The sequence below is a fragment of the bacterium genome (assembly GCA_028821235.1).
Taxonomy (GTDB): Bacteria; Actinomycetota; Acidimicrobiia; order Spongiisociales; family Spongiisociaceae; genus Spongiisocius.
The window spans coordinates 1-49,464 of sequence record JAPPGV010000026.1; the positions used below are offsets into that span (position 1 = coordinate 1).

A 49,464-nucleotide genomic window follows, 5' to 3' on the forward strand; every position below is an offset into this window, starting at 1 on the left:
TCCAAACATGGCTCTGACCAGGGAATAAATAGCAAATAAAGGTGGAGGTGCGGGGAATCGAACCCCGGTCCGTCGGTACTTCGGTGGCGGCATCTCCGAGCGCAGCCGATGGCGAGCCTTCAGGCGGTCGGACTCCATCGGCGAGTGACCGTCCGCCCTACACCCGGATTGATCTCAACCCTCCTGTCCGGGCATCCCGGAGGGTCCATCCTGCTGAGCGACGCCCACTCCGAAGGGGGCAGGAACCCCTCCGGGGGACGGGCTACCTTTCTCTAGGCAGCCAGTGCAAGGTTTGGCTTGGCACTTATGGTTGTTACCGGCTGTTTAACGAGGACTCCGGTGACCTCGGCTCGCTTCCAACACCTCTACTACCGACGTCGAAACCTGTTCACCCCCAATAGAGATTGTTCGATCAGTGTACACCCGTCCCGTGACAAGCGACCTCGCCCCTAACCCTCGGGGAGTCTCACGTCGACCGGCGGCGGTCCGACATGGCCCGGCGTGCCTCCCGCTCCATTTCACGGGCCTTCAGCTTCTGCCGCTTGTCGTAGCGACGGGAACCCCGGCCGATCCCGATCAGCACCTTGACCCGCCCGTTCTTCCAGTACATCTTGACCGGAACGATGGTGAGACCTCGCTCCTGGACGCGGCTGTTGATCCGCCCGATCTCCCGGCTGTGGAGGAGCAGCTTGCGCTCCCGCTTGGCCTCGTGGCCACCGTGCCGGGCCATCTCGTAGGGAGCGATATGCATGCCCAGCAGCCACACCTCGCCCCGGCGTACCAGGCCGTAGGCCTCTCGCAACTGGACCTGGCCCGCTCGCAGGCTCTTCACCTCGGAGCCGGTCAGCACGATGCCGGCCTCGTACTCCTCGTCGAACACGTAATCAAACCGCGCCCGGCGGTTGGAAGCGATAACCGAGCCCGCTTTCTTCTTCTCACGGTTCACGATCTCACCTCGGCAGGTAGAGCATCGGGTCCACCGGGCTGCCCACCTCCCGCACCTCGAAGTGCAAGTGGGGACCGGTACAGAAGCCGGTGCATCCGACGTACGCCACCACCTCGCCGGCCAGCACCTCCTCGCCCTCGCTGGCCGCGATCCGGGACGCATGGGCATAGAGGGTCGATAGGCCCCCGCCGTGGTCCACCACCACGGTCCGCCCGTAGCCTCCCCAGGTCCCCGCCAGGATCACCGTGCCGTTGGCGGCGGCGTGGATGGGCTCCCCGGTACTGCCCCGAAGGTCGATCCCGGTGTGCAGGCGGCGATCACCGAATATGGGATGGATGCGCCACCCGTAAGGTGAGGTGAGGGCGCCGCCCACCGGCCAGGCCAGGACGCCCGGCGCCCGCCCCTCGCGGACCTGGCGCCGGAGGATCTCGAGCTCGATCCTCTTGGACTCGGCCTCCAGGGCGGCCACGTGATCCTCATGGTCCTCGATCTCGCCGATCACCTCGGCCAGCAACTCCTCCTGCCGAATCAACTCCTCGCCGAGCTGCTCCCGCGCCGACGCCACCTCCGCGCGATACTGGTGGGCCAGGGTTTGCTCCGCCTCCAGCCGGGTGAGCAGCTCTGCTTCGCGCTCCTGTTCCCGCACCAGCTCCTCCTGGCGGGTCACCTCCTGGCGCTCCAGGATCTCGAGCGAGTGCAGCAGCAACTCCGTGTCCTCCAGCAGGCGGCGCGAATACTCCAGCCGGATCGAGTTGGACTCCGGATCCCAGGCGCCCGCGAACAGGGAGTTGATCCCGGTCGCGCTGCTCATGTACATCTCGACCGTTCGCTCCCGGAGGGACTCCCCGGTGACCCGCTGGTCCAGCCTGGTCCTGGCCAGTTCGGCGTCCATCAACCTGACCCGGCGGCTGAGGCCCGTGAAGGCATCCCGGCTCACCGCCACCGCCGCGTCCGCCGAGGTCAACTGATCCTCCGCCGCCCAGAGTCGAACCCTCAACTCCTCCATGCGGGCTTCCGTTTCCTCGATCTGCTCCACGTAGGCCGTGCGCTCCGCCTCCGCGCCCTCGATCAGCCGTTCAAGCTCGGCCATCTGCCGCTCGACCTGATCGAGACGCTGCTCCTCGTCCTGGGCCTCGACCAGCACCGGCGCGGCCGCCATGACCCCCAGCACGGCCAGCACCAATGCCCCGACCAGCCCCAGCCGGCGCACGGTCACACCCTCAGAAAGCGTCTCAGCCCGAGGCTGCTCCCGATGAATCCCGCCAGACCGCCGAACGCAAGGATCAGGATGGCCCGGCTCAGCAGGAACCCCTGGTCAACCTGGAAGCGGATCAGAATATCGGTGGGGATTCGCTCCAGCAGGTTGTGACTCGCGAACACCGCCGCCGCAGCCAGCCCGCCTCCCAGCAGGCCGACCGTGGCGCCTTCGATGATGAACGGGACGCGGATGAACCAGTTGCCGGCGCCCACCAGCTTCATGATGGCGATCTCCTCCCGCCGGGCGTAGATGGCCATGCGGATGGTGTTGGCGATCAATACCACCGCCGACGCCCCCATGAGCACCACCAGGCCGAAACCGATGGAGTTGAGCACTCCGGTGAGGCTGAGCAGCCGCTCGATCCCCTCGCTGAACACCGATAGGCGCCTGAGGAGCGGGTGGCCCACCAACCGGAACTGGACCTCCTGGTAGGTCGAGATGTCCTCGAGCTCCACCCGGATCGAGGCGGGAAGATCGGCCGCCGTCACCGTCGCAGCCAGCGCCGGCTGGTCGCTGTAGATCTCCAGGAACTCCTGGTAGGCGCCCGCCTTGTCCATGTACCAGGCGTTCTTCACCTCGGGATAGTCGTTGATCTGAGCCAGGAGCTCGCTGTGGGCCACCGGACCGCCCTCGTCCTTGAGGAAGATGATCAGGTGGTCTCCCTGCTGCCACTGCAGGGTGTTGACCCGCACCAATTCGTTGAACACCAGCGCGCCGAACGCCAGCGCCAGGGACACGAACACGGCCAGGACGGCGCCGGTCGCCACCAGGGCATTGCGGCGCAGATTGACGAAGGCCTCGCCGATCAGAAAGAGAAAGGTGCTCACGTCTCTTCGGACGACTCGTAGCCCGACTCGCCTTGATCCCGGACCACCCGTCCCCGGTCGAGCTGCACCACCCGGCGGCGCATCGCGTCCACGATGGCGAAGTCGTGGGTGGCCATCATCACCGTCGTGCCGGTGCGGTTGATCCGGTCTAGCAGCCTCATGATGCCCACCGACGTGGCGGGGTCGAGGTTGCCGGTCGGCTCATCGGCAAGCAGGATCGGCGGCCGGTTGACGAAGGCCCGGGCGATGGACACCCGTTGCTGCTCGCCTCCGGACAGCTGCCGGGGGTAGCGGTCGGTCTTGGCCGACAGCCCCACGAGCTCCAGCACCGTGTTCACCTGGCGGCGCACGATGGAGCGCGGGCATCCGGTCACCTTGAGGGCGAAGGCCACGTTCTCGGCCACGGTCTTGGTGGGCAGCAGCTTGAAGTCCTGGAAGATGGTTCCGACCGTGCGGCGGAGGTACGGAACCCGCCAGGTGGGCAGCTTGGTGATGTCCTTGCCGGCCACCCAGATCTTGCCCCGGGTCACCTTCTCCTCGCGCAGGCACATCCGGATCAGCGTGGACTTCCCCGAGCCTGACGGACCCACCAGGAAGACGAACTCCCCCTTGCGAACGTCCATGCTCACTTCCTGGACTGCCACCACCCCACCGTCGTAGACCTTGGCAACATTATGCAGTCGGATCATGAACGTCCCTGTCCCACCGAGTCCGGAAGCGTACGGGATGCTGAGACTACCAACGGGTCCCCACTACTCAAAGGGTTTAGGAGCGGGTGTCAACCCCGGCGTCCCTCCGATCCTTCCGCTCCCGGTTGGCCCGGCGCCAGTGCAGGTAGGACTCGGTGAGCCTTCCGAGGCCGCCGTCCAGCACGCCCTGGACATTGCCGACCTCCAGCCCGGTCCTGAGGTCCTTCACCTGCTGGTAGGGCTGGAGGACGTAGGAGCGGATCTGGCGCCCCCAGGCAGCTTCGGTCTGCTCCCCGCGAATCTCATCCAGTTCCTGTTGCTGGCGGACACGGGCCAACTCGGCCAGCTTCGCCCTGAGGAGGGCCATGGCCCTGGCCCGGTTCTGGAGCTGGGAGCGCTCCGCCTGGCAGGCCACCACGATGCCCGTCGGCAGGTGGGTGAGCCGGACCGCCGAGTCGGTGGTGTTCACGTGCTGGCCACCGGCGCCCTGGGAGCGGTAGGTGTCGATCCGCAGGTCGTCCGGACTGATCTCGACGGCGGCATCCTCCACCAGCGGCACCACGTCCACCCCGGCGAAGGAGGTGTGGCGGCGGGAGTTGGAGTCGAAGGGTGATATGCGCACCAGGCGATGGACACCGCGCTCGGCCTCGAGAACCGCGTACGCATGCTCTCCCTCGGCAGTCAGGGTGGCCGACTTGATACCCGCCTCCTCGCCCGACTGGAGGTCGTCGATCTCGTGTTCGAAGCCGAGCTCGGTCAGGTAGCGGACGTACATACGGACCATCATCTCCGCCCAGTCCTGGGCGTCGACGCCCCCGGCGCCGGCGTGCACGCTGAGGATGGCGGCATGGTCGTCGTACTCGCCGAAGTAGAGCGACTCCTCCTCGAGATCCGCGATCCGCCGCTCGGTGGCGTCAAGGTCGCGAGCCACCTCGTCGAGGGTGGCACGGTCGCCTTCCTCTCGGGCCAGGTCGACAAGGATGCCCGCGTCGTCCAGGTCGTTCTCCATGGCCTCCACCCTGTTCACCAGGCGCTCGATCCGGCCCAGCCGGCGGGTCAGGCGGGTGGCTCGGTCAGGATCGTCCCAGAGGTCGGGAAGGGAGACCTGTGCCCTCAGCTCGACCAGGTCGGCGAGCTTGGAATCGACATCAAAGGAACCTCCGGGCGTCCGAGAGGCGGGCGCGCAGGTCGTCGATGAGCGGGCGCGGGTCGGTTCGGTCCATGACGGACGGGAGGTTAGCCCCGATTCTTCGTGCGTCTGGGATTCGCGCCGTGAATGGTCGGGAGCCGGCTTCCAGACCGGTGCGCTGTGAACATCAAGATTCGGGGGAGCAGGCCGACTCCGGGCCCGCGGAGGCGTGATCACGGCCTGATTAGGAACGCTTCCCGCATAGAATCCCGGTATGGACCGACTGCTTGCCGCGATCACCAGGAAATGCCGAGCCGCCATCGCTGAGTGGGCGGCCCGGCGCGAGGGAGCGCGCCACCTCCCCCGCGACATCTTCACGGCGGCCCGCCATATCGTGGGCCCCACCGGGTATGCCTTTTCCGGCGCCTGGCAGCGACTCGATGAGGACGGCGCCAAATACCTACGATCCTTCGATCCCCGGATACCGCCCAGCGTCTTCCTGTCCCCCAGCGACCTGACCAGATCCGTCCATCCGGTACCCCTGGCAGAACGCTGCATCGAAGATTGGGACCAACCACCGGGCAACCAGGACGAGAGTTCCCGATGAGGCTACGTCAGATCTTCCGGATACTCACGGGCAAATCCGGGGCCGATAGGCATCGCCCGCGGCCCTTGTCGACCGAGACCGACCGCGCCACCTTCGATAGGAGCAACCTTGCCGTGGGTTATGGCCCTGGGGGGACTGCCGGATACAAGAAACCCGAGCCCACCCCGGCACCTTCCGAGAAACCACGCCGGAAGAAGCGCTAGGAGCGCCGGGCACCCAGGCAGTCGCGGTTGGCGGAACGCTGCATCGACGTCGTCGGCGCCCCAGCCAACTCCTAGAGCCGAATTGCTTGACAACCTTTCCGACCCCCCCGGGATTCAGACGCGGGCGGCCGCCATGCAGTCGGGTGTCTTGGAGCACCGTTTGGCCTTGAGGCCCGAGCCGCACGGACACGGGGCGTTGCGTCCCACCTTGGCCGACTTCGCTTGCTTGGGGCGCCGCGGTCCCGGACCCGCGGTGACGGCAGCCCGGGGTCTGGCCCGGCGCCGAGCCTCCGCCACCTCGACCCGGTAGAGGTAGCGGGCGGTGTCCCGCTTCACGGAGTCGACCAGGTAGCTGAACATCTCGTAGCCCTCTCGGCGGTACTCGGTCAAGGGATCCCGCTGGCCCATCGCTCTCAGGCCGATCCCGGCCCGCAGGTAGTCCATCTCCGACAGGTGATCCCGCCACTTGTTGTCGATGATCGACAGGGCGAGGCCCTGCTCGATGCGGCGCATCACCTCGGGCGTCAGTTCGGTCTCCCGCTCCTCGAAGCGGCGAACGGCGTCATCGGCAACCGCCTCGACCACCTCGTCGACCGATCTGGCTGCTCCCGCCAGGTCACGGGGTGATAGCTCGGACGAGTACAGGACCTGGAGCTCCCTGAACAGTCCATCCCAGTCCCACTCGGACGGCGGCACGTCCTCCGGCAGACCGGCCCGCACTGTGGCCTCGATCGACTCCTCCACCCATCCCACCACCAGGTCCCGGCTCTGCCGGGTGCGAAGGATGCCGTCCCGCCACTCGTAGATCACCTCACGCTGGCGGTTCATGACCTCGTCGTACTTGAGGACGTTCTTCCGGATCTCGAAGTTCTGCGACTCGACCTGCGACTGGGCCCGCTCCACGGCCTTGCTTACCATCTTCGCCTCGATCGGGACCTCGTCGGGCATCTTGAGGCGCTCCATGATGGTGCTGACCCGCTCGCTGGCGAACCTCCTCATCAGGTCGTCGCCCAGGGACAGGTAGAAGCGGGACTCCCCCGGATCGCCCTGGCGGCCCGACCGTCCACGGAGCTGGTTGTCGATCCGGCGGCTCTCGTGGCGCTCGGTCCCGAGCACGTAGAGACCCCCGGCCTCCAGCACCTGCCGCCGGGTCTCGTCCGTCGCGGCCTGGTGGGTATCGAGGATCTGCTGGTACTCCTTCTCCCACGGTGGAGTACCCGGCGTCAGGTCCGGTCGCTTCCGCATGGCGGCCCGGGCCAGACCCTCCGGGTTGCCGCCCAGTTGGATGTCCACGCCGCGGCCGGCCATGTTGGTGGCCACCGTGACCGCCCCGGGACGGCCGGCCTGGGCGATTATCTCGGCCTCCCGGGCGTGGTGCTTGGCGTTGAGGACCTCATGGGCTACTCCCCGTCTGGCCAGCAACCTCGCCACCCGTTCGGACTTCTCGATCGAGACCGTGCCCACCAGCACCGGTTGGCCCTCCCGGTGACGCTCCTCGATGTCCTGGGCGAGCGCCTGGTACTTGGCGTCCTCGGTCTTGTAGATCACGTCGGGCTGGTCGACCCTCGCCACCGAGACATGGGTGGGGACCTCCATGACCTCCAACCCGTAGATCTGCGAGAACTCGGAGGCCTCGGTCATGGCGGTTCCGGTCATCCCGGCCAGCTTGCCGTAGAGCCGGAAGTAGTTCTGGAGGGTGATCGCCGCCAGGGTCTGGTTCTCCTCCTTGATCCGCACTCCCTCCTTGGCCTCGATGGCCTGGTGGAGCCCTTCCGAGTAGCGGCGGCCTTCGAGAACCCGGCCGGTGAACTCGTCGACGATCAGGACCTGGCCATGCTGGACCAGGTACTCGACATCGCGGTGGTAGAGGGCCTTGGCCCGCAGGGCCTGCTCGAGATGGTGGACGAAGTCGACCGCCGCATGGTCGTACATGTTCTCCACGCCCAGCATGCGCTCGACCTGGGCCACGCCCTCCTCGGTGGTCAGGACCTGCCGCTTGCCGTAGTCGACCTCGTAGTGGGCGTCTTCGCGGAGACCCCGCACCAACCGGGCGAACTCCCGATACCAGCGGGCGTTGTCGCCCACCCTCCCGGAGATGATGAGAGGGGTACGAGCCTCGTCCACCAGGATCGAGTCCACCTCGTCGACGATGCCGAAGTGATGGCCGCGCTGCACGCGTAGCTGCATGGACATGGCCATGTTGTCGCGCAGGTAGTCGAAGCCGAACTCGTTGTTGGTGCCGTAGGTGACGTCAGCCTCGTAGGCGGGCTTGCGCGAGGCCGGATCGTCCCCTGCCTGGATGAGGCCCACGGAAAGGCCCAGCATCCGGTAGATGCCCCCCATCCACTCGGCATCGCGGGCGGCCAGGTAGTCATTGACGGTCACAACATGCACGCCTGTCCCGCCGAGGGCGTTCAGGTAGACCGGCATCGTGGAGACGAGTGTCTTGCCCTCCCCGGTCCGCATCTCGGCGATCATGCCCCGGTGGAGAGCGCCGGCGCCGACCACCTGGACGTCGTAATGCCGCTGGCCGAGCGTCCGCTTGGCGGCCTCCCTGACCGTGGCGAAGGCCTCGACCTCCAGATCGTCCAGCGATTCCCCGGACTCGAGGCGGCTCCGGAACTCGACGGTCTTGGTGGCGAGCGCGGAGTCGTCCAGCCCCTCCATCAGGGGCTCCATCTGGTTGACCCGCTCCGCCAGCGCCTCGAGGGACTTCAGGTTCTTGGACTCGCCGGCACGCAGTACCTTGCCGAGTAGCGACATGATTCACCGTTTCTCGTCTATCGGGCAGGAGGACACGTCAGGTCGACCCGCCGGGTCATGCTATCCGCCGCAGGAGCGTGTGAGAACCCCTACCCCGGGCCGTAGCGGCTACCGGCGCTCACGCACGGAATGGGTGTGGTCCGGCTAGGCGGGCTCTATCAACTCCAGCCACCCGCCTTTGGACCGGTGGATGACGTTCAGATCCCCCGTCTCGACGTTGGAGAAGAGAACCACGGTCTCTCCCATCTCATCCATGACGATGGCCGCCTCCTCGGGAGTCATCGGCTTGCCGACCGGCCGCTGCACCCGAGTGATGGACGCGTGCCGGTCATCGGGTCGGTCGGACCGCCGGCGGCGACCGCCCGCGCGAACGTCGGGCTTCGGACGGTGGCGGCGGCGGTCGCTGAGCTTCTGCGAGAGCCGGCGCAACCGGCGTTCGAAGTGCTCCGATGCGGCATCGATGGAACGGCTTACGGTGTCACCCTCGCCCGTCGCCCTGACCACCTGGCCGGCCGCACGAGCGGACAGCTCGGCCCGGAAGCGGTGGTCGGTGTCATGGCTGTTGACCCTGGTGACGTTCACATCGATCTCACCGAGTCGGTCGAAGAACTTGGCCGTCCGGCTGACCCGCCCTACTGCATGGGCACGGGTCTCATCCGTGAACCGGATTCCTCGCCCGCGTATCCGGACTTCCATGATCCGATGTTAATCGGATACCGCCTCCACCCGATCGGGAGCGGGTGAGGGTGATGGCCGCGGTGACGGCGCCCCGGCAGGCTGCGGCTGCCGAGCTCAGGGTGGCGCCGGTGGTCAGCACATCGTCCACCAGCACCGCTCCCCCCGGCGGCCGCGACACCGACCGGAACCGCAGGCCACCGCGGCGCCTGGACCGTATCTGGCTGCGGTGGAGCATGGGGGCGCGCAGCACGTCGGCCACGGGCAGGCCGGCTGTCCGGGCTAGAGCCACGGCCAGTGCCCTACCCGGGTCGGTACCGAACCTGGCCCGGCGAGGCAGCGACCTGGGTACCGGTACCAGGGCGGTCGCGCCGGTGGGAAGGAGATCGACCAGGAGGGGAGCCAGCCCCGAGGCGACCCGGTCGGCTCCCCGGTACTTCATGGCGTGGACGGCCTTGCGGATCGGACCCCCGTGTTCCAGCAGCGAGCGCACCAGCACGCCCGACGGGAGCCTGACCTCGCCGCCGGGCCGCAGGGACGCCGCGCAGGCGGGGCATACCGACGATCTCCTCTCCGGATCCCTCCGCGAAGTTCCTGCCGACGGGTTCCACCACCCGCACACCACACACACCATGCCCCCTGTTGTATCCGGACCCTGTGACAGTCTGCCCCCGCGCCGACCGACCATGGATGTCAGGCGGAGTCGATCACCTTCCGCACCCTGTCCACGAGTTCGTCCAACGACCCGGAGTCGGGTGCTTCGGCGTTGAGACGGAGCAAGGGTTCGGTGTTGGAGGGCCGGACGTTGAACCAGCTGTCTCCCAGATCGACCGTCAGCCCGTCGAGATGGTCCAGAGAGGCGCCGGCGAATGCGGACGCCACTGCCCGGATCGCCGCCGTCGGGTCGGTCACCACGGTGTTGATCTCCCCCGACATGGCGTACGGCTCGTAGCCGCGCCTCAACTCCGACAGAGGCACACCGGCCTCGGTCAGGACGGTCAGCAACACCAGCATGGCCAGCGTCGCGCTGTCCGCCCCGTAGTTGTCGCCGAAGTAGTAGTGCCCCGAGTGCTCACCCCCGAAGACCGCATCCTCATCCGCCATGACCGCCTTGATGAACGAATGACCCACCCTGGTCCGGACCGGCACCCCCCCGGCGGACCGGATGGCCTCGGCGACGCTCCTCGAGCAGATCAGGTTGTGCACGATCCGGGCGCCCGGCCGCCGGGCCAGGAACCAGCCCGCGATGATGGCGGTGGTGGTGCTCCCCGGGAGAGGAACACCCTGCTCGTCAACGAACACCGCCCGGTCGCCGTCCCCGTCGAAGGCCACTCCCACGTCGGCCTCCCGCGTGCGGACGAGGCGGACCAGGTCGGTGAGGTTGTCGGGGTTCAGGGGGTCGGCCGGATGGTGGGGAAAGGAGCCGTCGGGCTCCAGGTAGAGGCCCATCAGGGTGGACGAGGGCAACTGCCGGAAGAGCGGGCCTACCACGAGCCCGGCCATCCCGTTCCCGGCGTCGACCGCCACCCGAAGCGCCCCGATGCCCCCCGGATCGACGATTCCGAGCACATGCTCCAGGTAACCGGGCAGGGCGTCTCTCCGTATGACCCCGCCTCTGGCCTCCCCCCGGGAGTCCCCGGTCCACGAGCGCGCCACATCCCGGATTCGTTCCAGCCCCGAGCCCGACCCGATCGGCGCCGCCCCGCGATGGCAGAACTTGAGACCGTTGTAACCGGCCGGGTTGTGGGACGCGGTAACGACGGCGGCGGGAACCCCGTACAGGCCGGAGTGGTAGTAGACCACCTCGGTGGGAAGCAGGCCCAGGTCGGCCACATCGCATCCCTGCGACCGGACTCCCTTCCGGAAAGCAGCCGCCAGTGACTCTGACGAGGACCGGCAGTCTCGTCCCAGGGCTACCGTCGAGGCGCCGGTGACCCGGGCGAAGCCCACCCCGATGCGCTCGACGATCTCCTCGTCGAGATCCCCCCTGTCCACCCGACCCCGGACGTCGTAGGCCAGGAAGATTCGGTCGAAAGGGTCTGGGTCAGGGCTTCCCACGAGATATCCCGACTACTGGTCTGTCTGCGTGCCAGCCTGCCGTGCTCTGGCGGCCATACCACACCGCCTTCCCGGCCGGCGTGGAGTGAGGCATTTGCGGCGGTCGCCGAGTCCGATCCTACACTCGCCCCGGTAACGAACATGACCCCACCGCAGATCACCATCATCATCCCGGTCCACAACGAGGCCGGCTTCATGGGACCCGCCCTGGCCCGTATCCGGGAGCAGGTGGAGGCGGTGACGCCCCGGTACCGGATCATCCTGGTCGAGAACGGATCGACCGACGCCACCCATGCCGAGGCCCTGTCCGAGGCGTCCTCCGATCCCCGCCTGGACGTGATCCGGATCGACGGCGCCGACTACGGGCTTGCCATCCGCACCGGTATGGAGGCGGCCGGGAACCTGGGATGGCTGGTGGTGTTCGACATCGACTACCACTCTCGAGAATTCCTGCAAAGGGTCGCTGAGCTCGACGGATCGGCCGATGTGGTGATCGCCTCGAAGCGGGACCCCGGTTCCCTGGACCGGCGACCGTGGATACGACGCCTGGCCACCCGAGTGTTCAACCTGGCACTCCGGGCCGTGGTCGGATCCGGGCTGAGCGACACCCACGGCATCAAGGCGCTCCGGGCTCCCGTAGCCCAGGCGCTCCTCCCACGAGTGCGCCTCACCAAGGACCTGTTCGACACCGAACTGGTGCTTCGGGCCGAGCGGGCCGGGCACCGCATCATCGAGGTTCCTATCACCGTGGAGGAGTTGCGGGAAGCCCGCTCCTCGCTGCTCCGGCGGGTCCCGCGCACCCTCCGGGGACTGATCGCGCTGCGCCGGAGCCTCGGGTAACGGCTCAGCCGTATCCCGAACGGCCGGTGCCCCGCAGGGCGGGGTCGCGGAGCCCCTCGGGCGGTAGCCGGGCGGGAGCCATCCGCCGGCGTACGAGAGCGACCAACCAGATGACCAGGACGATCGCTCCGGCGAGGGTCAACGCAAATCCCGCCATCTCCACCCAGGTGTTCTCGAAACGCAGTTCTACCTCGCTATCGGTCGGGACCACCACCATGAAGGCCGGGGTGGCCCGCCACGGACCCTCGGCGCCGTAGGCCGTCCAGTTCGGGAAGTAGGACACCTTGATCAGGTGGGGAAGGCCCACGCCGGTGGTTGTGAACGCCACGCGGTGATCCTCCAGCACCACGTCGGACACCTCGACGTCCGAGTCGGTCGTGACCGGGACGGTGGCGCCGTCGAGGTCGGGAGTGGTCCGCTCCCAGTGCGAGGGACCGCCCGCCACGATCCATTGGTCCACGAGGCTGATGTCCTCGTACCAGTCGAGGGCCACGTCGACGAAGTGCGGCTCGGTGTCCTGGGTGAAGGTGGTCACCAGCGAGGTGAGGAGCCCGGAGCCTGACTCCTCGAAGACCCAGGGCTGGTTGACCGCCACCTCCACGAGAGAGCTCTCCGGAAGGGAATAGATCCGGAACGGGGGCGAATCCTGAACGAAGGTGAAGTCCGGATGCCGGTCGGCCCTGTCCTTGGCCGTGTCGGTGTAGGCAACGTAGTAGGACACGTTGAAGAGGCGCATATGCACGGCGCCCCGGTCGATGTCGCGGCTGTGGTAGGCCAGGCCGGGAATCGGGTTGGAGGGGGAACTGCTCAACTCGGACGCGTTGAGGAAGTGGAAGGGGGTGGTGACCGAGGACTCGAAGTAGAGGCCCTCCATCGAGGGGTGGGTGCCCTCCGTCCAGTAGGGGAACAGCATCGGCGCCATGGGGGTGCCGTACTTGTTGAGCTCGCTGTTGGCTTCCCATTGCACCCGCCCGGGCGGCAGGGCGCCCACTGCCGACATCACCCCCTCGTACTCGGGCCAGGTCGCCTTACCCTCGTAACCGAGGTAGTTCCAGCGTGCCCAGGCGCCCACGTAGTTCTCCTCGGTGACCACCCCCACGAAGATGACTCCCGTGATCGCCACGGACGCCAGGACGGGAAGGACCGTCCGGGTGGCGGGCCGCGGGCGGCGTCCCACCAGCCATAGCAGGAGGACCCCGGCCGCCGCCACCAGCATGTCGGGGCCCGAGATCCGCTCCACGAGCGGCTCCAGCCGCAACGTACCGACCCAGGCGGGCACGCCCTCGATGTTCCAGGCGGGTTCCCCGATACGAGGCCCGAACACCAGCACCAGGACGGCGCCCACGATGCCGCTCTGCACCCACCAGGTGGGCAGGCGCTCCGGGAGCCTGCGGATGGCCGCCACGACCAGCAGGCCGACCGCGATACCGGCGAAGAGGTGCAGGCCGTAGAACCAGTGGGGAAGGGCACGGCCGTTCCAGAGCTTTGCTCCCTGGCTGAGAAGGAAGAAGGCGGGGATCGGCACCAGCGTCAAGGCAGCCGGCGCGAGGGCCCGCCCGGTCCGCCGCAAGGCCATCACCAGCCCGATCACGCCCAGGATGGCCACCGGCCACAGTTCCACCGGCACAAGCTCGTCGAACCCCGCCAGGGGCTGCCAGTTCATCTCGGTCGTGTACCGGAGCCGGATGATCAGGGGCAACGCCCAGAATGCAGCCAGCATGAAGCCCACCGCCCAGGTTCCCGGAACGATCCACCAGGACAGCCCGGAGCGAGCCCCCTCCGGGCGAGCGCCGGTCCGGAGACGCCCCCACCACCCCGAGCGCGCCACCTGCACGAACAGCGTCGCCAGCAGCACGATCAGCGATGCGAACACCACGCCCATGGTCGGGATCACATGGCAGAGCGCGGTCCCGGCCAGCGCGGCGGCCGCGCCCACGAAGTACCTGCGATCGTCGTGCACCGCCCTGAGCAGGCAGCCCAGGTAGACCAGGGAGAAGGCGAACGACCATGAATACGAGAACTCCCCGGCCAGGCTGGATGCGATGGTGCCGCCGAAGATGTTGGGGGTGGGGGTCTCCATGAAGGCGTAGACGCCTCCCGCCGCCGCGGCGACCGCGGCGACCGGACGGGCGAAACCCATTGACCGGACGAGGAAGTACGTGGCCGGAGCGAGCGCGACCAGCCCCACGACCGTCACCGTCTTGAACGCCACCCCGTAGGGGAGTGCCAGGTCGAGGGCCACGATCACCAGCGAGGGAAGGGGGAAGTAGAAGTAGAAGATCGGGAACCCGGCGAACCAGTGGTTCGACCAGCCCATGATCCGACCGGACGGGAGCAGGACGTCCCGCAGGTAGGCGGGGCCGAGTACGTGAGCGCCCATGTCGCCGCCCGTCGGGGTGTTGGCGACCAGCAGCAGGTGGGGGGCCACCGCCACCAGGGTCGCCAGCGAGACCATGGCCACCAAGATGGCCGAGGTCCGGGTGGACCATCCCTGCGAACCCACCTCGTCCTCTATCGGCCCGGCCGGCTCGGCGGTCCCCGTCATACCCGCATCTTCCGGACCGCCCTCCGGAGGGCCGGCGGCTTCGGTACCTGGACGAACGAGGCCACTTGCCTGCCGTCGGCGCCGACCACCGCGCCCACCGGCAGGTCGGCCACCCCGACCCGGGCCAGCAGGTCGGAATGCTCCTCCCAACTCCGCTCCGTGAAGCCCGACTCGCCCAGGACCTCCCGATAGACCAGGCGGGCCTCATCGCACGCATCACACCCGGCGGCAGTGAACAGGTAGACGCCGGGGCCGTCGAGGTTCCCCTCCACGGAGAGCGGAGTGCGGGGCCGCCTCGGACGGAAAACGGCCGCCGCAAACACCACTCCTACCGCCAGCAGGACCACCAGCAGGCGAACCACGAAGTCCTCAGCCACTCGGGATCGCCCCCGAGAACATCGCCCGGCCGGACACGGTCGCCAGCCACCCCACCGTTAGCGGGCCTTGGGCGGTGACCCGCAGGCCGGCGACCTCCGAGGCCGCGATGTGGATGGTGCGGACCGAGTTGGGGGGAATCTCGATCACGTTGGCACGCGTCCTTCCCTCGGGCGTGAGCGTCCGGTAGGTGGCGGTCAACTCGGTAACCCCGGCGTTGAGCAGCCTGAGCCGGCTCCCGGACGGGACCACGCCCGGGCCCGGAACCAACCATCCGGTTGCCGTGGTCTGAGCGCCCACGGTCGCGGCGATGCCGGTCTCCGATCGAGCCACGATGGCCGCGCCGAAGGGTCCGTCGCCGGTCACCCGCACCCCGAACCCGGACGAACTCAACCCCTCCAGTGACACCCGCACCTGCCCGGGCCCCTCGATACGCCCCACCTGGGTGGGCAACTGCGCGCCGGACTCGTCGAACGCCTCGATCAGGAAGTTGACCGGAATCGAAGCTTCATTGGTCAGGACCAGGTCACTCCGTAGCCCGACCGCGCCGGCTACCGGGAACTCCCATCCGTCACCGGCGCCGGTGCCCGGCCAGACGGCCACATCAGCGCCGGTATCCAGCAACATGACCGGAATGACCGAACCCGCGACCGGTCGGACGATTATCGACAGGGACTCCCGGCGGGGCAGTATTTCCTCGAGCGCCACGACCCGCGTGCGCCGGGCCGGAACCGTCAATCCCTCCAGAGTCTCTCCGGCCTCGACACCCAACTCGCTGAATGCCCAGAGGTCGACCCGGGCGTCGGCGGTGAACGGGTTGAAGAGCCGGAGGACCAGGCTCTCGCCCTCGAGCGTGGAACCTCCCGGTAGATGCCAGGAGTCCGGAATCCCCCCTGAGCACAGGTCGCCCGCCAGCAGACCCTCACCCGCCGTCACCACCCCGACCGAGCCCACGCTCGTAGAGAACTCCACCATCGCGGAACTGGCGCCGACCGGACGGGGGTTCTCCACCCGGGCCGCCGTGTCTGTGTCGATCAAGCCCGACACCCTGTCCTCCACCTCGCCGCCCTCGAGGAAGGAGAGATCGAAGCCGGTCGGGCCTTCGCCCATCACGCTGTACGACGAGTTCCTGAGGCTGTCGGAGCGCGACCAGGGACAGTGGGCGAAATGGGATGGCCCCACGGTCGGCGCCTCCGCGCGGCTGATGTCCTCCACGGCCGGAACCGGCGGCCCCGGGGCGGGTTGCATGGTCGCGAACAAGACGGCCACGGCGGCCACGGCCAGACCGAGTATGCGGGTCATGCCGGTCCGTCCCCGGCCTCACGCCTGGACCGGACCAGTGACAGGCCCGCCAGCAGGATCACCATGACGCCTGCCGCCCGCGCCTGGAACCGGTACGAACCCATCCCTCCGAAGGTGGCGACTCCCGCCTCCGCCGGCACGCGATTGGCCCAGCCGTCCTGTTGCCAGGCGCCCGGGCCCCATCGGTGGTCGGCGTTCTCCGCGATCCGGACCGAGCCTCCGGCCTGCCGGCCCTCGTAGTCGGGCGCCACCCACGACCACGCCACCCCGCGATCGGTCATTGCCCGGTAGGCGGGGACGTCGTTCTCCCATACGCCTCCGGACTCCCCCACGAAGAGGCCGGCAAGAGGTCTCATATCCAACTGCGCGCTCATAGCGTCCGCAATCGGGCTCGGACCGGTAGCCGCCACCCAGCGGATACCGAACCGCGCCAGCAACTCTCCCGGGCGAAGCTCCTGCCCGGCAATCAACCCGACCAGCGTCTCCTCGAGGGCCGCATCTCCCAGGCGCGCCTCCGGCAGCCAGGCCTGCGGGTAGTCCAGGACACCGCCGATAAGGCGGTAGGGCGTGCCATCGGGCAGCACCCGATGCTGCCCCGGAAGGGTTTCCGGCGGCCCGGTGAGCAGCACCCGGTCGGGGCCATGGGCCTCGGCCCGGCTGGACGCGAACGCGAAGGCGCCGAACCGGTCGTCAGGCAGCCCCATGCGGCCGGCCGGCGCCGCGATCAGGGAGGTCACACCGACCACTATGGCCGCCACCATCGCCGCGTACGCGGCCGCCGTCCGGGGCAGCGAGACGTCGATACCGAGCGAGGCGGGCGCGTCGAGAGCGCCGGCCACGACCAGTGCGGCTCCCGCAGCAGTGGCGATCAGGCCGGCGGCCGTGGTTTCCTGGCCCGCGCCCGCAGAACCGGCCCGCGCCACGAGAAAACCGACCGATCCGATCACCGTACCCGTCACGGCGACCGAGAGCGGCCGGCCCCGGGCAACCACCATGGCCGCCGTGCCCGCCACCAGCAGCGGAACGGCCGCCCACCATGACGGATCGGGGTGGAACGGCGCGCCGCTCCCCAGCACCCCGGCCACGCCGCGTCCGCTCAACCACGGCATCAACACGGGCAGGGCGAGCACCGATCCGGCCGCGCCTACGACCAGGGGGCGGCCGCGCCGCGTCACTGGCGCCCAGACCAGTCCGAACAATATGGGAATCACGATCGAGAGCGGGACGAAGACAGCCGAGGCAGCGGTGGCGAGGCCCACCCTGGCGAGGCGCCCCGTCCAGCCCCGGACGGTCTCCGGATCACGCCCCACCACTCCCGCCAATGACCAGGGGAGCCCGCCGAGCGCCAGGAGGCCGGGCCAGTAGCCTTCCGCGGCCAGCCACAGCACCGGGAACCCGGCTACGAAGACCGCCCCGGCCACCAGGCAGGCTCCGCGACTGAGGCCGAGCCTCCGGATCAGGGTCACCGTGCCGGCCACACCCGCGGCGACCGCGCCCACCGTGAGAATGCCGGCGGCCCCGCCCCGACCACCCAGAAGCAGCTGGATCGCGGCGGTGGCGCCGACCGAGGGATGCATGGGCTCGGGACTGCCCAGCCCGCCCGGATGCCATCCACCGGCATAGGCGCGCAGGGTGTCCCAGGCCGACTCGGCCAGCGGCAGCAGGTATCCGGTCGCCGGCAGCCCCTCGGCAATGATGGAGCGGGTGAGCACGAGGACCAGCGCCACCCCCAGCACGGTCGTTATCACATCCGGTCTCTGCCAGAAGGCGGGCGGGGCGCGATCGTCCGGCTCCTCCTGCTCAGCGCCGGCGCCGAGCAGGGCGCCCAACTCGGCCGCGATCTCGCGCAGTTCCAGCGAGCCGCGGACCTGGAACCGGAACAGCTCGGCATCGGACTCCATGGAAGTCGCGGGGGCGCGCCGCCGGGCCTGCAGGGTCGAGGGTAGGTAGAGAAGGTTCCAGGCCCAGGTGCGGGCCCAGTCCACCGGTCCGGTGAGAGAGCCTTTCCCGAGCCGGTAGAGCCAGGTAGCCAGACCCACCAGGAACAGGGCGGGTAGAACCCACGTAAGGGTCACCAGGGAGTAGGTCTTGAGCATGATCCGGAGCCTTCCGGCCTGCTCCCGCCAAGTAGTGGGCCGCTTGGCGCCGCCGGCCCGGCTGAAGACCTCGGAACCCGGGCTCACGACCACCCGGCCGCCCACCACCCGTGCCCTCTGGCAGATGTCCAGGCCGAAGGAGAGGTAGGGCAGGGAGTGATCCAACCCGCCCAGACCCTCGGCCAGGTCCCTTCTGACGAGCAGCGAGGCCGGCTCCAGGAACGCCACGTCCCGGATGACGTCGAACTGCTCCTGGTCGATCTCCCCGGTCTCGAGGCCCGTGTACGGGAACCCGAACACATCGGTAGGCCCGCCCACGGACAGCAGCCGGTCGGGATGGTCCGTATCGAGGACCTTCGACCCCACCACGGACGCCTCCAGGCTCTCGGCGGCGTCGATCAGCGCTACCAGCGCGTCGGGCCGGGCCGTGGTACGGGAGTCGAGCATCCACAGGTAGTCGACCGGACCGTCAACTGCGTCCAGGGCCTCCGACAGCCGTCGGGCCGTCTTGGGCCCGTTCGCATCCGGCGTGACACCCGGCCGCCGCTCGGCGATGACCACCACGTCCTCGACCTCGTAGACTTGGGAGTCGATGCTTGCCAGCACTTCGGCGACGTCGTCTCCCCGGCGGGCCACCACCAGCGCCAGGACGCGCGGCTTCGGTGACGGTGGAGAGGACTGTGTCATGGATACCCCATTGTGTTACGGAATGAACTACAAGACAACAACCGTCACCCCGGCGCCCGGTCCGTGACGCGCCGCGTCGTCCTCCTGTCCGGCGGGGTCGGAGGCGCCCGCCTGGCTCGTGGGTTCGAGCACCTGGAGGGTGTCGAGTCCACGGTGGTGGTGAACGTGGGCGACGACGACACCTTCTACGGGTGGTCGGTGTCCCCCGACCTGGACACGGTGCTCTACACACTGGCGGGACAGGAAGGGACCGCCGGCTGGGGTCGAGCCGGTGACACCATGGTGCTGATGGACCATCTGGCAAGCTTCGGGGTCGACACCCGTTTCCGGATCGGAGACGCCGACGCCGCCCTCAACCTCTACCGGACCCTGCGGCTACGGGACGGCGATCCCCTCCACGCCATCACCGCCGATCTGGCGGGAATGATGGGGGTGGAGTCGACGATCATTCCCGCCACTGACGATCGTCTCCGGACCGAGGTGTTGACCGGCCCCGGCCGTTGGACGGCGTTCCAGGAGTACTTCGTGCTGCGTGGCCACCGCGACGATGTCGCCGAGCTGAGGTTCGTGGGCGAGGCTACGGCCCGGCCCGCCCCGGGGGTCGTGGATGCCATCGCGGACGCCGACGCGGTGGTCATCGCACCTTCCAACCCGCCCCTGTCCGTCTGGCCCATCCTGGCCGTCCGCGAGATCGCGGCCGCGGTCCGGGGAGCCCGCCGGGTGATGGCGGTCAGCCCGCTGTTCGGAGGCCGGGCGCTCAAGGGACCGGCCGACCGGGTGTTGACTTCGCTGGGACTCCCGCCGGGCAACGCCGGGGTGGCAGCGGCCTATCCGGGCCTGATACATGACTTCTTCATCGACAGCGCCGACCGGGCCGACGTGCCCGCCCTGACCCGCTCGGGGTTGTCGGTCCACGCCGGACCCACCCGCATCGCGGAGGTGGAACAGGCGGTCGGGTTGGCCAGACGGATGATCGGCTTGCTGGGACTCGATACATGACCATCTCGATAATCCCCGTCAAGGGCGTTCCCGAGGCCGAGCCCGGTGATGACGTGGCCGAACTGCTGATCGGAGGGCTGGCGGAGTCCCGGCTGGAGCCGGCGGACGGGGACGTGCTGGTCGTGACCCACAAGCTGGTATCGAAGGCCGAGGGTCGTATCGAGGACATCGGCGACGACCCGGAGGCCCGTCTCCGGCTGATCGAGCGGGAGGCGTCGGCCGTGCTCCGCCGCCGTGACGAGCTGGTGATCACGGAGACGCATCACGGGTTCGTGTGCGCCAACGCCGGAGTCGACAAGTCCAACGTCCGCGCCGGCTCCGCGGTGCTCCTCCCCATCGCTCCTGACCGGTCAGCGCGGCGGATCCGTACCCGTCTCCGGCAGGTCTTCGGGGTGACGATCGGCGTGATCATCACCGACACGTTCGGAAGGGCGTGGCGCCACGGCCTGACCGATGTGGCGATCGGCGTGGCCGGTATCCCGGCCGTGGTCGACTACCGGGGAACATTGGACACCCACGGGAACACCCTCGAAGTGACGGAGGTGGCGCTGGCGGACGAGCTGGCCGCGGCGGCCGACCTGGTGATGGGCAAGGCGAAGGGCATTCCCGCCGCCCTGATTCGTGGGGCGGATTACCCGCCGGGTGAGGGCTCGAGCGCCGACCTGGTACGGAGCCCCGGCCAAGACATGTTCCGCTAGCACACGCCCGGGTCAGTGGCCAGTGGTATATAACACCAACTAGCAACTAGCAACTAATTCGTAGCGAACCAGTCGACCGTGGCCTTGATGCCCTCGTCAAAGGAGGTGCGGGGCCTCCAATCCAGCTCTCGACGTGCCCGGCTGCATTCGAGGGCGGAACGGGGAACGTCGCCGGCACGCGGTGGTCCGTGGTTCGCTCCGCCACCGAAGCGGGCTTCTCGGGCCACCGCCCTGAACACCTCCAGGGTGCTGGTCTCGACGCCGGTGCCGATGTTGTAGACACCTCCCCCTCCCGTGTCCCCCGCCAGTACCAGCGCATCCACCACGTCCTCGACGTACACGTAGTCCCTGGTGTCATCGCCGGTTCCGAAGATGGTCGGGCGGGTCCTGTCCATGCAGGCCTTGGCGAAGATCGCCACAACACCTCCCTCGCCCGAGGAGTCCTGGCGTGGCCCGTAGACGTTGGCCGGGCGGACGACCGCGTAGTCCAGGTCTCGGAGCCGCTTCCACAGGTCCAGGTACTGCTCGGCCACCAGCTTGGAGAGGCCATAGGGCGACGCCGGATGCTTGGGGGTGTCCTCCGGTGTGGGGAGCGGGGCGTCCGGGCCGTAGATGGCGCCCCCGGTGGAGACGAACACCAGGCGGGGCATGCCGGCCAGCCGGGTCGCCTCCAGCAGGTTGAGGGTACCGGTGACATTGATGTCCGCATCCAGGCCCGGATCGGCCACGGAGACCGCCACCGATGTCTGGGCGGCCAGATGGAAGATCCGGTCAGGGGCGAACTTGGCGACTGCGGACGCCAGATGCTCGGAGCGGATGTCCATCTGATGGACGCTCACCTTCCCGAACCGGCGGGCGTCGGCCAGGCGGGACAGGCGGCCCGACGAGAGGTCATCCACCACCAGGACCGACCAGCGGTCGGAGATCAGCCGGTAGACCAGGCTCGACCCCAGAAAGCCCGCACCCCCGGTCACCAGGGCTCGCCCTTGGGTGGGACCCCGGCTCCAGATCATGACCGGCCCGTCCCCACGCCCCGGTAGGAGAGCCCCGCGGCCCGGACGGCCGCCGCATCCAGAAGGTTACGGGCATCCACCACCACCGAGCCCCGCATCACCGCCTTGACGGCCACCGGGTCGACCTGCCGGAATTGGGGCCACTCGGTCGCGACCAGCAGGACATCGGCCCCGTCCGCCGCGGCCAGCGGATCGGGCGACAACTCCATCCCCGGCATCGACAGAGAGGCCCGCGGGTCGTAGGCCCGGACGGCCGCGCCCGCTGCGGTCAGCCTCAGGGCGAGATCGGCAGCCGGCGACTCCCGGACGTCGTCCGTCCCCGCCTTGAACGCCAGACCCCACAGACCCACCGTCGCGCCGGACAGGTTCCCACCCACGGCGTCCGCGACCTTGCCGACGATCCTTCGCCTCTGGTCCTCGTTGACCTCCATCACAGCCCGGAGTAAGCGGAAGTCGTACCCGTGCCGTTCTGCCATCCCGCTCAGCGCGCGCGTGTCCTTCGGCAGGCAGGATCCACCGTAACCGGGTCCCGGCGCGAGGTAGTAGGAACCGATCCGGTGATCGCGGCCCACTCCCCTGAGCACGGCGGCCGCGTCAGCGCCTACTTCCTCGCACAGATTGGCGATCGAGTTCACGAAGCTGACCCGGGTGGCCAGATAGGCGTTGGCGGCGTACTTGATCATCTCCGCCGAGGCGGGATCGACCAGTACCCGCTCGCCCGGAAGGTCGCGGTACACGCCGGATGCGAGGACTTCCGCCGTGTGGGGGTCGGTCGAGCCGATGACGATCCGGTCCGGGTTCAAGAAGTCCTCCACCGCCGAGCCTTCCCGCAGGAACTCGGGATTGGATACAACCCCGACATCCCGTTCCGCGACAGCCGGCATCTGCGAGATCCGCCGGACGGTACCCACCGGAACGGTGGACTTGATGACCAGGACCGATCCGGCGGACAACGAGGGCGCCACGTCGGCGATCGCACGGTCCAGGGTGGAAGTGTCCACCGTTCCGCGATCGTCCGAGGGAGTGGGCAGGGCGATGAAGACCACCGACGCACCGTTCACGGCCTCCCGGTTGGATGCGTGGAAGCTGAGCCGCCCCGTAGCCCTGCCCTCGGATATGAGCGCCGCCAGGCCCGGCTCGTAGATTGGAACCCGTCCGGCCCGGAGGGCATCGAGTCTGGCCTCATCCCACTCGCCCAGCCGGACTTCATGGCCAAGCCGAACCAGCCCGCCTGCCTGCACCAGGCCCACGTAGCCGGCCCCGATCACCCCTATCCGCATCTCGCGCAAGGCACTCGCCCCTGCCGGCCCCTCCCCGTCGTCCGCACCCGGACGGCTCATGTCAACCTCCGAGGACCGCATCGGCGGCCAGCGCGTCTGCGCCCAGGATCACCACCGCATCCAGGCTGTCGTCCACCGAGCCTGCCTCCACCAACCCGAAGCCCAGCATCTCCACTACCTTCCGGCCGATCTCGTGGTCATAAGGACGCACTCGCACCACCGTGTTGTCGAAGTCGAATGAGGCGGCGTCCCCCACCCCGACCGAGCCGGACACTCCGTCATGGTCCTCGAACCAGGCCGCCCACTGGCTGGCCTGTGCATTGCCACCGTTGCCGTTCAACACCTTCAGGCGGAGTTCCTGCTGCTGCTCCGATGCGCCGGTCGGCACAGCAGCACCGATGAAAGCGGCCAGGACCTCGTTCGCCTCGGGTTGTCTCGGATGCAGGTAGTAGACGCCGTTCTCCGTACTCTCCCATACCGGCAGCGAGTAGACCTGGATGTTGCCCCTGTTCAGGTTGCGCGCCGCCCAGCCCAGTTCCAGGAGACGCTGGGCGTCCAGACCGGCATCGATCACCAGATGCTCCCCGGCGGCTCGGAGCACGGCCGGTATGTCGAACACGATCGTCCAGCGCTTGGCGGACTCCAGCATGGCGAACAGAAGGCTCTGCTGCCGGCGGATCCTGCCCAGATCGTTGGCGTCGATGCTGACCCAGGCGTTGCCCCGGCGCTCCTGGTAACCCCGGGACCGGGCGTAGGCCAGCGCCTCCTTACCGTCCAGGAGTTGAACGCCGGCTTCGACGTCAAGGCCCGACTTGAGGTCGCGGGCCGGGTAGGCGAAGGTGATCTCGACCCCTCCCAGGGCATCGACGATGCTGGCGAACCCGTAGAAGTCCATCTCCACGTAGTGGTCGATCTGGACGCCGGTCAACTCTTCCACCGTGGAGACCATCAGGTCGCCGCCACCCAGCGCGAGGGCGGCGTTCAGCTTGACAAGCCCGTATCCGCCTATATCGACCTGCAGGTCACGGGGCAGGCTGAGAACCCTGGCCTCATCACCGTCGAGGGTGGCGAGCATGATCACATCGGCCCGGTTGCCGTCCAGCCGGTCGTTGATCTCCAACTCGTCCGGGAGACCCTCGCGCGTGTCGCCCCCGACCACGAGGAAGGTGACCGGCGCCAGGGGCTCGGGTGGCGACTCCTCAACGGCAGGTGTGCCGGGGTTGGCAGGGATGGTGGAACCCGTTGGTTCGGTCACCACGGGCACCACCGGCTCCGGCTCCCGGGCCAGGCTCGGGATGGAAGTGGTCGGAATCGCCTCGATGGCCTCCCGAGCACCCACCAGGTAATAGAGGATCCCCCCGAAGACCACCACGTTGATGGCGATCAGACCGATGATGAGGCGCATCCAACGCCGTCGGGTAGGCGACGGTTCGGACGCGGCTGCGTTCTCGTTGGTGGAGTCTTGGGTGCTCATGGGAGGACAGCCGATGTTACTCAGCCCGGCTGTCATCCACAGCACGCATCCATGGATGGCCCGGACCACGGATGGCCCGACCCTGCCACCTCCCCGATGACCTCGCCCTTGCGTTCCTTGCAGTCCGGACACACCCAGACTGCCGGCACCCTGGCGCCTTCCACCACCAGCGTGCGGTACTCGTGACCGCAGTCAGGGCAGGCGATCAGCAGAACCGGCACGGCTCCCTCCCCCTCCGCCTGTTCGGCTCTGCGCCAGGGCAGTGGCCTCGGTGATCAGGGAATCCCTGGCCGCGTCCTGGGCCGCTCGCGATGCTGTCCCCCATTCCCGGGAATGCCGTACCCGCAGTGACACCGACGCGCAGTGCTCGAGAACCCGGCGGGGCGCCGATCCGCCGATCGAGTCCCGGGAGGCGACCATGGCCGCCACGTCGTCCATTTCCGGCTCCGACTTCGCCGGAACGGACCCGGTCGGCTCAAACCCGGCAGCGCGGGCCGCTTCGGCCAGACGGGCGGCCGAGACCTGCTCCTCCCCCGCCCCGGCAGCTTGCGCCACCGCCCGGGCAACGACTCGATAGGCGCTCCTGTAGTCGAGACCCCCTTCCAGGACCAGACGGTCTGCCAGATCGGTCGCCGTAGTGAAGTTCGTTGCCGCGTCCTCGGCCAGCCTCGCGACGTTCACCTCCAGGGAGCCGACCACCTCGGTTGCCAGGCGCACCAGCCGGGTGGCGAGTTCCACCGCTCCCACCACCTCCCCGTACAGGTGGAGCCAGTTGTCGGTTCTGGCGGATGGAGTCCGCTGGGTGACCATCAGTCCGGTGACCCTGCCGATGAGGGTTCCGCAGCCGCCGCGGATCACCGCGAGAGCGTAGGGGTTGCGCTTCTGCGGCAAGAGCACTGACGCCCGCGACGACGATCCCCCCAAGGTCACGTAGCCGAACTGCGGGCTGGCAAAGATCTCGAGGTCCTCGGCCAGGCGATCGACCGCCAGTGCCGCCTGCATGGCTGCCACACCACAGTCGATCATCGGATCACCCGACCACATGCCGTCGCGGATGTGGGCGGTGGGCTGGTCGAAGCCCTGCCGCGCCGCCATGCGGGAGCGGTCCACCGGAATCGGCGTTCCGCCGACACCGCCGGACCCTGCGGGTGATTGGTTGATCAGCCGGTAGCAATGGCGGACCCGGTCGAGGTTCCGGATGCCCTGCTCGGCGAAGCCGGCCAGATAGTGGCCGAATGTCGACGGCTGGGCGGGCTGCAGATAGGTGGTGTCGTTCCACAGCGCATCCGCCAACTCTTCGGACCGCCTGACCAGCACCTCGGTGCACGCGGCAACCGCTTCATGGAGCGCCAGGAGCCGGTCCCGGAGCGCCAGGCGGATGGCGATGCGTCCGGCTTCCCGCCTGGTACGGCCGGTCGGCAGCCATCCGGCCCGGGATCCCAGGCGGCGCTCGAGCTCCCGTTCCCGGCTGTTGTAGGCGTCCCCGTAGACCGGATCGTAAGGGAAGGAAGCAGGATCGGTGTCCAGGAAGTCGAGCAGCTCCCGGCAGAGCGCCGCCGCCGCCGCCTTTGGCGCCACGCCGGCCGCGACCAGCTCGATAACGTGGCTGAGGTCGGCCAGGCACAAGCCCTCGTGAAGGATGGCGGCGTCCGCCACCTCGAGGCGGTAACCGGCCGCCACCAGCTCCGGGGATGGGCCTGATCCGAGCGGCCCATCCGCTCCCAGATAGCCCTCGGGCGGCTGGATCATGCCGCCGAACTCCCGTGGAAGAGGTTCAGGGTTCCGCCGGTGACCAGGAACAGCACCGGCCCCCGGACCTCGCCGGCCTGCCGGATGAGGTCGGCCAGCGCGCAGGAGCCGTACTCGGGATCGAGGAAGACGCCTTCCGTGCTGGCCATCAGCCTGGCGGCGGCGTCGACCTCCAGAGGGTCGGGGTCCAAGTGGTCGGTGACCTGCCACCGGACCGGGTACCGGTGAGCCACTTCCAGGATGTCGAGGGAGGCCTCGGATATGTCCTCGATACGGCGCTGGCACTCCTCGATGGGGCGATGGACCGCCGCGCCCACCACCCGCGGGCCGCCGGCCCGCCGCCGGTAGCCGGCCACCAGGCCGGCCATCGTGCCGCACGATCCCGCCGCCAGCCACATTGCCTCGAACCGGACTCCTGCCCCTTGCGCCTGGTCATCGATCTCGTCGACCGCGGCGACGTACCCCAGTGCCCCGACCGGACCGGCGCCGCCCCGGCCCACCACGTATGGACGGCGACCCTCTTCCCGCAGGCACGCTTCCACCCGGTCGAGGAGCGGATCGACGGAGGCTCGCACCGGGCTACCGGTGAAGCGGATCCGTAGGTTGTCCAAGCGGTCGAGCAGGTCGACCCCGCTGGTGCCTGCCGGTGGCCGGTCTCCGAACAGCACCAGTTCGCAATCGAGGCCTCTGGCGGCCGTGGCGGCGGCCGCGGCCAGGACCCAGTTGGAACGCGGTCCTCCGCCGGTCACGAACACGTCGGCGCCGGCCTCGCGGCAGGCGCCCATATGGAACTCGATCGCCCGGGCCTTGTTGCCACCCAGGCCGACACCGGTCAGGTCGTCCCGCTTCAGCCAGATCGACGAGCCGAGTTCCTCGGAGAGCCGGGGCGCGAACGTGAGCGGCGTCGGCAGGTTCGCCAGGGCTATCCGAGCGGGGGCGGTCAACCGGCCGCCCTTATCACCCGGTCCACGAACCGGGGCCCCGCACCCATTACCCGGCCGAGGTCGGCCTGCTCCTCGATGTCCGACCGGCTCAGGTGGGCGGGAATCCGAGGATCGCGCATGAGCGCTTCGGTAAACGGGAGCCCCTCCTCGACGCCCCGCATGGCCGCCTCGTACACGATGTCGTGGGCGGTGTGCTTACCGACCCGGTCGGCCAGCAACCGCATGACCGGCTCGGCGAACACGGATCCCCCGCGGGCATCGATGTTGGCCCGCATCCGCTCTGCGTCGGCCTCGAGGCCCTCCACCAGCATCACCGCGTAGCGGGTGGCCGAGAGGGTCAGGGCTGCCGCCTCGGGGAGGGCGATCCACTCGGCCTTCCACGCTCGACCGTCCCGCTCGTGGAGCTGGATCATCGACTCGGTCATGACGGAGGCACCCGCGCGCACCAGCCTGGCCAGCGTGTCCAGGTGCTCCGACAACTCCGGGTTGCGCTTCTGGGGCATGGTGATGCTCCCCACGGTGCCCTCGATGAAGGGCTCCCGGACCTCTCCTATCTCCAACCGCTGCAGCTCCATGATCTCGTTGCCGATCTTGGCGATGGTGGTAGCGACCATCGCCAGCAGGTGCACGAACTCGGCGGGTCCGTCCCTACTGGTGATCCAGGGGATCGAGGGAACGCCCAGATCCATCCGGCGGGCGAAGGCGTCCAGCAGATCGAGCGCCTGCTCGCCCCAGAACTCCAGCGTGCCGAGAGCGCCGCCCAACTGGACCACCTCCCATCGACTCCGCCCGTCCGCGAGCCGCTGCCGGTGCCTGCCCAGCTCCGCCGCCCAGACGGCCGTCTTGAAACCGAACGGGATGGGCAGGCCCGGCTGGGCGTGCGTGCGACCCATCATCGGGGTGGTGCGATGATCACGGGCCAGCACCAAGGCAGCGGCCTCCAGGCGGGCCAGGTCCCTCTCCAGCAGATCGCCGACGGATCGCATCACCGTGGCGGTCCAGGTGTCGGTCAGGTCCTGGACCGTTGCGCCGTAGTAGACCCATTCCCGGGCGGGCTCCGGGAGGGTGGCTCGCAACACCCGGATCAGGCCCAGGGTGGAGTGGCCGGTCGCCCGGGTCTCCGTGGCGATGCGGTCCAGGTCGATCTCGGCCCCGGTGGCATGGTCCCTGATGTGCCGGGCGGCCCCTGCCGGCACCAGGCCGACCTCGGCCTGGGCCTCGGCGAGGGTGGCGAGAATGTCAAGCCAGGCCCGGAAGCGGGACTCCTCCCCCAGGATGGACCGGGCCTCTTCGGTACTCCACAGGTGCCCGTAGACGACGGAGTCGCCCAGGTGGATGCTCATCCGGCGGGAACGAGCGCGTCAAGGCCCACCAGCAACCGCAATGCCTGCCTCACCTCGTCGAGGTTGGCACCCCACGGCACCACCGCCCGGTTGCCGTCGAACTCCACGCCCCGCTCCAGCATGCAGCACTTGATGAGCCAGCGACCATCCGGGCGGGCTTCCTCGACCCGCCGCTTGGGGCAGATGTCGACCTGGGTCGGTTCGCTGCCGTAGAAGTGACGGTGGAATTGCATCGAGCGCTCGCAGCCGATCATCACCCACTCATCGGGCGCCGGCGGCCGGGTGTCGAGATATGCCATGTCGGCTGCCAACTCGGTGCCGGCCCCGCGGCACGGGAGAAGGTAGGAGTCCGACGGGGCCGTAGCAGCCAGATCGTCGAAGGTGACCGCGTCAAGGACCAGGTCCACGGGTGGCATGTCCTCATCGAACTCCACCACCTGCCGGGCCTGGTCCAGCAACTTGGGCGGCAGGGGCGGGGTCACCTCGGTTACGAACACGCGCACCGGATCGGGCTCCCAGATGAAGTTGATGTGCTCGAACCGGCCCTTCACCACGAAGGCGGAGACGCCGGGGCGTCCATGGCTGATCGCCGCCCCGGCCAGGGCGGTGGCGTTCCCCACGTCAATCGTGGGATCCTCGATCAGCTGGGTGCGGTCGGGGCCCGACCAGACCTCGACATCCACCACCGGCACGAACAACTCGTCCGAAGCGGCCCGCGCCACCGCCGCCAGGCCCACCGCTTCGTCGTGGATGAGGGCGATGTAGTCGGTGCGCCGGTAGACCTCCCGCCCGCTGAGGTACTCCCGCATGAAGTCGGGTTGCGGATCCTCGTCCACATGCTGGACCGACAATCCCCGGTAGGGATGGGCGCGGGCGTTGGCTGACGGTTGCTCGGCTGCCGCCGTGCTCGTGACGGTCCCGGATTCGGCGCGCATGGGGTGATTCTAGGAGAACCACGCCCCTCCCGGCGGCCCGGTCCACGGCCTAGGTCTAGTGGTCTGTCTGTGTAATGGCGGTGTGGTATGGCGAGGCAGCGGTGTTCCTCGCAAGGCCCGGTGACGAAGGCGTACCCGCAGCGGTACGTTGAGGAAGCGGAACGCAGCGACGGGGCGCCGATGGTCGCCAGAGCACCCGGTTGTTTCGCAGACAGACCACTAGGTCTGGGACAGTGCCTGGAAAGCCGAGAGCACGATCGCTGTAGCGATCCCGACAGTGGATACGAACATGCCCAGGATCCAGCATGTCGATATGGTGATCCTCCGCTCCACAGTGAGCAGGGCGTCGGCTAGATCCGTACGGTTCTCGGCCTTCACCACGTCGTCCTTGGCGTCCACTAGGTCGACGAACCCTTCGGGGTATGACGTCGTTGCCATGGGTTCTCCTTCCAACGGCCGGCGCGCCACCCCCGGCCGAGACCCGTCTTACGTTCCCGTCGCTTAAACAACGGAACAAAGCGTACCACAGTTGGAAGCCCGCCACCAGCCCGCAGGGGTGCCGAGCGTGGTCGAGTCATGAAGAACCCCGATCTGCCACAGCCGCCGGGTGTTGCACCCAGGGCCGCCCCGGAGGGGACGGCCCTGGCTGGGTCTTGGTTCTGCTAGCCCAGTTCGCTGCGAACGATCTCCGCTCCCGAGACCATCGCGTGGAGCTTGTCCTGGGCGATGTAGCGCTGCAGGAGGATGAGCCCGCAGTCCGTGGTCACGCCCAACTGGTTGGCCGGCACGTACTCGAGCAGCCGCCGGATCCGGCCGGCTACCTGCTCGGCCGTCTCGGTGATCGTCGACTTGACGTCGATCACACCCGCCCAGAACTGGATGTTCTCGGGAACCGGATTGTCCCGGATCACCTCGAGCCCGGACAGGTCGTCCGAGCGCCGCCCGCAGTTCTCGAGGTTGAGGACATCGATGTTCGCCTCGTAGGACTTCGGGACCACCGAAGCGGTGGCAGCCGGCTCATCACCCTGGCGGATGGTCAGATCGAAGATCTCTCCGGCGCCGGCCGTGTCGTCCGGGTAGTAGGCCGGGGTGCCGCCCCAGTTGCCCCAGCAGATGTGGACGATGATCTTGGCGTTCTGGACGCCCTCCACGGCCCGGTCGAAGGCCTCGATGGCCCACGGTTCGTAGAAATACGGCCAGGTGAACTCGTCGAGCTGGATGAAGTCGATCCCCATGGCGTCGACCTCGAGGATGTCCTCGTTGACCGCCGCGGCGATGTCCATGGCCCGCTCCGCGGGATCCTCGTAATGGAGGTCGTTGGTGGCCTGGGCAAGGACCTGGATACCGGTGTACTGGACCTTGGTGGCCTTGTTGGTGGCCTGCTTCAGGGCCCGGGCCTGCTCGACCATGATGGCGCCCCGCCGCTTGACCTCCTGGGTGAGGGTGCCGGCATGGAGGCGGCTGTAGATCGGGAACCCGAGGAAGCCACCCTTCAGGTCGTATCCGAGCCGCTTGTAGTAGTAGTAGAGGGCCTGATCGGCGTAGTTGTCGCCGTGGAGCCGCCCATCGGTGATGATGTCGAGACCGGCGTTCTCCTGGTCCCTGGCCAGGGCGCCCACCGCATCCTCCAGCGCCTCCCGGATGTAGGCATCCGGCGGCTCCTGGTCCCCGGTCCAGTCCCGCACGCAGTTGGCGTCCCACCACCTCGGATTGGGGTAGTTCCCGACCATCGAGGTCGGGATCATGACCTCTTGACCCTTGATCTGCATGTTCCCTCCATTCGAGAGAATCTCCGAGTCGCCCTCGGCGCGACCCGTCGGCCGGGCCCTGCAAGCTTCCCTTGTAGCCGACAGTCCACTGGCATGGACCCGTATAGGGCGAGAGTAGCAATGTGCCGGAAACGCGGTCGAGCGGTCTCGGGAAGGTGCTCAGAAGATATAGAGCGCGGTCGACCCGCGATGTCACGACCTGGGGTTTGGTTGTGGACTATCGGGCTAACGCGGACCTTCTCGATGCTCTTCTAGCGGAGCGACCAGCCTCCGTCCACGACCAGGCCGTGGCCGGTCATGTAGGAGAGGCGGCCGGACGCCAGGAGGGTGATCGCCTCGGCGATCTCCTCGGGCTGGGCTACCCGGCCGACGGGGATGCTGGTCTCGATGGCCGACCGGAGCTCGGGCTGGTCGAGCCGCCACTTGGTCATCGGAGTCTCCGCCATGCCGGGACACACCGCGTTGGACCGGATGCCGTCCCCGGCGTAGTCCAGGGCAATCGAGCGGGCCAGCAGCAGCGCCGCCGCCTTCGAGACCGAGTACGCGGAGCGGGACGGGAACGGATCCATCCCGGCCACCGAAGCCACCGTGATTATGTGACCGGACCGGCGGGGAACCATCGAGGAAAGGGCGGCGCGCGAGCACAGGTAGGCGCCCCGCACGTTGACCCCCATGACCCGGTCCCACTCCTCGACCGGGGTCTCGTGGAGGCGGGTGGCCGCCAAGGATCCGGTGATCCCGGCGTTGTTGACCAACACGTCGACCGGGCCAAGCGTCTCCTCGACGGCGGCGAAGGCCGCCGAGACCTCGCCTGCCACGGCTACGTCCACTCCCAGCCCCAGTCCATCGCCCGCGGCTTCGGAGGCGCCGGAAGGATCGAGGTCGAAGACACCCAGCCGGAACCCCTCGCTCCGGAGGCGCTCGCATGTTGCCAGCCCTATGCCCGACCCACCTCCCGTCACCACGGCCACACCCGGCGCCCGGTCCGCCATCCATACCTCCAGAGAGTCGAGACCCAAGGATACGTCTGACCGCTCCGGGAATCCTGGAGGAGCGCTGCTCGGCCCTGAACGCGCCGCCGGCCGAACCCGACCTTCCAGGGTGACCGCGACCCTTCGATCGCCATGGCCCCCAGTGACGACCGACCTGACACACGATTGGATCGAGCTGTCCGAGGAGTCGTTACTCGAAGCCGGCCAATGCCCTGCTACTGGCCACTGACCACTGCGGCGTATCATGTCCCGCATGAGACTCGAAGGACGGACTGCTCTCATCACGGGAGCCGGCTCGGGTATCGGCCGGGCAACCGCCGTATTGTTCGCCGCCGAGGGCGCCGGCGTGGCGATACTCGACCGCGACGGCCAGGCCGCCGAGTCCGCCGCCTCGGATATCTCGGCCACAGGCGCCGAGGCACATCCGGTGGTGGCCGACGTGTCGTCACCGGAGGAGATCGCCGGCGCCGTGGACCGCGCCGCCCGGCTCCTCGGTCGCCTTGACATCCTCTACAACAATGCCGGCGTCGGGTCCAGCGGATCGGTGGTTGACACCACCGAGGAGGACTGGGACCGCTGCTTCGCGGTGAACGTCAAGGGCACCTACCTGACCTCACGGGCCGCCATACCCCACCTGGAATCCGCAGGCGGCGGATCCATCATCAACCAGGCCTCGGTAGCCGCTCTGGTGGGGATCCAGGGACTCGCTGCCTACTGTGCCGCCAAGGGAGCGGTGGTGTCCCTGACCCGAGCCATGGCCATCGACCTCGCTCCCGTTGGTATCCGGGTGAACGCGCTCTGCCCGGGCACCGTCTACACGCCGCTCATGGAGCCGCTCATGCGCGAGCGCGGCGGCGGAGATATCGAGCGTGGCCTGGAGATAACCGCCGCCAAGTATCTGATCGGACGTCTCGGAACGCCCATGGAGATCGCCCGGGCCGCGCTGTTCCTCGCATCGGACGATTCCAGCTTCGTCACCGGTACCGCCTTCACGGTCGACGGCGGTATGACGGCTCAGTAGGAAGGTACCGAAGAATGTCCGGTTGGCCCGATGCGTCGGCTGCGAAGACCCCAATCAACGCTTCCCGGGCCGGCGATAGAGTCCCGTCCCCGTCCCCTCCCGCACCCGTCTAGCCGCCCGGATGGCCGTACATCTCGCTCCCGACAAGCTCGCCGACCTCGAGACGGCGGTCGGGATGGTGCGGCCCGGTTCGATGGTGGCACTCGGGGGAGGCCTCTCGGCCCGGCTCCCGATGGCGCTGGTCCGCGACCTGATCAGGGCCGGGATCGGAGACCTCCATGTGGTCGGTTCCGCCCACTCCATCGATGTGGACCTGCTGGCCGCCGCCGGAGCGATCTCGGTCTGCGAGGAGAGCTACGTGGGGTACGAGCAGGACCACGGTCTGGCGCCGGCCTTCCGGAGGGCGGCTCAGGAAGGGTCGCTGGAGGCACGGGAGAGCTGCTGCGACACCATCCTCACCCAACTCCGGGCCGCCGAGATGGGCCTCTCCTTCCTCCCCGTCCACGGCGTCAAGGGGACGGACATCGAGGGGCTGCATCCGGAGTACTCCCGCGTGATCTGTCCTTTCACCGGGCACGAGTACGTGGCCGTGCCGCCCCTGGCCCCGGACGCGGCCCTGATCCACGCCCCCATCGGGGATCGTCAGGGGAACCTCCACATCGAGCAGCCCTACGTCCTTGACGAGCGGTTCGCGGTGGCCTCGGCCATGACGATCGCCACTGTCGATCGGATCGCCACCACCGACGAGGTGGCGGCGGCGGGCATCGTCATCCCCCACTACCGGGTGGCCGCGGTGGTCGAGGCGCCGTTCGGCGCCCATCCCAGTTCGTGCTATCCCGGTTATTCCTACGACCGCGCCCATCTGGCATCCTGGGTCAAGGCTGCCAGGACTCCCGAGGGCGCGCAGGATTACCTCCGCAGCCATGTCACCGGCGTCGACGAGGACGGCTACCGGCAGCTGGTCGGCGCCGACCGGCTGGAACATCTGACCGGATACCGGGCCTCCGACCAGGCATGGATGGAGATGTTCCGGTGAGTTACCGATTCGGACTCGACGAGCTATTCGTGGTCGAACTCGCCCGGACCGTTCGAGATGCCGAGGTTGTATTCCACGGCTTCGGAAGCCCGTGCGCCACGGTTGCCATGCACCTCGCCAAGCGCACCCATGCCCCCCATGCGCTGCTGATCGAGGGCGCCACCTACGCGGTCAACCCCTCTCCTTCCTTCATCGCTCCGTCGAGTAATGACCACTCCCTGAAGCAGGGATCGGCCTACTCGATGCGTTTCGAGGAGGCGTTCGACATGTCGATCAGGGGCGACATGGACCTCATGTTCCTGTCGGGCATCCAGATCGACCCCTACGGGAACACCAACGTCACCGCGGTCGGCGGGATGCCACACCCGAAGGTGAAGCTGGGCGGTGGGGGCGGGGGATGCAACATGTCGGCCACGATCGGGCGCCTCACCCTGTGGACCACCAACCACCGGTCCGGGCGCTGCCTGGTCGGGGAATGCGACTTCATCACCGACATCGGCCACCGGACGCCTGAGGGAACCCGATCCGCGCTGGGCTACCCGGGAGGCGGTCCGGACACGCTGGTCACCGAATTGGGCGTGTTCGACTACCCCGAGGGTCGGGCCCGGCTGCGGAGGCTGTTTCCGGACGTGACACTCGCGGAAGCGAAGGCCGTCACCGGCTTCGAGTTCGCCGTGGCGGCCGACCTCGCGCCGGTACAGACACCTTCGCGCCACCAGATCGATCTGGTGCGCGCCATCGACCCGCTCGGCGTCCGCCGGCGGGAGTTCCGGCCGGCCGAACTCGAACGGTCCTTCTCCCTGTGACTCTCGACCGCGTGTTCAACCCGGCCCGGGTGGCGGTGGTGGGCGCCTCCGACCGTCCCGGCAAGGTCGGATCGGTCATCTGGCGCAACCTGGCGGCCTTCGAGGGCGAGAGAATCCCGGTCACCACCTCGGCGGACCGCGTCGGAGGCGTTCCGGCGGTCCCGAGCCTGACGGAGATAGAGGGCGAGGTCGACCTGGCGATCCTCGTGGTCCCTGCCCGGGCCGCTCCGGCCATCGCCCGCCAGGCCGCCGCCAAAGGTGTCGGCGGGATGGTGGTGCTGGCGGGCGGGTTCGCCGAGACCGGACCGGCCGGGGCTGCCCTCCAAGCCGAGCTGGTCGAGGCAGCCGGGCCGGTCCGGATCGTGGGGCCCAACTGCTTCGGGATCCAGAACATCGCGCTGGGCCTCAACGCGTCGATAACGATGGCGGGCGACATCGAGACGGGGACGGTGGCCCTGGTCACCCAGTCGGGTGCCTACGGGATGGCGATCCACTCGCTGGCACTGGATGAGAACCTGCGCTTCGGGAAGGTGTACTCGTCAGGCAACAAGGCCGATATCGGCGACCACGAGGTGATCAGCTACCTCCATCAGGATCCCGGCACCCGCATCGTGTGCCTGCTCGCGGAGTCGGTGACCGACGGGGCCGAGTTGGCCGCCGCCATCCGGACCGCCAGCCCGACCATGCCGGTGATCGTGACCAAGACCGGCCGCTCGGAGGCCGGGGCTCGAGCCGCGCTGTCCCACACCGGGGCCCTGGGTACCGACGACGCCGTCTTCCGGGCCGCCATGCGCCAAGCGGGGGCCATCACCGTCCGATCCGGTCTGGAGATGCTCGACGTGGCGCGGGTGCTGACCGCTCAGCCGCTCCCTCGAGGGGCCCGGGCGGCCATCATCACCAACTCGGGCGGCGTGGGCGTCGAGCTGGCCGACATGCTCGAGGATGAGGGAGTAGAGGTCCCCGAACTGTCGCCCGGCCTCCGGGATCACATCGCCGAACGGCTGCCTCCCATCGGAGGCGCCCGGAACCCGGTGGACATGACCCCCATCTGGTCGCGCTTCGCGGAGCTCTATCCGTGGTTGACCGACACGCTGGCCCGCTCGGGCGAGATAGACCTGGTGATCCCGGTACTCCTGCAACGGGCGGCCATGGACGAGGCCACGCTGACCGGGCTGCGCGACACCGTGGCGGCGCTGAGGGCAGGAGGGAACCAGGTGCCCGTCTACTGCTGCTGGGTGACCCCGCGGGAGGCCCGCGGTAGGGCCGACGTCCTCCAGTCGGCCGGGATCCCGTGCCTGGAGTGGCCCGAGCGCGTGGCGCGAGCCGTCGGGCACGCGGTGCGCTACGCCGCCAACCGCCCGAGCATCGCCCCGCCCGTTCGGGTCGACCTCTCCGAGTCCTTCGGGCTGGCGGAAGGGCCGGTCCCGGCAACCGAGGCCGCCGCAATCCTGGCGCGCTACGGAATCAGGACCGTCGAGAGCGCGCTGTGTGCCACCGCCGACGAGGCTGTGGCGGCGGCGGAACTCCTGCCGGGTCCGGTCGTGATGAAGACCGCCGCCCCCTCGGTGGCCCACCGGACCGAGGCCGGAGGGGTCCGGATGGGCCTGGCCACCGCCGGCGACATCCGTGACGCCTACGGAGAGCTGTCAGCGCTCGGAGCCGAGGTGTTGGTCCAGCCGCGGTTGGGCGGGGTAGAGGTGGTGGTGGGCGCCCTGCGGGACCCGGTCTTCGGGCCGATGGTGATGGCCGGCCTGGGCGGGACCATGGTGGAACTGCTCGAGGACGTGGTCTTCGCGCTGGCTCCCGTGAGCAAGGCCGAGGCGATCGTGATGCTGGAGAGCCTGGCGGGCTTCCCGCTACTCGCCGGGTACAGGGGTGGACCCGAGGTTGACCTCGACGCGGTGGGAGAAGTGATAGCCGACGTGGCCCGCCTGGCCGCCGAACACCCCGAGGTGAGCGAGATCGACCTCAACCCGGTCCTGTGCACCGAGTCCGGCGCCACAGCTGTGGACTGGAAGCTCTACGTGAGCCAACCTTAGGAGGGTCTGGGAACTCGGTTACGTAGCTCTTGCCATGCTCAGCGCTGCGGATCGAGGACGGACAATCCCCTGAATCCGTCTGCCCACTCGATGATCTTCCGGTCGGCGGTCGCCAGATGGAATCCGCCGATTATCGCGGTCGCCGTGATAAAGCGATCAGCGGGATCGGGATGGAACCCTTGGTCCCCCAACTCTGCAGCCCGGATAGCCACCTCATCGTCCACCGGAAGGATGTTCAAACCGTTGACTCGCAGTTTGTTGCGTAGAGACCGTGAAGGCGGAACCCTTCCGAGTCTCCCTCTCCCCTGCAACATGGCGATCTCCCAGAAAACGATCGAGGAGACCGCGACACTGCCCTCTACCCACGACGAGCCGAGCATCGACTTGAACTCTTCTCCGAGGCGATCGGAATCCATCACCGACCGAACCAGCACGTGGGTATCGAGCAGGATCACTGATGGGATGGGAGATCGGGGTCCAGTACCCGGTCGGGGTTGCTGATGGCTTCCCAGTCCTCAGCAGGCACCGCCGGAGACATGATGTCTCCTGTAATGCTCATCCGGTCCCGGAACATCCCCAGCAACGGCACAGGCTTTCGAACAGGGGCCAACCGCGACACCGGCTTGCCGTGCTTCGTGATCACTATCTCCTCGCCGGTCTCGTTCACCTCGTCCATGAGCGCCAGACACCGGTTCTTGAACTCGCCCGCCGGCATGGTCCGCCGGCTCTGACCGATACCCGACATGCCCGAGACCTCCTGATCGTCACACGGAGTATAGCCATGTCCAATGACTATGGCCATATGCTGTCCACGAGGCACGAACCGATCTGTTCTATCCTCAGCCGAGAAGCCCCAACAGACACTCAATCGGCACAGGGAGAGACAGATGGCGACCACCACGCTCACGCCTTGGGACATTCGCAGCCAGGACCCCATCAGCATCCATGATTGGGGACCGGAGATCGACTCCATGCTGGAGGACCCCGAGGACAACCGGGTGGTGTTCAACGTCGACGAGACCGATACCCGTCCCTACGATGCCATCTTCCTGGGCGGGGGCGCCGCCGGGCGTTTCGGATCCGCCTACATGCGGGCCATGGGCGGGCGCCAGCTGATCATCGACCAGTGGCCCTTCCTAGGGGGCTCGTGCCCGCACAACGCCTGCGTGCCCCACCACCTCTTCAGCGAGGTGGCGGCCGAGCTCATGCTGACCCGCACCTTCAGCGGGCAGTTCTGGTTCCCGGACATGGAGGGGCGGGTGACCTCCATCAAGGAGATCGTCGACCTGTTCCGGGCCGGCCGGATTGCCCCGCACGCGATCATGAACTTCCAGAGCAAGGAGCAACTCGACCTCGAGTACATCCTGAACGCCCCGGGCAGGATCATCGACTCCCACACGGTCGAGGTGGCGGGCCGCACCTTCACCGCCAACAACCTGATCCTCGCCACCGGCGCCCATCCCCGACCCCTCCCGTGCCCCGGCAACGACCTGAAGGGCGTCTTCACCTATGAATCCCTGGTGGAGGATCTCGACTACGAGCCGGGCGACACGGTCGTCGTGGTCGGCGGATCCAAGACCGCGGTCGAATACGGGTGCTTCTTCCAGGCCACCGGACGCCGCACCATCTTAGTGGTGCGCACCGAGCTGCTGAAGCTGCTGGAGGACGGCGAGACCCGTGACTACGTGATCACCATGATGAAGGAGCAGGGGACCGAGATCTGGGAGGGCTCGGTCGTGACCGAGGTTCACGATGACGGCGGCGGCCGGGTCAAGGGCGTCACCGTTTCCACGCCGGATGGAGTCGAGTACGTCGAGACCGACTTCGTGTTCCACGGCCTGGGCGAGGTCCCCAACTCGAAGATGGCGGCCGAGGTGCTGGGCGTGAAGCTGAACGACGACGGGACCATCAAGGTCAACCCGCAGATGCAGACCTCGGTACCCAACGTGTACGCCATCGGCGACCTGATCGGCCCGCCCATGGAGATGTTCAAGGCTCGCAAGTCGGGGATGTACGCATCGCGCCACATCATGGGCGAGGACGTCCACTACGAGTTCAAGGAGTTCCCCGACTTCCTGCACACCCACTACGAGGTCAGCTGGTTCGGGATCGGCGAGGAGGAAGCCCGGGAACGCTACGGGGAAGTGACCATCATCAAGATGCCCCCCGACTCGGAGGACGGCTGGGAGGTCGCCCTGCCGGCCACCGACCGGATGATGCTCTACGCGTTCGCCAAGCCCCGGATGTCGGGCTTCCAGAAGCTGATCATCGCCTCCGCCTCCCGCAAGGTGGTCGGCGCCCATCACGTGGGGGCGGGGGCCCGGGACGCCTTCCAGTACCTGTTCCAGTTGTACCGCCGCGGACTCACCATCGACCAGCTCGCGGAGATGGACGAGCTGTTCCTCAACCCCACCCACTTCATCCAGCTGTCCCGCCTCAGGGCCGGATCCAAGGACCTCCAGGACTTATGACCGGCGCCGGCGAATCGGCCTGGTACCGGCTGGCGGTCACCGGCGAGGTACGGCGCGAGCGGACCGCCAAGCCGCGCCACGCCGGCGTGACCATGGTCATCGACACCGGGATGGGCCTGTCCCAGTGCGAGGACCTGCTGATGATGGCGGACCGCTGGATCGACCACTGGAAGCTCAGCTTCGGCACCTCGGCGCTGATACCCAAGCCGGTGCTCGCCAAGAAGCTGGACCTGATCGGGTCGGCCGGGATCCTCACCTTCCCCGGCGGGACCATGTTCGAGGCCACCATCGTCCGGCGCCATTGCCGCCACTACATGCGGACCGCCCGAGGGATGGGCTTCACCGCCGTCGAGATCTCCGAGGGATCGATCGACCTCTCGCCCGACCGCCGGCGCGGGGCCATCGAGTGTGCGCTCGACCATGACCTGGCGGTGATCACCGAGGTCGGGAAGAAGGACCCGACCGCCCAACCGTCTCCAGGGCAACTGGCCGATCAGGCGCTGCAGGACCTGGAGTGGGGAGCCTCGTGGGTGGTGGTCGAGGGCCGCGAATCCGGCACCGGGGTCGGGATGTACGACGCGACCGGCCGGATCGACATGGAGGCGGTGGAAACGGTCGCCGAGCGGGTGGGAGACGCCGTCGACCGCCTGGTGTGGGAGGCGCCCCTGGCCGATCAGCAGAAGATGCTGATCGGACGCTTCGGCCTCAACGTGGGTCTGGGGAACATCGATCCCACCCGGATCCTGGCGCTGGAGGCGCTCCGCACCGGTCTCCGGTTCGAGACGCTGCAACCGATCGCCGCCCGCCTGGCCGCGAGGGGTGCCTGGGATCCGGAGCGGCGAGAGCTCCCTCCGGTATGAACGCTAGCCGCTCGTCATATTGCTAACCAGCAACTAGCTACTAGTAACTAACCCTGCCAGGAGGTCCCGGGTGGCTTCGGTCCCGATCCCGGTATCGAACGGGACGGCCCATACATCGGTAGCACCGGAGTCGAACAGGGCCCGGATGCGGGATCGGACGGTCCGCGCGCCTCCCGAGATGGCCAGATCTGCCGGCCCATCCACTCCTTCGCGATCGAAGAGCCGCTGGTAGTTGACGAGATTGCCGTACATACCGAACGTCCGGTTGGCCGCGGCCCTAGCCCGGTCCCGGTCTCCGTCGACCGCGACCGGAACCCCTGCCACCACGCGGGGCGAAGCCTTCCCCGCCGCCTGCGCGCCCTCGGTGACGGCTGGTAGCACCACCTCTTCCAGGGACTTCGGTCCGGCCAACCATGTGGTCACCCCGTCGGCCAGTTCCCCGCCCAGCCGACACATCGCCGGTGCGAGGGCTCCCACAATGACCGGCACGCGGGAAGTTCCGCGCACCGTTATCGCCGCCTCGACCCGGTAGTGATCCCCGCCGAAGCTCGCCTCGCCCTCTCCTAGCAATCCTCCCAGGACGGTCAGGTACTCACGCAGGTGGCCTACCTGGCTCGAGTAGTCGAGGCCGTGCATCCCCTCGATCACGGGACGGTGCGAGACCCCCACCCCGAGCACGAACCGCCCTCCCGACAGGGATTGGACCGTTGCCGCGGATTGCGCCAGAGCCACGGGATGGCGGGGATAGGTGGGAACCACGCCCACCCCTAGCTCGATGCGCGACGTCCGCTGTGCCGCCGCGGCCAGCATGGTCATTGAGTCGATACCCCGGCTGAAGTGGATGCACCAGGCAGAGTTGAATCCGTCCTGCTCGGCGGCGACTGCTTCGGCGACCACTTCCTCCGGGGCCCGGAAAACGCCTACGGGCTCGCCGCCGATGAGAATCGAGATGCGCATGGGTCGCTCCTGCCGGTCGCCTAGGAGGGTACTGAAGAATGTCCGGTTGGCCCGATGGTCGGCAACGAAGTCCCCGGTTGAGGCGTCGCGGGCCAACCCACCCTCGTCTTTTTCAGCACCCTTCTATCCGAGCGTGGCGGCCAGCAAGCGCAACAGCCGGGCCAGGGTGTCGCTCGCCGCGGCGTGATGGTACGAGCCGGAGTCGTCATCGAGGTAGTCGTGACCCACGCCGTCGTACAGGATCCATCTGCCGTGAGGGTTGAGCCGCTGGGCTTCGTCGACCCCTGCGGCGGGTACCAGGTCGTCGTCCGCCCCGTAGAGACCCAGGACCGGCATGGGGAGCATCTCCAGGGCCTCGATCACCGGCAGGCGCCGCTCCTCATCGCCGGCCAGCGGTGCATACGCCACGCAGAGCGCACCTACGGCCCTCTGCCGGTGGGCCGCGTAGATGATGGCGAACCGGCCCCCCACGTCGATCCCCAACACGCCGATCCTTCCGGGACGGGCCCATCCGGCCGGGTCGGCGAACGCGAAGGCCACCGCATCGTCGATGTCCGCCAGGGCGCGGCGGTCCCGGATCCCGTGGTAGGTGGCGACCAGCTCTTCGAACGGCGCCTTGGGTCCGGGATGAGCGCCCCGGGTCAGGTCGGGGACGAGAACGGCGTATCCGTTACGCGCCAACCGGCGGGCAAGGTCCTTGACGAAGGGCGTGATCCCCTGGAGCGGGGGCAGCATCACCACCAGCGGGTAATCGCCGATCCGGTCCGGGCGGGACAGGTAGCCGGTGGAGAACCCGGCCCCGGAGGGCATCGCGAAGTCACGATAGAGAATCTCGATCGTTCCCTCATGCTGGAGAACCGCCATGCCACCTCCTGTACGGCCCAGGTCAGAAACGGCGAACGGTTCAATCGTAGCCAGCGGAGGGGGTACGGCTGAACCCGCCGTCTCGTAGCTCCGAGACCGCCACCGAGGCCGGCGTCCGCCGACCGGTGGACGGATCGCTTCCGGGATCGATTCCCGGCGCGCTCAGGAAAGCCGGAGCCGCCGTCGGAAGGGCGTATGATCACCGCCATGAGACTCCGAGGACGGGCCGCTGTCATAACCGGCGCCGGGTCGGGCATCGGCCGGGCCACCGCCGAGCTGTTCGCGAGCGAGGGCGCCGGGGTTGCGATACTCGACCGCGACGGGCCGGCCGCCGAGGCCGCCGCCTCAGCCATCTCGGCCACGGGCGGGGTGGCCCATCCGGTGGTCGCCGACGTGTCTTCGCCGGACGATGTCTCCCGAGCCATTGCCAGCTCCGCCCGACTCCTCGGACGCCTCGACATCGTCTTCAACAACGCCGGCGTAGCACCATCCGGGTCGGTTCTGGATACGGACGAGGACGAGTGGGATCGGTGCTTCGCGGTCAACGCCAAGGGCGTCTACCTCACCTCTCGGGCCGCCATCCCCCACCTGCAGGCCGCAGGCGGCGGATCGATCATCAACCAGGCATCCGTAGCCGCCATGATCGGGATGGCAAACTTCTCCGCCTACAGCGCCGCCAAGGGTGCCGTGGTCTCTCTCACCCGTGCCATGGCGATCGACCTCGCTCCCTTTGGGATCAGGGTGAACGCCCTCTGCCCCGGCGCCGTCCACACACCGGTCATGGAGCCGCTCATGCGCAACCACGGCCGTGGCAGCCTCGAGCGGGGACTGGAGATGACGGCCGCCAAGCACCCGATCGGGCGCCTCGGGACGCCGAGGGAGATTGCCGGCGCCGCGCTGTTCCTGGCATCGGACGACGCCGCCTTCGTCACCGGTGCCACCCTCCCGGTGGACGGTGGCAGAACCGCCTGTTAGCCGGCTCAGGACACTCCTGACGGATCGTACCGCCGGAGTCGGGATCAGTTGTCCCGCAACTCCGAGACCGCCGCCGAGGTCAGCGTCCGCCGGCCGGTAGCCGTCTCCACCACCAGACCCCCGTCCGGTGAGATGTCGACCGCCGTCCCGGCGCCGTCCGGGACCCAGGTGACCGGTCGCCCCAGTGTGGAGCATCGACGGCGGTATTCGTCACGCGGCCAATCACCCGGCTCGTCGGCCACCAGTGCCAGGAACTCCTCGACCCACCGCTCCGCGATCTCCGCCCCGGCCTCCCGGCCGGGATCGGAGTCGAACACGGCGCCCGTTCCCTCCGGAGCATCGGGCCAGAACAGGTTGGCGCCCCATCCCGCCACCACCGCGTCGCCCGAGGCTTCGGTGAGCAGGCCGCCCAGCTTCAGCCGCCCGCGTATCAGGTCGTTGGGCCATTTGAGCGTCATGTCCCGTCCCGGATCGCCGAGCGCCCGCAGGGCCGCCACGCCGGCCACCAGCGTCAGGAGCGGCCATGAGGAGGAGGGCCAGTGCGGTCGGACTCCGAGGGAAGCCGCCAGCGCTCGCGGGGCGTTCGACCACCGCGCACCCGAGCGCCCCCTCCCCCTGGTCTGCGACCGCGCCACCACCAGCAGGGGCATCGATCCGCGCCGGGACCACACCTCGTCCTGGGTGGAGGTGGTCCGGTCGAGTATCAGCGTCTCGTAGGGTGTAGCCATCGGCAGCCGGTCCGGGTCTAAGGGTCGAGTTCGAAGGATACGCGGCGCCGGCGCCGGGCCGAACGGTGACGCGTCCGGCTCCGCGCGCGGAGAATCGTTGCGGACGTGTGTAACGCCTAACCTTGAACGCCGCCAGAGCGGCAGTACAAACCACTGAGAGCCGGAAGACTTTGGGAACCGAGCAGCGCATCGAACAGCTCCGAGAACTCCGCCGCCAAGCCGAGGGCGGAGGATCCCGCCGCGCCGTGGACCGCCAGCGCGAGAAGGGCAAGCTGACCGCCCGGGAGCGGATCGCGCTCCTCCTCGACCAGGGGAGCTTCCAGGAGATCGACACCTTCGTGCGGCACCAGTCGCGCGGCTTCGGGCTCGAGGATCGGCGCCCGCTCGGGGATGCCGTGGTGACGGGCTACGGAACCGTCAACGGCCGGACCGTCTTCGTTTTCGCCGAGGACTTCACCGTTTTCGGCGGGAGCCTCGGCAAGGCCGTGGCCGACAAGATCACCAAGGTCATGGACATGGCCATGAAGGTCGGGGCTCCGGTGGTCGGGCTGAAGGACTCCGGCGGTGCGCGCATCCAGGAGGGCGTGCAGTCGCTGGACGGCTACGGGAGGATCTTCTATCGCAACGTGATGGCCTCCGGGGTGATCCCCCAGGTGTCGGTCATCATGGGCCCGTGCGCGGGAGGGGCGGTCTACTCCCCCGCCATCACCGACTTCGTCTACCAGGTGGGCGGCACCAGCCACCTGTTCATCACCGGTCCGGACGTGATCAAGGCGGTGACCGGCGAGGAAGTCACCTTCGAGGACCTGGGCGGCGCCAACACCCACGCCTCCATCTCGGGAGTCACCCATTTCGTCTCCGAGACCGGCGCCGATGCCCTGGACGACGTCCGCTACCTGCTGTCGTTCCTCCCCCAGAACAACATGACGCCGCCCCCCTACTTCCCGCCCGACGACTCACCGGACCGGGCCGACGACCGGCTGGACTCGATCATCCCCGACTCGCCCAACCAACCCTATGACATGGTGGAGGTCATCGAATCGGTGGTGGACGACGGCGAGTTCTATCAAGTCCACGAGCACTGGGCCCAGAACATCGTGGTGGGGCTGGCCCGCTTGGCCGGTCACTCCACGGGCATCGTGGCGAACCAGCCGAGCCATCTGGCGGGGACGCTCGATATCGGGGCTTCGCAGAAGGCGGCCCGGTTCGTCCGGATGTGCGATGCCTTCAACATTCCCATCCTCACGTTCGTGGACGTGCCCGGATTCCTGCCCGGTGTGGAGCAGGAGCACGGCGGCATCATCCGCCACGGCGCCAAGCTGCTCTACGCCTACTGCGAGGCCACCGTGCCCAGGGTCACCGTGATCACCCGCAAGTCCTATGGAGGCGCCTACCTGGTCATGAACGCCCGCGGCGTGGGCGCCGACCTGGTCTACGCCTGGCCGTCGGCCGAGATCGCCGTGATGGGCGCCCAGGGTGCGGTCAACATCATCCATCGCAAGGAGATCGCCACCGCCGCCGATCCCGATGCCAAGCGGGACGATCTCGTAGAGGAGTACGAGGACCGCTTCGCCAACCCCTACGTAGCTTCCGAATTGGGCCTGGTGGACAGCGTCATCGAGCCCCGAGAGACCAGGGTGCTTCTCATCAAGGCGTTCGACATGCTCCGCGACAAGCGTGACTCGCTACCGCCCAAGAAGCACGGCAACATCCCCCTCTAGGAGGCCCTTGTGCCGAAGCAGAGCCTGAGCATGGACTCCCTCCTGGTCGCCAACCGGGGGGAGATCGCGGTACGGGTGATCCGGACCGCGGCCGAGCTGGGGTTGCGGACGATCGCGGTGTACTCGGAACTCGACCGCGACGCCCTGCATGTCGAGCTGGCCGACGAGGCGTGGAACATCGGCGGGCCTCCGGCCTCGGAGTCCTACCTGAACGCCCGGCGCATCATCGACGTCGCCCGGCGCTCCGGCGCTGCCGCGATCCATCCCGGATACGGATTCCTCTCGGAGAACGCCGGATTCGCGCGCCTGGTGGAGGATGCGGGCATCACCTGGGTGGGGCCGCCGGCCCGCGCCATCGAGTTGATGGGCGACAAGATCCGGTCCCGCCAGACCGCGGAGCAGGCCGGGGTGGCTCCGGTGCCGGGAACCACAGACGCTGTCCTCAGCCTGAAGGAGGCCGCCCCGATCGCGTCGCGGATCGGCTACCCGATCGCGGTGAAGGCCTCTCACGGCGGCGGGGGCAAGGGTCTGCGGGTCGCCGCCAACCGCAAGGAACTCGGCAACGCCATCGAGGGCGCCCGGAGGGAGGCGGAGGCGTACTTCGGCAACCCGGCGGTCTACCTCGAGGCATACCTCGATCGGGCCCGCCATATCGAGGCCCAGATCATCGTCGACCGGCACGGCAACGCCCGCTTCCTCGGTGAGCGGGACTGCTCCGTGCAGCGCCGTCACCAGAAGCTCATCGAGGAGGCGCCCTCCACGCTGCTCACCCCTGAAGGCCGGAGGGGACTCGGCGAGGCCGCCCTCGCCATCGCAGAGGCCTGCGACTACACCAACGCCGGCACCGTCGAGTTCCTGGTCCGGCCCGACGGGACGTTCTACTTCCTCGAGATGAACACCCGCCTCCAGGTCGAGCACACGGTGACCGAGATGGTGACCGGACTCGACCTCGTGGCCGAGCAGCTGGCGATCGCCGACGGCCATCCGCTCTCCTTCGACGAGGCCCCGGTGGTCGGCCACGCCATCGAGTTGCGCGTCAACGCCGAGGACCCGGCCAACCGGTTCCGCCCCTCGCCTGGGACCGTAACCGAGTACCAGGAGCCCGGAGGCCCGGGCGTGCGGGTGGACTCGTGGATCACGCCGGGCACCACGGTCAGCCAGTACTACGACAACCTGCTGGCCAAGCTGGTGGTGTGGGGCCGGACCAGGGAAGCCGCGATAGCCCGGGCCGAACGTGCCCTCGACGAGTACCGCGTGGCGGGCGTGGCCACCACGCTGCCGGCCCACCGAGCTGTGCTGTCCCACCCGGTCTTCGTCAGCGGCGAGGCCCACACCCGGTTCGTGGAAGAGGAGCTGATGCTCGACCCCGAGCCGTTCGACCGGGGTGAGGCCCGACCCACCGAGGATCGGGGGCCGGGCCGCGAGATGACGGTGGAGGTGGGCGGGCGCAAGTTCGACGTGACCTTCTGGTCCCCGGCGGCGCCGGACCCGGCCGGCGGGGATCGCCCGATGCGGCGCCCACCGCAGCGGCGGGCCGCCGGAGGGCCGGCTTCCACCGAGCCCGGGATGGTGCTGTCCCCCATGCAGGGAACCATCGTCAAGGTGTCGGTCAAGGCGGGAGACCGGGTGACGGCCGATCAGCAGATCTGCGTCCTCGAGGCGATGAAGATGGAGAACGAGATCAAGAGTCCTATGGACGGGGAGCTGGTGGAGCTGAAGGTCCGGCCGGGTGACACCGTCCGCACCAACGAGCTCATAGCCATCATCCGCTAGTTGCTAGTTGCTAGTTGCTAGTTGCTAACAATCAATAAACGGTGCCTAATAGTAACTATGGACCAGTCGCCGGCGTCGAGATCTCGTCAGGGCCTTGCTTGGTTAGTCTGACTAGACTAACCAGGACCGACAGGCAGGCGATGAGCGAACGGATAGTCAACATATATGAGGCCAAGACCAACCTCTCGAAACTCCTCAAACGCGTGGAGGAGGGCGAGGAGGTCGTGATCGGACGCGCCGGGAGACCGGTCGCTCGGCTCTGTGCCTACCAGCCCCGCAGGGCGCCCCGGACGCCCGGGCGCCTGGCGGGCAAGGTCAAGATGGCCCCCGACTTCTCGGATACGCCCGAGTGGCTGATCGACGCCTTCGAGGGCTGAGGGTTGGACCTACTGCTCGACACCTGCACGCTGCTGTGGTGGGTCAACGGAGACGAACTCTCGCCCGACGCTCAGCATGCCATCGCGGATCCCGGCAACCGGGTCTGGATCAGTGCCGTGAGCATCTGGGAGATCGCCGTCAAGCAGTCGCTCGGAAAACTCGAACTGGGCGGCGACCTCGACGCGGTGATCGAAGAGGACTTCCTGCAGCTACCGGTAACCTTCGCCCATGCCCGACAAGTCGCTCGGCTGCCCCTCCATCACCGGGACCCCTTCGATCGGATGCTGATCGCGCAAGCCAGATCTGAGGAATTCACGCTCGTCACCCGCGACCGCCAGCTCGCGCAGTACGCCGTCAGGCTCCTGAAGTCCTGACCCTCGGGAGACACCGGTTGACGGTTGATAGTCGTTGGCCGTTAGTCGTCACCGAACCCAACTGGATACCAGCTACGTACAACCAGCGGCCAAAGGCGTCGGCTACGGCGGACGCCCCTACCGGGGACTCTTGCGGTGCCCTGACCTTCTGCCAAGCCGGCCAAGCCCATCTCGCCTCCGATTAGAAGGCGCGGCGGCAATCCACCGGTTCAGGCTTCCAAGCTGTTCAGGAACACGGGAGCGTTGACGATTCGCACTCCCATGATTCTCTCCAGGGGTAGAAGATGGCGTCGGTCTCCGGTGACCAGGTAGTCGGCGGAGGCTTCGACCGCGCACGCCAGGACACGGTTGTCGGCCTCATTGCCCTCGATAATCGGAGGAATCCGGTCCGGGTCCAGGAAGGTCGCCCGGTTCCTGAGCGTGGCCAGAACTCCGTCCAGTTGCTCACCTTCCCATCCGAACTTTCTCTCCAGCACCCCTGCGGTCTCTTGGAGGATGAACGGCGATAGATACCACTCGAACCGGCCTCGGCGAGCGAGGTCGAGGACGATCCGTTCGTTTCCCGGGAAGTTAAGAGCCGAGACGATGACGTTGGTGTCGAGAACTGCCCTCACGCCCGCGTTGAGGGCGCCTCAGCGCGATACTCCTCCACCAGACGGCCCACATCGGCCGGACCGAGGCCCCGCTCCCTGGCCCGCGCCTCCCCATAACGGAGCACTTGACGCCAAGCCGACTCTTCCACATAGCGGAGCAATGCCTCTCGTATCAGCTCGCTCCGGCTCCGTCCCTCCTCCGCCGCCACGTCGCGGATCTGCTTCGCAAGCTCGGGCGGCAAGGAAAAGGTCATCGTGCTGGTAGTCCTCATGGTATCGAGCGCCTCTGTATACAGTCTTACCGAGTCATAGCAGGATACCACACCCGCCCAACCTCCTGGCGGCGACGCCTCATCCGGCAGAACGACAGAACCGGACATCACCCGTCCATGAACGAGGCCCCGGGCACGTCCGGAGATTCTCGCGTTCTGCAGGAAGGGGGTTGAATCCGTCACACCCTCGCTATACGTTGCCCATTGCCAAGCACCAACGCTGGCCGGAAGCTTCTCACCGATCGGTCCGGTCAAGTCCGAGGGAACATGACAGCTCATGGAGCGAGAGCCGATCGCCGGCATCCAGCCGGGCATGGCCGACCACGCTCCAACCAAGGTGGTGGAGGCGGGGTGTCCCTGTCTTGTTGTCAAGCCGCTTGGGTTAGTTTTTCGGGTTGGT

The 49,464-nt window shown here is 68.2% G+C and carries 46 protein-coding genes and 1 other RNA gene; 15 read left to right on the forward strand and 32 right to left on the reverse strand.

All coding sequences use genetic code 11. From position 1 onward, the window contains the following. Nucleotides 1-39: 39 nt before the first annotated feature. From ssrA to prfB, 6 genes are all read right to left on the reverse strand, one after another. Nucleotides 40-396: a transfer-messenger RNA gene (gene ssrA, locus OXK16_02675) on the reverse strand. 70 nt (nucleotides 397-466) lie between these two features. After that, a complete protein-coding gene (gene smpB, locus OXK16_02680; GenBank protein MDE0374852.1) occupies nucleotides 467-946 on the reverse strand; it encodes an SsrA-binding protein SmpB in 480 nt (159 codons plus the stop codon). Nucleotides 947-950: 4 nt separating this feature from the next. After that, complete coding sequence (locus tag OXK16_02685) at nucleotides 951-2,156, reverse strand: peptidoglycan DD-metalloendopeptidase family protein (GenBank protein ID MDE0374853.1); 1,206 nt, start codon at nucleotides 2,154-2,156, stop codon at nucleotides 951-953. 2 nt (nucleotides 2,157-2,158) lie between these two features. Then, the gene (locus OXK16_02690) at nucleotides 2,159-3,031 is read right to left on the reverse strand and encodes a permease-like cell division protein FtsX (GenBank protein ID MDE0374854.1); all 873 of its coding nucleotides are present in this window, start codon (nucleotides 3,029-3,031) and stop codon (nucleotides 2,159-2,161) included. Beyond that, complete coding sequence (gene ftsE, locus OXK16_02695; protein ID MDE0374855.1) at nucleotides 3,028-3,720, reverse strand: cell division ATP-binding protein FtsE; 693 nt, start codon at nucleotides 3,718-3,720, stop codon at nucleotides 3,028-3,030. The genes OXK16_02690 and ftsE overlap by 4 nt, the downstream gene beginning before the upstream one ends. A gap of 76 nt (nucleotides 3,721-3,796) precedes the next feature. Then, nucleotides 3,797-4,943 (reverse strand): peptide chain release factor 2 gene (gene prfB, locus OXK16_02700; protein MDE0374856.1). Its coding sequence is split into 2 segments (ribosomal slippage): nucleotides 3,797-4,870 and nucleotides 4,872-4,943, totalling 1,146 coding nucleotides; the frame shifts between segments, so codons are not numbered across the junction. 180 nt (nucleotides 4,944-5,123) lie between these two features. Here prfB and OXK16_02705 point away from each other — a divergent pair. Further along, nucleotides 5,124-5,456 (forward strand): hypothetical protein, encoded by a 333-nt coding sequence (locus OXK16_02705; protein ID MDE0374857.1) that lies wholly within the window; start codon nucleotides 5,124-5,126, stop codon nucleotides 5,454-5,456. Nucleotides 5,457-5,773: 317 nt separating this feature from the next. Here OXK16_02705 and secA read toward each other — a convergent pair whose 3' ends face one another. From secA to manB, 4 genes are all read right to left on the reverse strand, one after another. After that, the gene (gene secA, locus OXK16_02710; GenBank protein ID MDE0374858.1) at nucleotides 5,774-8,422 is read right to left on the reverse strand and encodes a preprotein translocase subunit SecA; all 2,649 of its coding nucleotides are present in this window, start codon (nucleotides 8,420-8,422) and stop codon (nucleotides 5,774-5,776) included. Between the two features lie 144 nt (nucleotides 8,423-8,566). Beyond that, entirely contained in the window at nucleotides 8,567-9,118 is a 552-nt protein-coding gene (gene raiA / locus OXK16_02715; GenBank protein MDE0374859.1) for a ribosome-associated translation inhibitor RaiA, read from the reverse strand. Beyond that, nucleotides 9,075-9,596: a hypothetical protein gene (locus OXK16_02720; GenBank protein ID MDE0374860.1), complete on the reverse strand. Its 522-nt coding sequence runs from the start codon at nucleotides 9,594-9,596 to the stop codon at nucleotides 9,075-9,077. Before OXK16_02720 ends, raiA begins: the two co-directional genes overlap by 44 nt. Before the next feature lie 194 nt (nucleotides 9,597-9,790). After that, a complete protein-coding gene (manB, locus tag OXK16_02725) occupies nucleotides 9,791-11,155 on the reverse strand; it encodes a phosphomannomutase/phosphoglucomutase (protein MDE0374861.1) in 1,365 nt (454 codons plus the stop codon). 141 nt (nucleotides 11,156-11,296) lie between these two features. Between manB and OXK16_02730 the strand changes: the two genes are divergently transcribed. Beyond that, entirely contained in the window at nucleotides 11,297-11,995 is a 699-nt protein-coding gene (locus tag OXK16_02730) for a glycosyltransferase (protein ID MDE0374862.1), read from the forward strand. A 4-nt stretch (nucleotides 11,996-11,999) separates the two neighbouring features. Here the strand turns inward: OXK16_02730 and OXK16_02735 are convergent, their stop codons facing one another. From OXK16_02735 to OXK16_02750, 4 genes are read right to left on the reverse strand one after another with little or no spacing between them, the layout of a single operon-like run. Then, complete coding sequence (locus OXK16_02735) at nucleotides 12,000-14,540, reverse strand: hypothetical protein (protein MDE0374863.1); 2,541 nt, start codon at nucleotides 14,538-14,540, stop codon at nucleotides 12,000-12,002. Beyond that, the gene (locus OXK16_02740) at nucleotides 14,537-14,917 is read right to left on the reverse strand and encodes a hypothetical protein (GenBank protein MDE0374864.1); all 381 of its coding nucleotides are present in this window, start codon (nucleotides 14,915-14,917) and stop codon (nucleotides 14,537-14,539) included. Before OXK16_02740 ends, OXK16_02735 begins: the two co-directional genes overlap by 4 nt. Beyond that, nucleotides 14,910-16,217, reverse strand: coding sequence for a DUF5719 family protein (locus OXK16_02745; GenBank protein MDE0374865.1), 1,308 nt, complete (start codon nucleotides 16,215-16,217; stop codon nucleotides 14,910-14,912). The genes OXK16_02740 and OXK16_02745 overlap by 8 nt, the downstream gene beginning before the upstream one ends. Further along, entirely contained in the window at nucleotides 16,214-19,000 is a 2,787-nt protein-coding gene (locus OXK16_02750; GenBank protein MDE0374866.1) for a glycosyltransferase, read from the reverse strand. Before OXK16_02750 ends, OXK16_02745 begins: the two co-directional genes overlap by 4 nt. Nucleotides 19,001-19,063: 63 nt before the next feature. Between OXK16_02750 and OXK16_02755 the strand changes: the two genes are divergently transcribed. After that, nucleotides 19,064-19,999, forward strand: coding sequence for a 2-phospho-L-lactate transferase CofD family protein (locus OXK16_02755; protein ID MDE0374867.1), 936 nt, complete (start codon nucleotides 19,064-19,066; stop codon nucleotides 19,997-19,999). Then, nucleotides 19,996-20,697 carry a coenzyme F420-0:L-glutamate ligase gene (gene cofE, locus OXK16_02760; GenBank protein ID MDE0374868.1) on the forward strand — a complete coding sequence of 234 codons (702 nt, stop codon included), beginning with the start codon at nucleotides 19,996-19,998 and terminating at the stop codon, nucleotides 20,695-20,697. Before OXK16_02755 ends, cofE begins: the two co-directional genes overlap by 4 nt. Nucleotides 20,698-20,750: 53 nt before the next feature. Here cofE and OXK16_02765 read toward each other — a convergent pair whose 3' ends face one another. The 11 genes from OXK16_02765 to OXK16_02815 all read right to left on the reverse strand — a co-directional run bounded on the left by OXK16_02765 (nucleotide 20,751) and on the right by OXK16_02815 (nucleotide 32,196). After that, nucleotides 20,751-21,710, reverse strand: a complete 960-nt coding sequence (locus OXK16_02765; protein MDE0374869.1) for a GDP-mannose 4,6-dehydratase — start codon at nucleotides 21,708-21,710, stop codon at nucleotides 20,751-20,753. Next, complete coding sequence (locus tag OXK16_02770) at nucleotides 21,707-23,050, reverse strand: UDP-glucose/GDP-mannose dehydrogenase family protein (protein ID MDE0374870.1); 1,344 nt, start codon at nucleotides 23,048-23,050, stop codon at nucleotides 21,707-21,709. Before OXK16_02770 ends, OXK16_02765 begins: the two co-directional genes overlap by 4 nt. A gap of 1 nt (nucleotide 23,051) precedes the next feature. Next, a complete protein-coding gene (locus OXK16_02775) occupies nucleotides 23,052-24,464 on the reverse strand; it encodes an LCP family protein (protein MDE0374871.1) in 1,413 nt (470 codons plus the stop codon). Nucleotides 24,465-24,496: 32 nt separating this feature from the next. After that, nucleotides 24,497-24,685, reverse strand: coding sequence for a hypothetical protein (locus OXK16_02780; protein ID MDE0374872.1), 189 nt, complete (start codon nucleotides 24,683-24,685; stop codon nucleotides 24,497-24,499). Then, complete coding sequence (locus tag OXK16_02785; GenBank protein MDE0374873.1) at nucleotides 24,657-26,213, reverse strand: lyase family protein; 1,557 nt, start codon at nucleotides 26,211-26,213, stop codon at nucleotides 24,657-24,659. Before OXK16_02785 ends, OXK16_02780 begins: the two co-directional genes overlap by 29 nt. After that, nucleotides 26,210-27,157 carry a pyridoxal-phosphate dependent enzyme gene (locus OXK16_02790; protein MDE0374874.1) on the reverse strand — a complete coding sequence of 316 codons (948 nt, stop codon included), beginning with the start codon at nucleotides 27,155-27,157 and terminating at the stop codon, nucleotides 26,210-26,212. Before OXK16_02790 ends, OXK16_02785 begins: the two co-directional genes overlap by 4 nt. Beyond that, the gene (locus tag OXK16_02795; GenBank protein ID MDE0374875.1) at nucleotides 27,154-28,500 is read right to left on the reverse strand and encodes an adenylosuccinate lyase family protein; all 1,347 of its coding nucleotides are present in this window, start codon (nucleotides 28,498-28,500) and stop codon (nucleotides 27,154-27,156) included. Before OXK16_02795 ends, OXK16_02790 begins: the two co-directional genes overlap by 4 nt. Then, on the reverse strand, nucleotides 28,497-29,435 hold the full coding sequence (locus tag OXK16_02800; protein MDE0374876.1) for a hypothetical protein: 939 nt from the start codon (nucleotides 29,433-29,435) through the stop codon (nucleotides 28,497-28,499). Before OXK16_02800 ends, OXK16_02795 begins: the two co-directional genes overlap by 4 nt. A 219-nt stretch (nucleotides 29,436-29,654) precedes the next feature. Continuing rightward, entirely contained in the window at nucleotides 29,655-29,873 is a 219-nt protein-coding gene (locus OXK16_02805) for a hypothetical protein (protein ID MDE0374877.1), read from the reverse strand. 224 nt (nucleotides 29,874-30,097) lie between these two features. Further along, a complete protein-coding gene (locus tag OXK16_02810; GenBank protein ID MDE0374878.1) occupies nucleotides 30,098-31,204 on the reverse strand; it encodes a cobalamin-independent methionine synthase II family protein in 1,107 nt (368 codons plus the stop codon). 251 nt (nucleotides 31,205-31,455) lie between these two features. Next, nucleotides 31,456-32,196: an SDR family NAD(P)-dependent oxidoreductase gene (locus tag OXK16_02815; protein ID MDE0374879.1), complete on the reverse strand. Its 741-nt coding sequence runs from the start codon at nucleotides 32,194-32,196 to the stop codon at nucleotides 31,456-31,458. A 253-nt stretch (nucleotides 32,197-32,449) separates the two neighbouring features. Here OXK16_02815 and OXK16_02820 point away from each other — a divergent pair, with 253 nt between their 5' ends. From OXK16_02820 to OXK16_02835, 4 genes are all read left to right on the forward strand, one after another. Beyond that, the gene (locus OXK16_02820) at nucleotides 32,450-33,217 is read left to right on the forward strand and encodes a glucose 1-dehydrogenase (protein ID MDE0374880.1); all 768 of its coding nucleotides are present in this window, start codon (nucleotides 32,450-32,452) and stop codon (nucleotides 33,215-33,217) included. Between the two features lie 121 nt (nucleotides 33,218-33,338). Then, entirely contained in the window at nucleotides 33,339-34,253 is a 915-nt protein-coding gene (locus tag OXK16_02825; GenBank protein ID MDE0374881.1) for a CoA transferase subunit A, read from the forward strand. Further along, a complete protein-coding gene (locus tag OXK16_02830) occupies nucleotides 34,250-35,059 on the forward strand; it encodes an acyl CoA--acetate/3-ketoacid CoA transferase subunit beta (GenBank protein ID MDE0374882.1) in 810 nt (269 codons plus the stop codon). Before OXK16_02825 ends, OXK16_02830 begins: the two co-directional genes overlap by 4 nt. After that, complete coding sequence (locus OXK16_02835; protein MDE0374883.1) at nucleotides 35,056-37,098, forward strand: acetate--CoA ligase family protein; 2,043 nt, start codon at nucleotides 35,056-35,058, stop codon at nucleotides 37,096-37,098. The genes OXK16_02830 and OXK16_02835 overlap by 4 nt, the downstream gene beginning before the upstream one ends. Before the next feature lie 38 nt (nucleotides 37,099-37,136). On the opposite strand, the gene OXK16_02840 is transcribed toward OXK16_02835, so the two are convergent. Continuing rightward, nucleotides 37,137-37,553 carry a type II toxin-antitoxin system VapC family toxin gene (locus OXK16_02840; GenBank protein ID MDE0374884.1) on the reverse strand — a complete coding sequence of 139 codons (417 nt, stop codon included), beginning with the start codon at nucleotides 37,551-37,553 and terminating at the stop codon, nucleotides 37,137-37,139. Then, nucleotides 37,550-37,843 (reverse strand): type II toxin-antitoxin system Phd/YefM family antitoxin, encoded by a 294-nt coding sequence (locus OXK16_02845; GenBank protein MDE0374885.1) that lies wholly within the window; start codon nucleotides 37,841-37,843, stop codon nucleotides 37,550-37,552. Before OXK16_02845 ends, OXK16_02840 begins: the two co-directional genes overlap by 4 nt. A gap of 142 nt (nucleotides 37,844-37,985) precedes the next feature. Here OXK16_02845 and OXK16_02850 point away from each other — a divergent pair, with 142 nt between their 5' ends. Together OXK16_02850 and OXK16_02855 are read left to right on the forward strand one after the other, a co-directional pair. Then, a complete protein-coding gene (locus OXK16_02850; protein MDE0374886.1) occupies nucleotides 37,986-39,569 on the forward strand; it encodes an NAD(P)/FAD-dependent oxidoreductase in 1,584 nt (527 codons plus the stop codon). Then, nucleotides 39,566-40,429, forward strand: coding sequence for a phosphosulfolactate synthase (locus tag OXK16_02855; protein MDE0374887.1), 864 nt, complete (start codon nucleotides 39,566-39,568; stop codon nucleotides 40,427-40,429). Before OXK16_02850 ends, OXK16_02855 begins: the two co-directional genes overlap by 4 nt. Before the next feature lie 33 nt (nucleotides 40,430-40,462). On the opposite strand, the gene OXK16_02860 is transcribed toward OXK16_02855, so the two are convergent. Both OXK16_02860 and OXK16_02865 read right to left on the reverse strand, forming a co-directional pair. Further along, nucleotides 40,463-41,386, reverse strand: a complete 924-nt coding sequence (locus tag OXK16_02860) for a TIGR03564 family F420-dependent LLM class oxidoreductase (GenBank protein ID MDE0374888.1) — start codon at nucleotides 41,384-41,386, stop codon at nucleotides 40,463-40,465. A gap of 123 nt (nucleotides 41,387-41,509) precedes the next feature. Beyond that, nucleotides 41,510-42,250 carry a dienelactone hydrolase family protein gene (locus tag OXK16_02865; GenBank protein ID MDE0374889.1) on the reverse strand — a complete coding sequence of 247 codons (741 nt, stop codon included), beginning with the start codon at nucleotides 42,248-42,250 and terminating at the stop codon, nucleotides 41,510-41,512. Nucleotides 42,251-42,457: 207 nt separating this feature from the next. Between OXK16_02865 and OXK16_02870 the strand changes: the two genes are divergently transcribed. Continuing rightward, nucleotides 42,458-43,225 (forward strand): SDR family oxidoreductase, encoded by a 768-nt coding sequence (locus OXK16_02870; GenBank protein MDE0374890.1) that lies wholly within the window; start codon nucleotides 42,458-42,460, stop codon nucleotides 43,223-43,225. A 44-nt stretch (nucleotides 43,226-43,269) separates the two neighbouring features. Here the strand turns inward: OXK16_02870 and OXK16_02875 are convergent, their stop codons facing one another. Further along, nucleotides 43,270-43,953: a biotin--[acetyl-CoA-carboxylase] ligase gene (locus OXK16_02875; GenBank protein MDE0374891.1), complete on the reverse strand. Its 684-nt coding sequence runs from the start codon at nucleotides 43,951-43,953 to the stop codon at nucleotides 43,270-43,272. Between the two features lie 170 nt (nucleotides 43,954-44,123). Between OXK16_02875 and OXK16_02880 the strand changes: the two genes are divergently transcribed. The 4 genes from OXK16_02880 to OXK16_02895 all read left to right on the forward strand — a co-directional run bounded on the left by OXK16_02880 (nucleotide 44,124) and on the right by OXK16_02895 (nucleotide 48,199). Further along, complete coding sequence (locus OXK16_02880; GenBank protein ID MDE0374892.1) at nucleotides 44,124-45,674, forward strand: acyl-CoA carboxylase subunit beta; 1,551 nt, start codon at nucleotides 44,124-44,126, stop codon at nucleotides 45,672-45,674. A 30-nt stretch (nucleotides 45,675-45,704) separates the two neighbouring features. Beyond that, nucleotides 45,705-47,447, forward strand: coding sequence for an acetyl-CoA carboxylase biotin carboxylase subunit (locus OXK16_02885; GenBank protein ID MDE0374893.1), 1,743 nt, complete (start codon nucleotides 45,705-45,707; stop codon nucleotides 47,445-47,447). A gap of 140 nt (nucleotides 47,448-47,587) precedes the next feature. Then, a complete protein-coding gene (locus tag OXK16_02890) occupies nucleotides 47,588-47,824 on the forward strand; it encodes a type II toxin-antitoxin system prevent-host-death family antitoxin (GenBank protein ID MDE0374894.1) in 237 nt (78 codons plus the stop codon). Nucleotides 47,825-47,827: 3 nt separating this feature from the next. Next, entirely contained in the window at nucleotides 47,828-48,199 is a 372-nt protein-coding gene (locus OXK16_02895) for a type II toxin-antitoxin system VapC family toxin (GenBank protein MDE0374895.1), read from the forward strand. A gap of 209 nt (nucleotides 48,200-48,408) precedes the next feature. Here OXK16_02895 and OXK16_02900 read toward each other — a convergent pair whose 3' ends face one another. Together OXK16_02900 and OXK16_02905 are read right to left on the reverse strand one after the other, a co-directional pair. Next, entirely contained in the window at nucleotides 48,409-48,813 is a 405-nt protein-coding gene (locus tag OXK16_02900; GenBank protein ID MDE0374896.1) for a putative toxin-antitoxin system toxin component, PIN family, read from the reverse strand. Further along, the gene (locus OXK16_02905; GenBank protein MDE0374897.1) at nucleotides 48,810-49,064 is read right to left on the reverse strand and encodes a ribbon-helix-helix protein, CopG family; all 255 of its coding nucleotides are present in this window, start codon (nucleotides 49,062-49,064) and stop codon (nucleotides 48,810-48,812) included. The genes OXK16_02900 and OXK16_02905 overlap by 4 nt, the downstream gene beginning before the upstream one ends. Nucleotides 49,065-49,464 lie beyond the last annotated feature (400 nt).

Coding starts and splice junctions, on each gene's coding strand:
- ftsE (MDE0374855.1), bottom strand. CDS start 3,720: ATGATCCGACTGCATAATGTTGCCAAGGTCTACGACGGTGGGGTGGTG.
- OXK16_02705 (MDE0374857.1), top strand. CDS start 5,124: ATGGACCGACTGCTTGCCGCGATCACCAGGAAATGCCGAGCCGCCATC.
- secA (MDE0374858.1), bottom strand. CDS start 8,422: ATGTCGCTACTCGGCAAGGTACTGCGTGCCGGCGAGTCCAAGAACCTG.
- raiA (MDE0374859.1), bottom strand. CDS start 9,118: ATGGAAGTCCGGATACGCGGGCGAGGAATCCGGTTCACGGATGAGACC.
- OXK16_02730 (MDE0374862.1), top strand. CDS start 11,297: ATGACCCCACCGCAGATCACCATCATCATCCCGGTCCACAACGAGGCC.
- OXK16_02735 (MDE0374863.1), bottom strand. CDS start 14,540: ATGACGGGGACCGCCGAGCCGGCCGGGCCGATAGAGGACGAGGTGGGT.
- OXK16_02745 (MDE0374865.1), bottom strand. CDS start 16,217: ATGACCCGCATACTCGGTCTGGCCGTGGCCGCCGTGGCCGTCTTGTTC.
- OXK16_02750 (MDE0374866.1), bottom strand. CDS start 19,000: ATGACACAGTCCTCTCCACCGTCACCGAAGCCGCGCGTCCTGGCGCTG.
- cofE (MDE0374868.1), top strand. CDS start 19,996: ATGACCATCTCGATAATCCCCGTCAAGGGCGTTCCCGAGGCCGAGCCC.
- OXK16_02765 (MDE0374869.1), bottom strand. CDS start 21,710: ATGATCTGGAGCCGGGGTCCCACCCAAGGGCGAGCCCTGGTGACCGGG.
- OXK16_02770 (MDE0374870.1), bottom strand. CDS start 23,050: ATGAGCCGTCCGGGTGCGGACGACGGGGAGGGGCCGGCAGGGGCGAGT.
- OXK16_02775 (MDE0374871.1), bottom strand. CDS start 24,464: ATGAGCACCCAAGACTCCACCAACGAGAACGCAGCCGCGTCCGAACCG.
- OXK16_02785 (MDE0374873.1), bottom strand. CDS start 26,213: ATGATCCAGCCGCCCGAGGGCTATCTGGGAGCGGATGGGCCGCTCGGA.
- OXK16_02795 (MDE0374875.1), bottom strand. CDS start 28,500: ATGAGCATCCACCTGGGCGACTCCGTCGTCTACGGGCACCTGTGGAGT.
- OXK16_02800 (MDE0374876.1), bottom strand. CDS start 29,435: ATGCGCGCCGAATCCGGGACCGTCACGAGCACGGCGGCAGCCGAGCAA.
- OXK16_02805 (MDE0374877.1), bottom strand. CDS start 29,873: ATGGCAACGACGTCATACCCCGAAGGGTTCGTCGACCTAGTGGACGCC.
- OXK16_02810 (MDE0374878.1), bottom strand. CDS start 31,204: ATGCAGATCAAGGGTCAAGAGGTCATGATCCCGACCTCGATGGTCGGG.
- OXK16_02815 (MDE0374879.1), bottom strand. CDS start 32,196: ATGGCGGACCGGGCGCCGGGTGTGGCCGTGGTGACGGGAGGTGGGTCG.
- OXK16_02820 (MDE0374880.1), top strand. CDS start 32,450: ATGAGACTCGAAGGACGGACTGCTCTCATCACGGGAGCCGGCTCGGGT.
- OXK16_02825 (MDE0374881.1), top strand. CDS start 33,339: ATGGCCGTACATCTCGCTCCCGACAAGCTCGCCGACCTCGAGACGGCG.
- OXK16_02845 (MDE0374885.1), bottom strand. CDS start 37,843: ATGTCGGGTATCGGTCAGAGCCGGCGGACCATGCCGGCGGGCGAGTTC.
- OXK16_02850 (MDE0374886.1), top strand. CDS start 37,986: ATGGCGACCACCACGCTCACGCCTTGGGACATTCGCAGCCAGGACCCC.
- OXK16_02855 (MDE0374887.1), top strand. CDS start 39,566: ATGACCGGCGCCGGCGAATCGGCCTGGTACCGGCTGGCGGTCACCGGC.
- OXK16_02860 (MDE0374888.1), bottom strand. CDS start 41,386: ATGCGCATCTCGATTCTCATCGGCGGCGAGCCCGTAGGCGTTTTCCGG.
- OXK16_02865 (MDE0374889.1), bottom strand. CDS start 42,250: ATGGCGGTTCTCCAGCATGAGGGAACGATCGAGATTCTCTATCGTGAC.
- OXK16_02870 (MDE0374890.1), top strand. CDS start 42,458: ATGAGACTCCGAGGACGGGCCGCTGTCATAACCGGCGCCGGGTCGGGC.
- OXK16_02875 (MDE0374891.1), bottom strand. CDS start 43,953: ATGGCTACACCCTACGAGACGCTGATACTCGACCGGACCACCTCCACC.
- OXK16_02885 (MDE0374893.1), top strand. CDS start 45,705: ATGGACTCCCTCCTGGTCGCCAACCGGGGGGAGATCGCGGTACGGGTG.
- OXK16_02890 (MDE0374894.1), top strand. CDS start 47,588: ATGAGCGAACGGATAGTCAACATATATGAGGCCAAGACCAACCTCTCG.
- OXK16_02905 (MDE0374897.1), bottom strand. CDS start 49,064: ATGAGGACTACCAGCACGATGACCTTTTCCTTGCCGCCCGAGCTTGCG.